Source organism: Nonomuraea sp. NPDC049750 (assembly GCF_040659625.1).
Classification (GTDB): Bacteria; Actinomycetota; Actinomycetes; order Streptosporangiales; family Streptosporangiaceae; genus Nonomuraea.
This window is the reverse complement of the sequence record NZ_JBFANB010000055.1, coordinates 1-56,838: the sequence shown is the minus strand read 5'-3', so window position 1 is coordinate 56,838 and position 56,838 is coordinate 1. Positions and strand designations below refer to the sequence as shown.

Here is a 56,838-nt window from a genome sequence, read left to right as displayed (position 1 = left end):
AACGCTCGACTGGGACACCCCAGCCGAGCGCTTGCGTGATCTACTGACCACCTAAAACACCAGCGGTGTTGCAACGACCCCTTGAAACCGCCCTGCGCGTGGCGCGCGTGGGGCCCTTTTCCGCGTGTGGGGCTCTTCTCTGCGTTGTGGGGCCTTCCGCGTTGCGCGCGTGGGCCCTTCTTTTGCGTTTCGGGTCGTTTCGGGTCGTTTCGGGGGGTCGGGCGTGCGGAAGGGCAGGATGATGTCCCGCGGAGCGGTGGAGTTTCTCACCTGCTCAGCCCTGTTCGCCCACGTTGGAGACACACAACGAGATCGTTGATCCACCACGGGATGGGACGCCACCGAGGGCAGTGGCGCGCTGGGCCCGTTAAGGCCTTACGGGCGGGCAGCACGCCAAGGCTCGTTCACGGCGATGGGCTTCACGTCTTGGACGCGTGGCCCCCTTTTCTGCGTTAGGGGTCAGACGCTGTTCCCGGGCATTGCTGTTCCCGGGCCTCGCGCCGTTCTCGGGGGCCTGGAGGGCTCGGCGCGCACGAGGCGCGGCCTGGAGGCGGCCTACTGGAGAGACCGCGGCGGCCCGCATGAGGCGGCCTACTGGAGGGACGGCGGAGGCAGGTGGGGGATGGCTTGGGGTAGGGGCTCATCTTTGCGTTATGAGGTCAGGCGCCGTTTCCGGGCCTCGCGCTGTTCTCGGGCCTGGAGAGTTCGTCCCGCACGAGGCGGCCTGGAGGCGGCCTGCCGGAGGGACGGCGACGGAGGGACGGCGACGGCGGGAGGGGACGGCGGGAGGGGACGGCGGGAGGGGACGGCGGGAGGGGACGGGACAGTTTGGCGCGGGGCTGCTTTTGCGTTCCCGGGTCTTGCGGAGGCGCTTGTCGGGGGCGAGAGGTGCTTGCCGGCAACGGGGCAGCCCTCGGATGAGCTCCCACACCTCAGGCGAGTTCGGCGAGACCTCAAGCGGCTTGGACCGAGGATGGCGCGAGCCGGAGCCGCGCGGTGTGGTTAATGGACGACCGCCTTCCCCGTGTCGGTTCGGCATGGCGAACCTCAGGTGGGCCGCCAGGATTTGCGGCTGACGTCTGAGACCGGTAATCCACGGTCTCGTCATCGTGGTTTCCCTTGTCCTCTGCAATCTTTTCGAGCGTGTGGAGGGATGTTGTGGAGGAAATGCCCGCGACCCTGCCCTCCGGTTCGCGGCACACAGATTCAGATCGACGGGCAATTGAGGAAGGTAATGATGGAGTACCACGCGGGGCGAGCATCCGACAGTCGGCCATGGAGGGTCACGGGGGTGACCGTTCGGCAGTCGGCGGGCACTGACGACACAAGCCGTCGGCCGTGCGGGTCGCGTACCGCGAGCTGCCAGCCCATTGTCGGCAAAGCCACGCACCGAAACCGCTGATCATCGGGCGGTGGCGTGGGAGAGCGCTCCGTATGGTCAGTAGGGTTGAGGGGTGGACTTTCGTGCGGTTGAACGCGCGATCATGGAGCGAGGCGTCGAGTGGGACTTCGAGCCGACGCTGGACCGGATCGCGGCTCTCATGGACCTGCTCGGCTCGCCGCAGCAGGCGTACCCTGTCGTACATATAGCGGGCACGAACGGTAAGACGAGCACGGCACGCTTGACCGAGGCGCTGCTCAAGGAGCGCAATCTGCGCGTGGGCCGGTTCACGAGCCCGCATCTCGTCTCGGTGCGCGAGCGCATCACCGTTGACGGCGAGTCGCTGAGCGAGGAGCGGTTCTCCCAGGTATATGAGGAGATCGCCCCTTACGTTGAGCTCGCCGACACGCAGGGGCGGCGGATCCAGTTCTTCGAGTTGCTCACGGCCATGGCCTTCGCCGCGTTCGCCGACACTCCGGTGGACGTGGCGGTCGTCGAGGCCGGCATGGGCGGCTCCTGGGACGCGACGAACGTCGCGGACGGCACCGTCGCCGTCGTCACCCCGATCTCGCTCGACCATACCGACCGGCTCGGGCCCGACATTCCGAGCATCGCAGGGGAGAAGGCGGGCATCATCAAGCCCGGTGCCACGGCCATACTCGCCCAGCAGCCGCTCGAGGCCGCCGAGGTGCTGATGCGCCGGGCCGTCGACGTCGGCGCGGTGGTCGCTCGCGAAGGGCTCGAGTTCGGTGTGCTCGCCCGCGAGGTGGCGATGGGCGGACAGCTGCTCACCCTGCGGGGCCTCAAGGGCGTCTACGAGGAGGTCTACCTGCCTCTCTATGGCGAGCACCAGGCGAGCAACGCCGCCTGCGCACTGGCCGCTGTGGAGGCTCTGACGGGGGGTGACGATCCGCTCGACGTGGAGCTCGTACGCCAGGCGTTCGCGGGGGCGTCCTCACCGGGCCGGCTGGAGATCCTGCGCCGCAATCCCACGGTCGTCGTCGACGCGGCCCACAACCCCGGCGGCATGCAGGCGTCTCTTGAGGGCATGCAGGAGGCGTTCGACTTCGCCAAGGTCGTGGGCGTCGTCGCGGTGATGCGCGACAAGGATGTGGCTACCCTGCTCGACCTGCTGGAGCCGATTCTCGACGAGATCGTGGTCACGCGTAACTCCTCGCCTCGGTCGATGTCGCCCGCCGAGCTGGCTGAGGTGGCCATACCGCTGTTCGGAGAGGACAGGGTGCGGGTCGTCGAACGCCTCGACGAGGCCATCGACATGGGCATCGGCATCGCCGACGCCCAGGGTGAGTTCAGCGGCACGGGTGTGCTCATCACCGGCTCGGTCGTGACGGCCGGAGACGCGCGTCACCTGCTCAAGGCGGGGAGTGTGTGATGAACTTCCAGGTCACCCCGGGCATGCGCCGGCTCGGCGCCAGCGTCCTCGGCATGGAGGCCATCGTCGCCGCGCTGATTACGCCGGTGGCGATCAACAGCGGCGTTCAGACGGCGGTGGCGGTCACTGTCGGTATCGGGCTGGCGGTGCTGTGCGTGATCGTCGCCGGGCTGCTCAAGCGGCCCTTCGCGTACGTCGCAGGCACTATCCTGCAGGTCCTGGCCATAGGCACGGGGTTCCTCGTGCCGACGATGTTCTTCCTAGGGGTGATCTTCGCGGCGCTATGGATTACCGCGATATTCGTCGCTCGCCGTGTCGAGGGCGTGACTTCCCGCTAAAGTCGGCGAACATGGCCGTCCCCCCGATCCAGCGGTCCCCGAACGCACACAGCGCGGGACCCACCGCACGCGTCAGGTTCCCATGGTTGCTCGACTCGGTGCTCGGGCTGCTCATCATCGTCGCGTTGCCACTGGCGATGCTCGCGATCCCCAACACCGTGTCCGTGGTCTCGGGTCTGCTGCCCGAGGGCTTCGACAAGCTCGCGCTGATGCGCGCGCACGGGCTGGCGCTCCCGGCGATGATCCTCACGGTGCCGCTCGCCGCGGTGGCGCTGCGCCACGTCAAGGTCCCCCACATGCTGCTTGGCGGGCTCACGGTGCTCGCGCTGGCCGACGTCGCGGGCGGGTTCGCGGGCTCGACGTTCCTGGTGGCGACGCTGCGCGTGCTGCACGGGATCGGCGCGGGCCTGCTCATCCCGGCCACGCTGGTCGCGGCCTGGGAGCGTTCCATGGCATTGCGGGCGATCTGGACCGGCATGCTCGCGTTCAGCCTGCTCGCCGCCCAGGCGCTCGCCTTGTGGCCGCTCGACCGGGTGAGCGACTGGAAGATCACGCTCCAGCCGTACCCGCTGCTGACGGGCATCGCGCTCGCGCTGGCAGCGGTCTACTTCGTCGTCTGGCTGCTGCAGGGCCAGCCGTCGATGCCCTCGCCACGGGCCGCCGAACGCAGCCGCTTGCTGCTCGCGAGCGTCCCCGCGGTGGGCATCTCGGTGGTGGCCATCAGCACCGCGAGTGAGGAGTGGGGGCCCGGCCTGGTCATCCTGCTGGCCGTGCTGGCGGTCGTCGCGCTGCTCGTGATGGCCTCCTTCGGCAGCCGTGAGGGCCGCACACTGGCATACGTCATGGTCGCGGTCGGCATCGTGCTGCTCCCGAGCCTGGCCCAGATCACCTACGTGGAGATGCGTGGCCTCGGCGGTCCGGGCATGACCGGGCTGTGGATCCCGTTCGTGGTGGCGGGTGTGCTGGGGCTGGCCTCCGCCATCGCGGTGCGGATGTTCGCCGGCGCGCGGTGGCTCGCGCCGATGGGGCTGCTGGCGATGGTGGTCGGTCTGTGCTCGGTGCGCGTCCTGGTGCCGGCCGCCGATGGGCTCGTGTTGGTGATCCCGTTCACTCTGCTGGCGGCGGGCGCGGCGGTGGCGCTCACGTCCGCGCTCAGTCAGTCGGGCATCGGGGCGGCGCTGTTCGGCCTGGCGCTCTGTTTTCCCGGCGTGCTGGCCGGCTACCTGCTGGCTACCGGGGTGCAGTTGTCGATGCTGCGCGGGGTCACGGTGGCGCAGCAGCTGGTGGACCGGTTCGTGGGCACGTTGCATCTGTGGTCGCTGATCGGCGGGTTCCTGGTGGTGGCGGTCATCGTCCTGGCGGAGCTGCTCTCGCGGCGCGCGGCTCCGGCCGATGAAGCAGATGAGGCAGATGAGGCAGATGAAGCGGCCGAGCCGACAGGCGGTGATTCGGCGCCTTCGCCCTCTTCGGTGTCTTCGCCGGATGCAGACGGTCATTCGGCCTCTTCGGCCTCTTCGGGGGCTTCCACGGGTGCGGACGTGGTCGCGGAGGTGGCGGGGGAAGGCTCAGCCGCTGAGGCGGCGGTCCCTACGGTGCGGAGCCGCCGGTCTGAGCGCCGCGGGTCGCCCATGGCGGTGGACGCTGTGGAGGTGCCTGCCCAGCCGGCAGCCGGGGCAGAGGATCGGCCTGCCGGGGCGATACCACGCCTCCCCGTGTCGCCCGACTCCTCCGGCACGGCTGACCGAAATGTCGCGAGCGTGGAGGGGGTGGGTGAGGCGACTGGTCCTGTCCCACCTGTCCCGCCTCAGGCTCAATCGCCCGAGGACACCGCTCCATAGCACCGACCCATCCGTAGCACTGACCCATTAGGACCACTGCGTAGGGCTGGCCCGGCGGACCGGCCCCGAGGCATCGGCCCATGAGGACCCCGCATAGGCACCTGCCCGTAGGGCCTCGCGTAGGGCCGGTCCGCAGCACCGGTTCGTAAGGGCCTCGCGTGGAGCTGGTCTGTAGGACTGGTCCGTGGCAGCGGCCCATAGGACCACCGCCCGAGGCTGGCCCGCCGGACCCGGTCCGTTGGGCCCGCGTAGGGCTAGCCTGTATGACCACCCTGTGGGACCGGCCGTAGGAGTGGTTCCGTGGAGGGCCACCTCCCAGGCCGTTGGTCGATGGTGTGTCGCCGAGCGAGTCGTGTACAGGTGTGGCTGGCGCGAGCCGTGCCGGTGTGTGCGGCGTTGATGGGCTCGGACGCGGGGAAACGGGAGCCGTCGTGGGCGGTAAGCTGAGCCGCAGCCACCTCGACGCGAGGGCCTGCGCCCCCGGGCCGATCCCCCGTGGAGCCAAGCCGGTGCATGTGGCCGCAGCCCCGAACCACACCCTGTTCGAAGGAGAACCTCAAGTGTCCGAGCGCACTCTTGTCCTGATCAAGCCCGACGGGGTGAAGCGTGGCCTCATCGGTGACGTGATCGCCCGCGTGGAGCGCAAGGGCCTGAAGGTCGCTGCGATGGACCTGCGCACTCTCGACGTCGACACCGCCAAGGCCCACTACGCCGAGCACTCCGAGCGCCCGTTCTTCGGCGAGCTCGTCGAGTTCATCACCTCGGGGCCGCTGGTCGCGCTGGTGCTGGAGGGGCCGCGCGCCGTCGAGGCGTTCCGCGCGCTGGCGGGGCTCACGGACCCGGTCAAGTCGGCGCCCGGCACGATCCGCGGCGACCACGCGCTGGAGATCGGCGAGAACATCGTCCACGGCTCCGACTCGCCCGAGTCGGCCGCGCGGGAGATCAAGATCTTCTTCCCGGACCGGTTCTAGTCTTTCCCGCTTCTCCTGCTCTCTCTGACGTCTCCGCTTTCTCTGACGTCTTTGAGGTGCCGAGCGCCCGCCATGATGGCGGGCGCTTTTTTTGCGCAATTTTTGCCGGTCCACCAGGCCGTGCGTGCCAGCGTGCGGCGGGGATATGACGGGCTTTTTGCGATCTTGTACGGCAAGCCCGGTGCACCCCACCCGCCGCACGGGGCCGGCGCCCGTCCAGGGGCACGCTCCTCCGGTGGAGGTGGCCGGGCACCGTGACGTGCGCGCTGTGGGCCGTCTTCCGTGGATTGGGCCGGCCACGGTACAGAGGAGTTAGATCCCCAGGCGTCCGATGATCGGCCGCCGACGGCGGGTGGGTCAAAACGGTGCAAGACGGAGGCCCAATGTTGTCCTTCGCCTGCGGCGACATCGGGGCTTCCGGATGGGCTGAAGAATTTGTGGGGCACAGGGGGCTCATTGCGCGCCCTGGTGGGTAACGTCACGTTACGATTCGAATTCGATCCGTAGTCATTCGCGAACGACGTTACGGAAGGCTCCGTTCCCCATGGGCAGCAAGCTCGCGTTTCTCGGCCGTGATATGGCGGTCGACCTCGGCACCGCCAACACGCTGGTCTACGTGCGCGGCCGGGGCATCGTGCTCAATGAGCCGTCGGTCGTCGCGATCAACACTGCCACCGGGAAGATCGTCGCGGTCGGCATCGAGGCCAAACGCATGATCGGCCGGACGCCGGGCAACATCGTCGCCGTCCGGCCGCTCAAAGACGGTGTGATCGCTGATTTCGATGTCACCGAGCGGATGCTGCGCTATTTCATCCAGCGGGTGCACAAGAGGCGGCACTTCGCCAAGCCGCGCATCATCATCGCCGTGCCCAGCGGCATCACCGGGGTGGAGCAGCGGGCGGTGAAGGAGGCCGGATACCAGGCCGGGGCCCGCAAGGTCTACATCGTCGAAGAGCCGATGGCCGCGGCGATCGGCGCGGGGCTGCCGGTGCACGAGCCGACGGGCAACATGGTCGTCGACATCGGCGGCGGCACCACCGAGGTGGCCATCATCTCCATGGGCGGTGTGGTGACCAGCCAGTCCATCAGGGTCGGCGGTGACGAGCTCGACCAAGCGGTGATCACCTTCGCGAAGAAGGAGTTCTCGATCATGCTCGGCGAGCGCACCGCGGAGGAGATCAAGATGGCCATCGGTTCGGCGTGTCCCATTGGTGAGGACCTGCACGCCGAGATCCGCGGCCGTGACCTGGTCAGCGGCCTGCCGAAGACGGTCGTGGTGTCCGGCGATGAGATCCGCAGGGCGACGGAGGAATCGGTCAACACCATCGTCGACGCCGTCAAGGTCACGCTCGACAAGTGCCCGCCCGAGCTGTCCGGCGACCTGATGGACCGCGGCATCGCGCTCACCGGAGGGGGCGCGCTGCTCAAGGGCATGGACGAACGCATCAAGACCGAGACCGGCATGCCCGTCCACCTCGTCGAGAACCCTCTCGACTCGGTGGCGCTCGGCTCGGGCAAGTGCGTCGAGGAGTTCGAGGCACTGCACCAGGTGCTCGTACCGGAGTCACGTCGCTGATGAGAGACTCCCGCCACGCCCGGCTGATCCTCGGAACGCTGCTCACGGTGGCGCTGGTCATCCTGACCGTCGACCACCGCGCCGGCGCGGCCTCGCCGCTGTGGCCGCTGCGCACAGCCGGTTCGTGGTTCTTCGGCACGGTCGAGCAGGTCGGCGGCTCCGTGGTCCGCCCGGTCGGCGGCTTCTTCCACGCCATCGTCAACGCCCCCACCGCCCAGGCCGAGCTCGACCGGGTCAAGGCGGAGAACGTCAGGCTGCGGGCCGGTCTGGCCGCGGGCCGGCTCGACGCCGCGCGCGCCGCCGAACTGAAGCGGTTGCTCGGTGTGGCGGGGCTCGGCGGCTACAAGATCGTGACGGCGAACGTGGTCGCCAGGCGCGGCCAGCCCGGCTTCGAGGACGCCATCGAGATCGACGTCGGCACCGCCGACGGCGTACGCCCCGAGATGACCGTGCTCAATGGTGAAGGGCTGGTCGGCCGGGTCATCCAGGCGTCCACCGACAGCTCGACCGTGGTACTGATCAGCGACCCGGGCTCGGCCGCCGGCGCCCGGCTCGAAGGCGGTCAGGAGATCGGCGTCGTGCACGGGGTGGGGGAGAACGGGCGGCTTGTGCGGTTCCGGCTGCTGGACTCGACGGCGGCGATCACTCGTGGGAGTCGCATCGTCAGCTTCGGCTCCCAGCGCGGCGCGCCGTACGTCGCCGGGGTGCCGATCGGGGTGATCGAGCGGGTGGAGGCGACGCCGGGCGAGCTGACCCGCATCGCCTACGCCAGGCCGTACGCGGATCTGACCGCGCTCGACGTGGTCGGCGTGGTGGTGGGGGCGCCGGCGAAGGATCCGAGAGACGCCGTGCTACCACCCAAGGAGGAGCCGCGATGATCGTTGGGCTGTGCGTGCTGGCGGCGGTGTTGTTGCAGGTCATGCTCATCAACCGGCTGCCGCTGCCGGCCGGGGGAGCGCCCGACGTGGTGCTGCTCGTCGTGGTGGCGATGGCGCTGCTGCGCGGGCCGGCGGCGGGGGCGATCATCGGGTTCTGCGCGGGGCTACTGGTCGACATCGTGCCGCCCACGGCGCATCTGGTGGGCCAGTACGCGTTCGTGTTCGCGCTGGTCGGCTATGTGGCCGGGCGGGGCGTCGGCGGTCCGGCCACCACCGTCGTCCTGTGTGTGCTGATGGCGCCGCTGGTGTCGGCGGCGCTCGGCGGGCTGATCGCCGATCCGCGGGTGACGCTCTCGACGCTGACCGAGCAGGTGCCGGTGACCGTCGTCTACACGTTGATCCTCTCGCCGCTGGCGATCTGGCTGGTCACCCGGGAAAGGCCGCACCCGAGGTTCCCGCAATGATCAGGATGCGGACCCGGCTGGTCGTGCTGCAGGTGATCGTGATGGGTGTGCTGGCGGTGCTCAGCCTGCGGCTCTGGCAGGTGCAGGTGGTGCGGGGGCAGGAGCTGGTCACCAGGGCCACGGAGACCAGGACGCGGTCGGTGATCGTGCCGGCCGTGCGCGGGCAGATACTCGACTCCTCCGGGCGGCCGCTGGTGCGCAACCAGACCTCGCTGGTCGTCTCGGTCGACCGGACCGGGCTGATCAGGATGCCCGAGCAGGGGGTTCCGGTGCTGCGCAAGCTCAGCGAGGTGCTGGGCCAGCCGGTCAAGCAGTTGCAGAAGCGCATCACGCCGTGCGGGCCCGGGGTGACCAAGCCCTGCTGGACCGGCTCGCCGTACCAGCCGATTCCGGTGGAGGAGCGGGCCGACACCCGCCAGGCGCTGCAGATCCTGGAGCGGCAGGAGGAGTTTCCCGGCGTCTCCGCCGAGATCCAGTCCGTCAGGCAGTACCCCGGAGGCAAGGCCGGCGCGCAGATGCTCGGCTACCTGCAGCCGGTCACCGAGGCCGAGTTGGCCAAGCGCGAAGGGCTGAAGGCCGCCTTCTCCGGCGTCGACCTGGTCGGGCGCGACGGCCTGGAGTACATCTACGACGATGAGCTGCGCGGCAAGGCCGGGCTGCGGCGGGTGCAGGTCGACCGGATGGGCAAGGCCATCGGGGTGGAGGAGCAGGTGGCGCCCGTCAGCGGCGACAACCTGGTCACCAGCATCGACGCCCGCGTGCAGGACCTGGCCGAGCAGGCGTTGCAGCACGCGATGAAGAACGCCCCCAAGGCGGACGGCGCCGCGGCGGTCGTGCTCGAACCGGACACCGGCCGGGTGATCGCGCTGGCCAGCATGCCCGGCTACGACCCGGCCGTCTGGGCGGGCGGGATCTCTGACCGCGGCTACCAGCGGCTGCTGTCGGACGCCACAGGCAAGCCGCTGGTGTCGCGGGCGCTGAACGGGATGTTCGCGCCCGGTTCGACGTTCAAGGTGTCGTCGGTGACGTCGATGCTGCGGGCGGGCTATCCGCTGAACGGCACGTACGACTGCCCGGGAGCGGTCATGGTCGGCGACCGCGCCTTCCACAACTTCCACGGCATCGGCCTCGGCTCCATGAACCTGCACACCGCCCTGGTCAAGTCATGCGACACGATCTTCTACCGGGCGGGCTACGACCAGTGGCTGAAGGACGGCGGGCTCAATCCGAAGAAGGCGCCGAAGGAGGTGTTCGCCAACACCGCCAAGGCGTTCGGGTTCGGCAAGCCGACGGGGATCGACCTGCCGGGCGAGTCGGCCGGGCGCATCCCGGATCGCACCTGGAAGAAGAACATGTGGGCCCAGACGAGTGGCACCAGTTGCCGGCGCGCCAAGAGCGGCTACCCGGAGGTGGCCGACAAGTCGCGGGCGGAGTTCCTCAAGCGGCTGGCCAACGAGAACTGCCTCGAAGGCTTCCTGTTGCGGGCGGGTGACTCGGCCAACTTCTCGATCGGCCAGGGCGACGTGCTGGTGACGCCGCTCCAGCTGGCCAGGGCGTACGCGGCGCTGGTGAGCGACGGGAAGCTGCGCAGCCCGCGCATCGGCTGGGCCACGGTACGGCCCGACGGCGCGCTGGTCAGGCGGGTCGACGTACCGGTGGTCGGCAAGCTGCCGCTGTCGAAGAAGGAGCGCCTCTACATCAAGGACGCGCTCAGCGACGTGCCCTCCGACGGCACCGCGGCGGGGGCGTTCGCCGGGTTCCCAATGGACAAGGTGCGGATCGGCGGAAAGACCGGCACCGCGGAGGTGTGGGGCAAGGAGGACACCTCCTGGTTCGCCTCTTTCGCACCGGCGAATGACCCGCACTTCGTCGTGGTCGTCATGGTCTCGCAGGGCGGGATGGGCGCCTCCACCGCCGCGCCCGCCGCACGCGAGATCTACGAGGGCATCTTCGGCTTCGCGAAGAACAAGCCCGCGCTGCCCGCCGGCCGGCCGGTGTCCAAGCTGCCGAAGATCTCGGCCGACGGCACGGTGGCCGATGGTAAGACGACCGACGACGCGGTGGCGGGCGGCGCGGGCACGAGCGGCCCCGCGACAGACGAGGCGGGGGCAGACGGGGCGGGGAAGAGCGGCGCGGACAAACGCGGCGCGGGTACGGGCGGCGCGGGGAAACGCGGCGCGGAGACAGGTGACGCGGGGACGGGTGGCACCGTGGCGGGCAGCACAGGGGAGGACGGTCCACGGGCGGACGGTCCACGGGAGGACGGCAAGGGCAAGGGCGCCAAGAAGGAGGGCAGCACGGAGGCGGGAGGATGATGGACCGCACGCTGATGGGCGGGCGGCGCTCGTTCGCCCGGCGGGCGGTGGGCGCGCAGTCGGCCATGTGGCGGCTCGACGGGGTGATGCTGGTCGCGGTGGCCGCGCTCTGCGTGATCGGCACGCTGCTGGTCTGGTCGTCGACCCGCACGTGGGCGCCCGGCTCCACGGGGCTGGTCAAGAAGCACATGCTCAACCTCGCCATCGGGACGCTGCTCTGCGCGGCCGTGACCGTCATCGACCATCGGGCGATGCGGGCGTACGCGCCCCTGGCGTTCCTGCTCTCGCTGGTCGGCCTGGGACTGGTGATCACACCGCTGGGCGCGACGATCAACGGCTCGCACTCGTGGATCCTGCTGGGCGGCGGCTTCGCCGTGCAGCCGTCGGAGTTCGCCAAGCTCGGCCTGCTGCTCATCATCGCGATGCTGCTGGCCCAGCCCGGCGAGGGCAGTGATCGGCCGCGCGGGCTCGACGTCTGGCTGGCGCTGTTCGCCGCGCTGCTGACGATGGGGCTGGTGATGTTGCAGCCCGACCTCGGCACCACGCTCGTGCTGGCCGTGATCACGGCCGCCGGGCTGGTGATCGCGGGAGTGCGCAAGAGGTGGATCATCCTGCTGTCGCTGATCGCCGGGGTCGGGGTGTTCTGCGTGTTCGCGTTCGGGATGCTGGAGCCGTACCAGGTCGCGCGGTTCACCGCCTTTCTCGATCCGCGCGTCGACCCGCGCGGTGTCGGCTACAACAGCACGCAGTCGCTGATCGCCATCGGCTCGGGGCAGTTGTTCGGCAAGGGGCTCTTCGACGGCGGTCAGACGACCGGCCGGTTCGTGCCCGAGCAGCACACCGACTTCATCTTCACGGTCGCGGGGGAGGAGTTCGGGTTCCTCGGCTCGCTCACCGTGGTGCTGCTGCTCGGCGTGGTGCTGGTGCGCGGGCTGAGGATCGCCCGGCTGTGCGAGGACAGGTTCGGCACGCTCGTGGCCGGGACGATCGTGTGCTGGCTGGCGTTCCAGACGTTCGTCAACATCGGCATGACCATCGGCATCATGCCGATCACCGGGCTGCCGCTGCCGTTCGTCTCGTACGGCGGCACGGCCACGTTCGCCAATCTCATCTCGATTGGGCTTCTACAGTCGATCCGGATCCGCGAACAGTCGTTTAATTGACAGTATGTTCTTGGCCTACTGCGACGAGTGCGAGGAGCGCTTCCTCCTGCCCGCCAGCCACATCACCGCCGTGCACAACCTCGCCAGCGGGGTCATCGCCATCGAGCTGACCTGCTATGAGGGACACAAGCTGATCGTCCTCAGCGGCAACGACATCGACATCCCGGGACCTGCCACGGTCTGAGCGCCGCTAGTCTTGGTGCCATGACTGTCGAGTCGATTTTTCCCCGCCTGGAAGCGCTGCTGCCCAAGGTGCAGAAGCCCATCCAGTATGTCGGGGGTGAGCTCAACTCGACCGTGAAGGACTGGGACTCCACCGACGTGCGGTGGGCGCTGATGTATCCGGACGCCTATGAGGTCGGGCTGCCCAACCAGGGCGTCGCGATCCTCTACGAGATCCTCAACGAGCTGCCCGCCACGCTGGCCGAGCGGACCTACGCCGTCTGGCCCGACCTTGAGGCGCTCATGCGCGCGGAGGGCATCCCGCAGTTCACCGTGGACGCCCATCGGCCGGTGCGCGCCTTCGACGTGCTGGGCCTGTCGTTCTCCACGGAGCTCGGCTACACCAACATGCTGACCGCGCTCGACCTGGCCGGCATTCCGCTGCTGGCCGTCGAGCGTGGCGACGACGACCCGATCGTGCTGGCGGGCGGTCACGCGGCCTTCAACCCGGAGCCGATCGCCGACTTCCTCGACGCCGCCGTGCTCGGCGACGGCGAGCAGATCGCGATCGCCATCTCCGAGGTCATCCGCGAGTGGAAGGGCGAGGGCAGCCCCGGCGGGCGCGACGAGCTGCTCATGCGGCTGGCCGAGTCCGGCGGCGTCTACGTGCCGAAGTTCTACGACGTCGACTACCACCCCGACGGCCGCATCACGCGGGTCGCGCCCAACAGGCCCGACGTGCCCTGGCGGGTGCACAAGCACACGGTCATGGACCTCGACGAGTGGCCTTATCCGAAGAAGCCGCTGGTCCCGCTCGCCGAGACCGTGCACGAGCGGTTCAGCGTGGAGATCTTCCGCGGCTGCACGCGTGGTTGCCGCTTCTGCCAGGCGGGGATGATCACCCGGCCGGTCCGCGAGCGGTCGCTCACGACGATCGGCGCCATGGTCGAGAACGGCATCAAGGAGTCCGGCTTCAACGAGGTCGGTCTGCTGTCGCTGTCGTCCGCAGACCATTCCGAGATCGGCGAGGTGGCCAAGGGCCTGGCCGACCGCTACGAGGGCACCAACACCTCGCTGTCGCTGCCCTCGACCCGCGTCGACGCGTTCAACATCGACCTGGCCAACGAGTTCTCCCGCAACGGCCGGCGCTCCGGCCTGACCTTCGCCCCGGAGGGCGGGTCCGAGCGCATGCGCAGGGTGATCAACAAGATGGTCACCGAGGAAGACCTGATCCGCACCGTCACCACCGCCTACTCCCAGGGCTGGCGGCAGGTGAAGCTCTACTTCATGTGCGGGCTGCCCACCGAGACCGACGAGGACGTGCTCGGCATCGCCGACCTGGCCAAGAAGGTCATCAAGGCGGGCCGCGAGATCACCGGCTCGCGCGACATCCGCTGTACGGTCTCCATCGGCGGATTCGTACCCAAGCCGCACACGCCGTTCCAGTGGGCGAGCCAGGCCGACCACGAGACCGTCGACCGGCGGCTCAAGGCGCTGCGTGACTCGCTGCGTGGCGACAAGAACTACGGCCGGGCCATCGGCTTCCGCTACCACGACGGCAAGCCGTCGATCGTGGAGGGCCTGCTGTCGCGCGGTGACCGCCGGGTCGGCGCGGTGATCCGGGCCGTCTGGGAGGACGGCGGGCGCTTCGACGGGTGGAGCGAGCACTTCTCCTACGAGCGCTGGATGGCCGCGGCCGAGAAGGCCGGCGTCGACGTCGACTGGTATACCGTGCGCGAGCGCGAGGAGAACGAGGTTCTGCCCTGGGACCACCTCGACGCCGGGCTCGACCGCGAATGGCTCTGGCAGGACTGGCAGGAGGCCGTGTCCGGGACCGAGGTCGAGGACTGCCGCTGGACTCCGTGCTACGACTGCGGCGTCTGCCCGACCATGGGGACGGAGATCCAGATCGGCCCGACGGGTAAGAAACTTCTTCCTCTCACGGTGGTCTAGCCGCGCTGAGTGCGCGGCCCGTACCTCGCCGTACATGATCTGGGACGTTGAGTCTCCGGAGCGGCATATCCTGAGACGAAGGAAACACTTACACGGGAAGGACGACCAGCTCTGAAACCTGTTCCCGATGGGCCTCCGCCCGCGCCTACGGTGCAGCGCCTGCGTGTGCGCTACGCCAAGCGCGGACGTCTGCGCTTCACCAGCCACCGCGACATTTCGCGGGCCGTCGAGAGAGCGGTCCGCCGTGCCGGCATTCCGGTGGCCTTCAGTGCGGGCTTCTCACCCCATCCGAAGATCTCCTATGCGGGCGCGGCGCCGACCGGCGTCGCCAGCGAGGCCGAATACCTCGAGATCGGCGTCACGAAACCGTGCGAACCCGGACGGATCCGTGCCGACCTGGACGGCTCTCTGCCGCCCGGTCTCGACGTGCTCGACGTCGTGGAGGCCACCGTTGGTGGGCTGGCCGACCGCTTGGAGGCATCTGAGTGGGATGTGCGGTTGCCCGGCGCCGACTGGGAGCTCGCGGAGACGGCGGTGGCGAAATTCCTCGCCGCCGAGACCGTGGAGGTCGAACGCCTCACCAAGAAGGGGCCCCGACGCTTCGACGCCCGGGAGGCGGTGTTGAGGCTCGAGGTGCCCGAGGGAGCAGACAGAACCGCAGCTCAGGTGCCAGGACAGTCGTGTGTCATACTGCGCATGGTTGTTCGGCACGTGATTCCTGCCGTACGACCCGACGATGTGCTCACAGGGCTGCGCCTTGTGGCCGACTTCGCGCCGCCGGTTCCCCCCGAGGTGACCAGGCTGGCGCAGGGGCCGCTCGACGCCAGCACCGGTGCGCTTGCCGATCCGCTCGGCCTGGACCGCGACACTACGCGCGGCGGCGAGGCGGTTTCGGCGGGTGAGCAGGTCGACGGTTAAGGACGTGCCTTGCGTGAGCGGGGTACGACCGCTGACAGGACTTGGCGCCCGCGCCCCCTTTTGGGGGTGCGGGCGGACAACGAGACACGAGAGCTCCTGCGCGGCGCGGCGACGCGCCCGGGAGCTGACGGGAGAGCGCCCGCATGCTCGAGAACGAGCCCAACGGCGGGGCCAACGGCCCCGGCGGGGAGACAACTGAACAGTCCAAGGTGACAAAGCGTCGCCGTGCCGCGAGCCGGCCGGCGGGACCGCCGCCCGAGCTGCCAGAGGAGCCGGCGCCCACGACCACGGTCGCGGCCGCTACGGCCGAGCCCGCGAGCCCGGTCGAGTCGGCGAGCCCGGTCGAGGCCGCTGTGGCGCAGGCCATGGATGACGCTGTGGCGCAGGCCGCCGACACCGTCACTGAGGAGAAGCCCAAGAGGGCGGCGAGGACGCGGTCGACGGCCACGACGACGCGCCGCCGTACCAGCAAGAAGGCCGCGGACGAGGCGACGGAGAGCGCGCAGGACACCAGCGGTGGGGTCCCCGAGAGCGTGACCGGCACCGGCGGTGAGGCCGTGAGCACCCTGGAAGCGGCTGAGGGGGGCGAGCAGGCGGTCGAGGCCGCTCCGGCCAAGCGTCGCCGCACCCGCAAGAAGACAGAGCCTGAGGCGGCCGCTGAGAGCGTCGAGACGGCTCCGGGACGCTCCGCCGAGGTCGCGGCGGGCGTCGGTGAGGTGGCCGCCGAGCGGCTCGGCAGCGCCGACGCCGAAGAGGACGTCACCGAGCTCCTGCCCGAGGACGAGCCGCTGGACGACGAGCCCGCCGGGGAGGACCTCGACGAGGTCGACCGGCCGAGCCTGCTCGCCGACCCGTTCGGCCTGTCCGCGCGGGCGCAGAGCCAGCAGGGGACCGCGTTCCAGCGCCCCGCCGCCATCTTCGCGCCGCTGTTCCAGGCCCCGGACCCGACCCAGGCCAAGCCCGCCGCGACCCGGCGCCCCGAGCCGCAGCCGCAACCGCAGCCCGAACAGGCGGCCCCGGAGCCCGAGGAGGCCGCGGAGACGGTCACCGACGAGGAGGCCGACACCGTCGACGAGACGGAGGAAGAGGGCGGCAGCCGCCGTCGCCGCCGCCGTCGTGGCGGCAGGGGCCGTGGCAAGGCGCGCGAGCGTGACGACGCCGACGACGAGTCCGACGAGTCCGACGACGAACAGGGCGAGGAGCCTCAGGAAGAAGAGGCGTCCAGTTCCCGCCGTCGTCGCCGCCGCAGGCGCCGTGGTGCCGATGACGGCGCCGAGCCGGCCGGGGACGACCCGCCCAACACCGTCGTACGCATCCGCGCGCCCCGCACGGGCCGCGCCGCCGGGCATGACATCTCCGCCGACGGCGTCACGAGCGTGCGCGGCTCCACCAGGCTCGAGGCCAAGAAGCAGCGCCGTCGGGAGGGCCGTGAGCTGGGCCGCCGGCGTCCGCCGATCATCACCGAGTCGGAGTTCCTGGCTCGGCGCGAGTCGGTCGACCGGATGATGGTGGTGCGCCGCCAGGGCGACCGCACCCAGATCGCGGTGCTGGAGGACGGCGTGCTCGTCGAGCACTACGTCAACCGCGAGGCCAGCCAGTCCTACGTCGGCAACGTCTACCTCGGCAAGGTCCAGAACGTACTTCCGTCGATGGAGGCGGCCTTCGTCGACATCGGCAAGGGCCGCAACGCCGTCCTGTACGCCGGTGAGGTCAACTTCGACACCGCGGGCCTGGAAGGTCAGCCCAAGCGCATCGAGGCGGCGCTGAAGTCCGGCCAGTCGGTGCTGGTGCAGGTCACCAAGGACCCGATCGGCCACAAGGGCGCCCGCCTGACCTCACAGATCAGCCTGCCGGGCCGCTACCTCGTGTACGTGCCCGACGGCTCGATGACCGGCATCAGCCGCAAGCTGCCCGACAAGGAGCGCACGCGGCTCAAGAGCATCCTGAAGAAGGTCATGCCCGAGAACGCCGGCGTGATCGTGCGCACGGCCGCGGAGGGCGCTTCCGAGGACGAGCTGGCCCGCGACGTGGCCCGCCTGTCGGCGCAGTGGGAGAACATCCAGAAGAAGGCCAAGTCGGCCAGCCCGCCCGAGCTGCTCTCGGCCGAGCCGGACCTGACCGTCCGCGTGGTCCGCGACGTCTTCAACGAGGACTTCACCTCGCTGGTCGTGCAGGGCGAGGAGGCGTGGGAGACGGTCGAGGAATACGTCAAGTATGTCGCGCCGCACCTCGGCGAGCGCCTGTCCAAGTGGGACACCGAGCAGGGCGACGTGTTCGAGTCCTACCGGATCGACGAGCAGCTCGGCAAGGCGATGGAGCGGAAGGTCTGGCTGCCCAGCGGCGGCTCGCTGGTGATCGACCGTACCGAGGCGATGAGCGTCGTCGACGTCAACACCGGCAAGTTCACCGGGCAGGGCGGCAACCTCGAAGAGACCGTCACCCGCAACAACCTGGAGGCGGCCGAGGAGATCGTCCGCCAGCTCAGGCTCCGCGACATCGGCGGCATCATCGTGATCGACTTCATCGACATGGTGCTGGAGTCCAACCGCGACCTGGTGCTGCGGCGGCTGCTCGAATGCCTGGCGCGCGACAGGACCAAGCACCAGGTGGCTGAGGTCACCTCGCTGGGTCTGGTCCAGATGACGCGTAAGCGGGTCGGTCAGGGCCTCCTGGAGGCCTTCTCCACGCCGTGTGACTGCTGCAACGGGCGTGGTCTGATCGTCTCCACCGAGCCGGTCGAGTCCAAGCCGGAGCCACGCGGCACTCAGGGCAAGATGGCCATCGAGAAGGCGGTCTCGGACAAGGTGTCCGCGGCCAAGGACTCCGGTAGCCGTGATACCGTGACCGATGCGCTTGAAGACGTCCCGGCTGAGGACGACCAGGCGGGCCAGACTTCCGGCAGAGGGCGGCGACGCTCTCGCCGAGCCAAGTCAGCCGAGTAGCCAGGCGCTCCCGCAAGGGAGCGCTCCTCGGCGGACTGCCCCGACGATCCGTCCGGTTCGACCAGGGCACCGTTAATCCGGTACTCTTGAGAATCGGTGCGTCCAGCGGCGCGCCCTGTTCGCGCGCCTACTCGGTTCGTCGGTTCCAGACAGCACCGAATGCCGGGCGCAGCATTCAGAAGTCAGTAGAAGGGTTCCGCGGTGTACGCGATCGTTCGTTGCGGCGGCAGGCAGCAGAAGGTCTCCGTCGGTGACGTCCTCGAGGTGGACAAGGTCGCCGGCGAGGTCGGCACTTCGGTTTCGCTGCCGACGGTCCTCGTCGTCAACGACGGCGATGTGACCACGGAGGCGGGCAAGTTCCTGGTGAGCGCCGAGATCCTCGGTGAGACCAAGGGGCCGAAGATCCGCATCCTGAAGTACAAGAACAAGACCGGTTACAAGAAGCGCCAGGGTCACCGTCAGCGGTACACCCAGGTGAAGATCACCGGTATCGACCAGGCCTGATCGGGGAGTTAGAGAGATGGCACACAAGAAGGGCGCGTCGTCCACCCGGAACGGCCGTGACTCCAACGCCCAGCGCCTGGGCGTCAAGCGCTTCGGCGGCCAGCTGGTCAACGCGGGCGAGATCATCGTCCGGCAGCGTGGCACCCACTTCCACCCCGGCGACAACGTCGGCCGCGGCGGCGACGACACGCTGTTCGCGCTGGCCGCCGGCCACGTGCAGTTCGGTCTCAAGCGCGGTCGCCGCGCGGTGAGCATCGTTCCGGTGGCGGAGTAGATTCTCAGAGTTTCCTGCTCAGGGGCGGATCGGGTTCTCGATCCGTCCCTGAGTGCGTTTTTCACGACTTTTTGGTGTACGGCTCAGCGCGGTGGGCCCCACCCGCCGTGCGGGGCCGGGGCCCGTCCAAGGGCACGCTCCTCCGGTGGACGTGGTCGCGCGCCGTGACGTGCGCATTCTTGGCCCCGGTCCATGGACTGGGTTATGTGACGGGCCTTGATCGGCCTAGGAGGAGGGGCCGGGATGGCTGACTTTGTGGACCAAGTGGTGCTGCACCTCAAGGCGGGTGACGGCGGCAACGGCTGCGCGTCCGTGCACCGGGAGAAGTTCAAGCCGCTCGGCGGGCCCGACGGCGGCAACGGCGGGCGCGGCGGCGCGGTGATCCTTGAGGTGAGCCCCAACACCGCCACACTGCTCGAATACCACCACCGGCCGCATCGCAAGGCCGACAACGGCAAGCAGGGCCAGGGGTCCAACCGCGACGGGGCCAATGGCGGGGACGTCATCCTTCCGGTGCCCAACGGGACGGTCGTCAAGAACGCCGCCACCGGTGAGGTGCTCATCGACCTGGTGGGCGTCGGCACCCGCTACGTGATCGCCGAAGGCGGTTTCGGCGGGCTCGGCAACGCGGCGCTGGCCAGCACCAAGCGCAAGGCGCCCGGGTTCGCGCTGCTCGGGGAGCCGGGGGACGCGCTCGACGTCATGCTGGAGCTCAAGAGCGTCGCCGACGTGGCGCTCGTCGGCTTCCCCAGCGCCGGGAAGTCGTCGCTGATCGCGGCCCTGTCCGCGGCCCGGCCGAAGATCGCCGACTACCCGTTCACCACCCTGATCCCCAACCTGGGCGTGGTGACCGCGGGCGAGACCATCTTCACCGTCGCCGACGTGCCGGGGCTGATCCCCGGGGCGTCGCAGGGCAAGGGGCTCGGGCACGAGTTCCTGCGCCACGTCGAGCGGTGCGACATGCTCATCCACGTCATCGACTGCGCCACCATGGAGCCGGGACGCGACCCGATCAGCGACTACGAGGTGATCGAGGCCGAGCTCGAGGCCTACGGCAAGCTCGAGGATCGGCCCCGCATGGTCGTGCTGAACAAGGCCGACGTGCCGGACGCCCGTGAGCTGGCCGATCTGGTCAAGGGCGAGTTCGAGGAGCGCGGGCTGCGGGTCTTCACCATCTCGGCCGCCACCCATGACGGGCTGCGGGAGCTGACGTTCGCGATGGGCGAATGGGTGGCCGCGGCCAGGGCCGCCAAGCCCGTCGAGGAGCCCACGCGGCTGGTGCTCAGGCCCAAGCAACTCGGCGAGGCCGGGTTCAGCGTCCGCCGGGTCAACGACAACCTCTTCCAGGTCACCGGCGAGAAGCCGGAGCGCTGGATCAGGCAGACCGACTTCAGCAACGACGAGGCCGTCGGTTACCTGGCCGACCGGCTGGAGCGGCTCGGCATCGAGGATCAGCTGGTCAAGGCCGGTGCCACCGCGGGTGCGGAGGTCGTCATCGGGCCGATGGAGGGTGGCTACGTCTTCGACTGGCAGCCCACGCTCAATGCCGAGTCCGTACGACAGGGGCCGCGCGGCACCGACAACCGGTTCTAGCGGCGCTCGACCCCCGGCTTCGCTCCTGGGCGGCCCCCGGCTTTCGGTCCTAGGTCGCCCCGGCCCGCCCTCTGGCTTCCCGTCCCCGGTGGCCTGACCCCGGCGGCATCCCGACTCTCGGCCGGTTGCCGACGGCGGGAGCATCGGCCGGGGAGGTCGGGTCGCCGCTCTCCGATAGGCTTCGAACGTGCGGGAACAGGTCAGCCGGGAACAGATCAGCCGGAAACAGATCAGCTCAGCGTCGAAGGTCGTCGTCAAGGTCGGCTCTTCGTCGCTCACCACCCCCCAAGGCATGATCGACGTCGACCGGGTCGATGCCCTGGTCGATGTGCTTGCCGCCCGCCGCCGCGCCGGGACCCAGCTGGTCCTGGTCTCCTCGGGAGCGATCGCGGCGGGCCTGGGCCCGCTGGGGCTGACCGTGCGCCCCCGCGACCTCGCCACCCAGCAGGCCGCCGCCTCCGTCGGCCAGGGCGTGCTCGTCGCCCGCTACACCTCCTCTTTCGCCCGCTACGGCCTGCGCGTCGGGCAGGTGCTGCTGACGGCCGACGACATGATGCGCCGCGCCCACCACGCCAACGCCCAGCGCACTCTCAACCGGCTGCTGGAGCTCGGCATCGTGCCGATCGTCAACGAGAACGACACCGTCGCCACCGACGAGATCCGCTTCGGCGACAACGACCGGCTGGCGGCTCTGGTCGCCCATCTCATCCACAGCGACGCGCTGGTCCTGCTCTCCGACGTCGACGCCCTCTACGACGGGCCGCCGAGCCGCAGCGGGTCCCGGCGGCTGGCCGAGATCCGCGGCCCCGAGGACCTGGTCGGCGTCGAGCTCGGCAAGAACGGCGCGGCGGTCGGCACCGGCGGCATGGTCACCAAGGTGCAGGCCGCCAGGATCGCCACCGGCGCCGGGGTGCCGGTCGTGCTGACCGCGGCCGCGCACGCCGCCCAGGCGCTGGCCGGGGCCGATGTCGGGACCTATTTCCACCCGGGCGGCCGTCACCCCGGCACCCGGTTGCTCTGGCTCGCCCACGCGACCACTGGACGCGGGCGGCTGCTGCTCGACGACGGCGCGGTCGAGGCCATCGTGGCCAGGCGCAAGTCGCTGCTGCCCGCCGGGGTCACCTCGGTGGAGGGCGACTTCGCGGCCGGCGACCCGGTGGACCTGTGCGGGCCGCGCGGCGGGGTGGTGGCGCGGGGGCTGGTCAACTTCGACGCGGGGGAGATCCCCGGACTGCTCGGCCGCTCGACGCGAGACCTGGGCAACGAGCTCGGTCCCGAATACGAGCGCGAGCTGATCCACCGCGACGACATCGTCATACTGGAAGCCCACAACTAGACAACCGGAAACCGGCAGCCCACAACCAGGCCACCGGTCACCGAAAGTAACCAGACGACCGGTCTCCGGAAGCAACCAGGCCACCGGTCACCGAAGCAACCAGGCCACCGGTCACCGAAAGCCCGCAACGAGGCGGCCGGAGACCGGAAGCCACAACTAGGCAGGCAGCCGGTTCGCCGGCCGTCGGCAGAGGAGCGTGTGATGTCCGAGGAGTTCCTGAAGGTCGCCCGCGCGGCGCGAGAGGCCGCCGCCGAGCTGGCCCCGCTGCCGCGGGCGCCCAAGGACCGGGCGTTGCGCGCGGTCGCCGACGCCCTCGTCGCCCACACCGCCGAGATCGTCGAGGCCAACGCCAAGGACGTCGCGCAGGCGCGGGAGCAGGGCACGCCGGAGGCCATGATCGACCGGCTGCGCCTCGACGGGCCCAGGATCGAGGCCATCGCCGAGGCCGTACGCCAGGTGGCCGACCTGCCCGACCCCGTCGGCGAGGTGATCCGGGGCAGCACGCTGCCCAACGGCCTGGAGCTGCGCCAGCTCAGGGTGCCGCTGGGTGTGATCGGCATCATCTATGAGGGCCGCCCCAACGTCACCGTCGACGCCGCCGCGCTCTGCCTCAAGAGCGGCAACGCGGCCCTGCTCAGGGGCTCCTCCAGCGCCTATGCCTCCAACACCGTGCTGGTGCGGGTGATGCAGGACGCGCTGGAGAGCACCGAGGTGCCTTCTGGGGCGGTACAGCTGGTGCCGGGCCTGACGCGCGACTCCGTCAAGGAGCTGATGCGGGCCCGCGGCCTGGTCGACGTGCTGATCCCGCGCGGCGGCGCGTCGCTGATCAACTCGGTGGTCGAGGAGTCGACGGTCCCGGTGATCGAGACCGGCGTGGGCAACTGCCACGTCTACATCGACGCCGACGCCGATCTGGACCTGGCCGTCGACATCCTGGTCAACGCCAAGGCGCAGCGGCCGTCGGTGTGCAACGCGGCCGAGACGTTCCTGGTCCACGCCGGGGTGGCCGACGCGTTCGTGCCCCGGGCGCTCCAGGCGCTCAAGGACGCGGGCGTGACCGTGCACGGCGACGACCGGATCGCCGCCTACGGCGAGGTGGAGGCGGCCACCGAGGACGACTTCCTCGCCGAATACCTCTCGCTCGACATCGCCGCCGCCGTCGTCGGCTCGCTGGAGGAGGCCGTCGCCCACATCAGGCGCTACGGCTCGGGCCACACCGACGCCATCGTCACCCGGTCGCAGCAGGCGGCGCGCAGGTTCGTCTCGCTGGTCGACTCGGCGGCCGTCGCGGTCAACGCCTCCACCCGGTTCACCGACGGCGGTGAGTTCGGCTTCGGCGCGGAGATCGGCATCTCCACCCAGAAGCTGCACGCACGCGGGCCGATGGGCCTGCCCGAGCTGACGTCCACCAAATGGGTCTATACCGGCGAAGGGCATCTGCGTACATCAGCAGGCACGGTCATCCCAAGGTCAGGCGCCTGACGGGGTTGGGCAGCGGTGGCGTGTCGGCGTGACCGGTCAGCGGAGGAGCTCGGTTGACTGGTCCACATGGAGATCGTCCTGTCGGCGGGGCCCACGACGGAGCTCGACAGTATGTTGTCCGAGCAATCCCGCCGATAAAGCTTCGGCGCGCCGCACGCGCTATCAGGCGTCCCAGCGCTAGGGTGTTGTCCCTTATGGGCGCGCCGGGCGGGGAGGGACGGTGACCAAGCTCGGCAAGGTCGGGCCGTACACCCTGCTTGAGAGGCTTGGTCGGGGCGGCATGGGCGAGGTCTATCTCGCCAGCTCCCGCCGGGGCGAGCGGGTCGCCCTCAAGGTCCTGCACGACCTGGCGGAAGACAGCTCCATGCGGGTCAGGCTCGAACGCGAGGTCCGGGCGCTGCGCCGGGTCGAGAGCCCGTACGTGGCCAAGGTGGTGGACGCCGATCTCTCGTGCGAACGGCCGTACCTCGTCATGGAGAACATCGAGGGCGCCACGCTGCTCGACATGGTGCGCCACAGCGGCCCGCTCAACATGGCGCAGCTGGTGGAGCTGGCGCAGGGCATCGCCACCGCGCTCGCGATCATCCACGCGGCCGGCGTGGTGCACCGCGACCTCAAGCCCGCGAACATCATCATGGGCGCCGAGGGCCCGGTCCTCATCGACTTCGGCATCGCGCAGGTGGTGGACGCCACCCGCCTCACCCTGACCGGCACCTTCCTCGGCACACCCGGCTACACCGCGCCCGAGATCTTCGCCGACGAGCACGTCGACTCGCCCGCCGACATTCACGCGTGGGCGGCGACGGTGGCGTTCGCGGCGACCGGGCGGCCGACTTTCGGGCGAGGGACGGCCGAGGCGCAGATGTACGCGGTGCTCAACGGGCAGGCCGACCTCAAGGGCGTGCCGGTGGCGCTGCTGTCGCTGGTGCGGGCCGCGCTGAACCGGGAGCCGGGCAAGCGCCCGACGGCCGCGCTGCTCGCCGACCGCCTGTCACGGCTGGCCAAGGCGACCAGCCCCGCCGAGCCCGATGCCGCCCGCGTCGTGCCCGCGGCCGAGGAGGGCGTCGCGGTGCGTGGCCGGGCCGGTGAGGAGGCCAAGCCGCGCAGCCGCACGGCGGAGGAGGCCAAGCCGCGTGGCCGGACCGGTGAGGAGGCCAAGCCACCGCGCGGCCGGACGGTGGACGACGGGAAGGTGCCCGCGCCGCGGACACGGACGAACCCGGACGGGAAGGTCCCGGTGCCGCGCGGTCGTACAGGTGCGGACGGGAAGGTGCCCGCACCCCGGGGCCGCACGAGTACGGATGGAAAGGGCACGGGGCCACGGCTCCGCACAGGCGAGGGCGTCAAGGCCACACCCGTACGGAGCCGCACGAAGGCCGTGACCGGGAAACCCCGGACGCCGGGCACGCGCAACACCGGACTCAGGTCGGAGTCGGGCTCCACCACGCTGCCCGCGGGCAACGCCGCGCTGTTGCTGCTCGCGGTGCTGGCCGTGCCCTGTGTGGTGGCGTCGGTGATCTGGCCGATCGCGACGATCGGGATCACGGCCGCGTTCGTACTGCTGACCAGGACGCTCTGGATGAGCCACTGGATGGTCAGGAAGCGGGTCTCGCGCCGGGTCAGGGTGACCCTGCGCGTGGTGCTCTTCCCGTTCGCGTTCACCGGTGCGACCGCGACCGCCGTGGTGTGGCCGGGCGTGCCCGTCGCGGTGGCGGCGGGTGGCGCGCTCTGGCTGATCGGCGGCGGCCAGATCGATGCCGACTGGTGGCAGCAGCCCGCGCCGGTCACCGCCGCGGGTGTCGTGTTCGGGATGCTGTGTGGCGGCATCACCGGACGCGAGATCGAGCGGGTCGGCGCTCATCTGCCGGATCTGCGCAGGGAAGGGCTGCGCGCACTGGCCGTGCTGGGCGGGTTCGTCGCCCTGTGCGCGGCGGCGGTGCGCGCTATCGCGCTGCTTCTGTGACCGGCTGTGGGTTAGCCCTGGCCGCCGTCGCGCCGGGAGAAGCGGTTGAAGATGCGCTCGCCCGCGTTGACCGCGCCCTCTGCCACGTCGCGCAGTACGCCGATGAACGGATCCTGCGACTGGGACCACGACGCGCGGTAGGACTCGGCCGCGGCCTTGATCTCGTCGGTGACCCGGGCGCTGGCGTCGTCTTCCCTGCGCGGGTAGTCGCCGCCGAGGATGCGCTCGTACTCGCCGCCGCGGTGCCACTTGTCGAGCTCGGCCACGCGCACCACGGCGAACGGGTGGGTGGTGCCGAGCAGGTTGAGCACCTTGAGGAAGCCGTCGCGCAGGTCGCCCGCGGTGTCGTATTCCTGGTACTGCTCCAGGAACGCCTCGATGTTCATCTCGTGGGTGTAGGCGCCGCCGGCCAGCTTCATCAGCGCGCGCTTGGCCGCGTCCGGGTCCTGGCCGGTGAGCAGGCCGCCGCGGTCGGAGGAGAGCTCCGACTTGCGGTACCACTCCTCCAGGCCCGCGACGATCGCGCGCAGGCCGATGTAGCCGAGCGGGATCCAGGCCACGCGGGTGGCCAGGCGGGTGAGGATGTCGAGCATCGTCCGGTAGACGGCGTGGCCCGACAGGATGTGCGAGGTCTCGTGACCGATGACGAAGCGCTGCTCCTCCTCGTTCATGAGGTTGAGCAGGCCGGTGGTCACCACGATGAACGGGTCGTCGAAACCGATGGCCTTGGCCTGGACCTGCGGGTCCTGCTGGACGTAGATCTCGGGGATCCGGTGCAGGTCGAGGACGTAGGCGGCGTCGCGGCCCATGTCGTAGAGGGAGCGGAACTGGGTCTCGCTCACACGCACGGCCGACGCGAGGTACATCAGGCGCAGGCGGCGCTCGCTGATGAGGCCGGACATCTGCTTGAGAACCGTGTCGAACCCACTCAACTTACGCAGAGCGACCAGCGCGGACCGGTCTGCGGGGTGTTCGTAGGCACGAGACGAGATGCCGGGCAATTGGACGCGGTTGCGGTCCGGGGTGGTCGTCATGCCCGGCATGCTACGTCGGCAGCCGGGACGGCGCGCGTTCATCACCTGGGTTCGTGACGGGGTTGGTGACCGCTTTGGTCAGCGGGGGGTGCCATGTGGGTGTCGGATTGCCGACGCGTAGGGTCCTTTCATGATGAACGCGCCGAGTGTCCAGGGAAAGCGACGCGTGGGAGTGATGGGTGGGACGTTCGACCCGATTCACCACGGTCACCTGGTCGCTGCCAGCGAAGTGGCTCACCACTTCAATCTCGACGAGGTCGTCTTCGTGCCTACGGGCCGGCCGTACCAGAAGTCGGAGCGCGAGGTGTCCGCGCCCGAGGACCGCTATCTGATGACCGTGATCGCGACCGCGTCGAACCCCCGCTTCTCGGTGAGCCGGGTGGACGTCGACCGGCCCGGGCCCACCTTCACCATCGACACGCTGCGTGAGATCTCCGCGATCTACGGACCTGAGGCACAGCTCTACTTCATCACCGGAGCCGACGCCCTCGGCGCGATTCTCAGCTGGCAGGACGCCGAGGAGCTGTTCGAACTCGCCCATTTCGTGGGGTGTACGCGGCCCGGCCACACGCTGCACGATCCGGGCCTGCCCCCGGGGAAGGTGACCTTGCTGGAGATCCCCGCCCTGGCCATCTCCTCGTCGGAGTGCAGGCAGCGGGTGGAGAAGGGTGAGCCGATCTGGTACCTGGTGCCGGATGGAATCGTGCAGTACATCAACAAACGCGGCCTTTACCACGCAGAGGGGTGAAGGTGCTCGTGCCATACGTGGGGCTGTGGAGCCGTAACGGGTACCCTCAACATAGGGGCATGTTGCCGACACAGGAGGACCGACCCGCATCGTGACCGCATCCGAAAGAGCCGTCCAGCTCGTCCAGATCGCCGCCGAGGCCGCGGCCGACAAGCTGGCCGATGACATTCTCGCCTACGACGTGAGCGAGCAACTCGTCATCACCGACGCGTTCCTGCTCTGCTCCGCCACGAACGACCGCCAGGTCCGCGCCATCGTCGACGAGATCGAAGACAGGCTGCGCATCGAGGCTGACGCCAAGCCGGTACGCCGCGAGGGTGAGCGCGAGGGCCGTTGGGTGCTCCTCGACTACCTCGACATCGTCGTACACGTGCAGCACGAGGAGGACCGCACCTTCTACGCGCTGGAGCGCCTCTGGAAGGACTGCCCGGCCATCCCGCTCCCGGAGAGCGTGGCGCAGGCCAACATCCAGCGGGCTCGCACTTGAGCAAGAGGATCGTCTGCCTCAGGCATGGCCAGACGCTGTGGAACGTCGAGCGTCGCTTCCAAGGCCACTCCGACATCCCGCTCGACGAGACCGGTGTCGCCCAGGCGGCCAGGGCCGCGTCTCTGCTGGCCTCGCTGCGGCCCACCGTCATCGTCTCCTCCGACCTTCAGCGGGCCAACGACACCGCGCTGGCCCTTGGCCGGATCGTCGGTCTCGAGGTCTCCGTCGACAAGGACCTCCGCGAACGCGGCGGAGGTCAGTGGGAGGGCCTGACCCGCGACGAGATCGCCGCCCGCTGGCCGGAGGAGTACGTGGCCTGGGAGGCCCCCGACGGCGAGCCGGTCGCCGACGTGGCCGGCCGGGTGGCGGCCGCCATGCGCCGCTGGGCCGACCGGCTCGACGACGACGGCCTGCTGGTCGTGGCCTCGCACGGCGCGGCGCTGCGGTTGGGCATCTGCGAGCTGCTGGGGCTTCCTGAGGAGCTCTGGCCGGCGCTGGGCGGGCTCGGAAACTGCTCCTGGTCGGTGTTGCAGGAGGGGCGTAAGGGGTGGCGGTTGCTCGAACACAACGCGGGCACGCTGCCTGAGCCGGTCAACAGCGACGACCGTCCGGACGCCTAGCCCCCCTGGCCCTCGGTCTGCTGCGTCGAGCCCGGGTCGGGTCGCGTCGTGCCCGGGTCCTGCTGCGTGGGCGAATTCTTCCGGCGATAGCGGATTTGTAGCTCTAGTGCGGGTGGCGGAGGTGATGTGGTGTTATTTCGTCTTAGTGCGCTAGGGCGATGAGGAGACTTCGCGGTGGACCGAGGTGAGGTGCCTTACCTCCGGATCGTCGGCGAACTGCGGCGGCGGATCGCCGCAGGGGAGCTGGCGGTGGGGGACAGGATCCCGTCCACCCGGCAGATCATGCGTGACTGGGGAGTGGCGATGGCCACGGCCAGCAAGGTGATCGGCACGCTTCGGGACGAAGGGCTGGTACGCCCGGTGCCCGGGATCGGCACCGTGGTGGTCTACCGGGTCGACGCTCCGCCCGAGGCGGCTGACGGCGGTGGGGGGCTGGAGTCCGCCCCCGCGGACCTGACTGGGCAGCGCGTCCTCGGCGTGGCCATCAAGATCGCTGACGGTGAAGGGCTCGCCGCCGTCTCCATGGACCGGCTCGCCACCGAGCTCGGTGCTCCGGTTTTGTGGCTACTTATGTACGTACGGAGCAAGGACGAGCTTCTACACCTGATGGCGGACGCCGCCTACGGCGAGATTCCGCTGCCTGCACAGCCGCCGCCCGGTTGGCGCGCCCAGCTGGAGGTGTCGCTGCGGCTTCAATGGCGCCTCCACCGCCGCCATCCCTGGCTCTCTCAGGCCATCCCGCTCACCAGGCCAGAGCTCGTCCGCAACGCGATGGCGCACACCGAATGGATCCTGCGCGCCCTCGACGGCCTCGGCCTCACCCCCAACGCCATGCTGCACGCCAGCGTGTCGCTGGCCGGGTTCGTACGAGGGGTCGCGGCGGCCCCGGAGGCCGACGATGAAGCGGCGGTCAGGGAGGGGCAGCTGGCCGAGGCGCTCTCCTCCGGCGGCTTCCCGACCATGGCCAGGGTGATCGTGCAGCCCGGACTCGACCTCGACCTGGACTCGCTCTTCGAGTTCGGGCTGCGGCGCCAGCTGGACGGGCTGGCCGTACTGGTGGCCGGTGCGGCGCACGGACGGCGCGATTAGGCGAATCCCCCCGATGGCTATATGCTCTCGGAGCGCCGTAACGAGCCAGCTCGTCACGGTGACCAGGGGCTATAGCGCAGCTGGTAGCGCACCTCCATGGCATGGAGGGGGTCTGGGGTTCGAATCCCCATAGCTCCACGTTCGTCGGCGGGGTTGGTTTGGTCGCTCGCCCCCTACGGGGGCTTCGCTCCCTCCGGCCTCCTCATTGTTTACCCCGGGGGATAACCCCCGGACCCCCAGCGTCGGGCCAATCGGCCTTCGCTTCGCTCCGGGCTGTTTTTCTTTTTGCCTAATCGGCTTCGCCTCTTTTGGCGCTTCGCGCTTGGGGCTTCAGGCGTTTTCTTCCAGTCGGGCCTGGTCCCGACCCCTGTAGGGCCTTCGCTTCGCTCGGGCGGTCTTATTTAGGCGCTTCGCCTGCTTGGGGCCATTTGGGTCCTCGGTTGGGAGCATGTGGCGGAGTGCGCTCGTCGTCGGGTAGGGCGCATGAGGACTGCTCGTGGCCACCGGTGTAGGCATGTTGGCCGCAGTTACCGTCCGGTGTTGTTGTCGCCTGTGGGCTCTGCATCTGGATGAGCGGCGCGTGGGCGAGTGCTTCGGTGCCGACCGGATGTGCCGAGGACCCCGGATGTGACGGGGGAACTCGGATTTACCGGGGGAAGTCGCCTCCGCGGGGAAGCATCACGTCTGCGCCCAGAGTGCGTGCTAGCGCTTCGTCCTTCGGTTTGGTGTCGGCGATCACGCGCGCGTCATTTCGCTTGCTGGAGAGGCGAAGAGGCGCCTGGTGATGGCCGCGGTCGCGATGAGCGACCAGGTGAGAGATCCGCCGGTGCCGCCGGTGTTGTTGGCTGCGGTCGCGACATTGCTGAGAGGGTTGATCTCGACGAAGGCTTGGAGCCGGCTCGCCCGTCACGCCCCAAGTTGCGCCGGATGCCCGCTTCCTGATTCTTCGCCGTGGTCAATGATGGCCTGCTTAGTTTTGACGATGTTTCCGTCGTCGCAGTACGGACCGGGCGCCATGGTGCTATCGGCTCTTTTGTATCGGACACGCAAGTATTGGCCGAGTTTCTTGCGCGTATGCGATCAGGGTTTCCATAGAGATGGAGGTTGGGGTCGCTGGCTAGCGAAACATAGGGCAGTTGAATCCCGCCGGGTCGGCCTTCGCTGGAGCCGAAGATGACACCTAAGATCAGCTCATGCTTGACACCGTGGTTCCTCTGGGCTTCTTAGGGCTCTTTGCCTGCTTCCTTGTCTTCTGGGGCGTGATGGTCGTTCGGACTCTTCGGCAGCGCCGTGTCCTCAAGTACACGGACGCCGTCAGAGCTACCGAACTCACCGGTCGTGTGCGCCAGCTCAAGGTTCGCGGATACGAAGAGCAGGCGGTCCGGCTCGTACAGGAGGAATTGGCGATGCCTCCCAAGGTGGCCCGTTCCTGGGTGAAGTCCATATAGGAAACAGCGACAGGCTGAGTATTGTGTCCTTCGTGGGCCACCCGCTCGCTCTTGTCAGATGACAGACGAGGGCTTGGGAGGCCACGCGACATCGTCGATCGCGAGAAACGGCGAGATCGCGACCGCCGTCGGCGTCATCCCGGCGAAGGCCATGACATCTCTGTGAAGGTGGGACTGGTCGGCGTAACCGCTCTCCGCCGCTACCAATGCGGCGCTATGGCCGGTGGCCAGGCGGTGGGCCGCGTGGTCGAAGCGGATGAGCTGGGCGACGCGCTTGGCGGTGAGGCCGACCTGGGCGCGGAACCGGGACCAAAGGCGCTTGCGGCTCCAGCCGATCTCGGTGACCAGGCGTTCGACGCGTACCCGCCCTCGGCTGGCCACCATCTGCCGCCAGGAGAAGGTGACTTCCGGATCGACGGCTCGGCCTGCGTCGGCCTGCCGGGCCAGCGCGGCCTCCGGCGAATCGCTCCTCCCACGATCTGGCGGCATGCAACGCTCGTGGGTTCGTACGGCGTCTTGTCCCCACAGGTCGTCGAGGGTGACCAGCGTCCCGCCCAGTTCCGCGGAGGCGCCCAAGACCGCGTATGCGACCATCCGCGAGAGCCGCGGCTGGAGGCCTTCGGAGCTGCTGGCGAACCCGCCCTCGAGCCCTGTGGGGGGCGAGTCCGGCGGCGACGCGTTCTCGCTGCTGCGAACCACGGCCGTCTTCGATGACGAATGGTTGGCCGCCGAGGTCGAAGATCACCATGACCGTGGGGTGCGGGACCAGCGCGAGGCCTGGCTGGACTTCTCGTCGAGGAGGTCGAACACGTACGGGAGCTCCACCGCGTGAGCGGCGCCGAGGCGACCGGCGAAGCTCGGCGACTCGTGGTCGAAGCGGGTACATCCAGGTGTCGGCCTCGCCGGCCTCAAGGCGGGCCTCGGCGACCCGGATCACCGGAACCCGAATGAAGCGGTCGGTGGTCACGGCGGCGAGCAGGTCCCCGTCGTTCGCGCCCGGCCGGGCCGCCCGGTAAGAGCTCGATCGTCCCGTCGGGGCCGCCGTAGGCGCCCACGACCGCGGAGAGGATGCGCTCGTCGGCGAGGTCGATCATGCCGGTGGGGACGAGGCCGATCCGGGTGTCGTCGCGGTTCCACCTGGCCAGGAGGCGTACGCCGCCGGCGGCACCGCCGAGCCGGTAGTTGATCGTGACGCACACGACCCCGTCGCGGGCGAAGGAGGTGCCGCGGTAGCCGGCGATGGATCCGGACCCCTTCGTGAACATGCCGCCGTGAATCCAGACCAGTACCGGTAAGCCGGATGCCCCGGGATCGGGGGTCCACACGTTGAGGTTGAGGCAGTCCTCGCACGGGCGGCTCGGGAGGCCCGCTTGGGATAGCCGTTCCGGACACGAGATCGAGCAGCACAAGCTCCGAGCCTGGGTGTCTGGGACGAATGTTTCGTTCTGTGGTCAGCGCTAGGCCCTTGCACGTCGTTATCCGCCTGTGTAAATTTATACGCATGGATAAGAAACCGTGGAATCTGGTCCGGACGCTCTTCGTCGCCGTGCTCGTCATCTCGATCGCGACGCTCGGCGTGGCCGCCGTCATCGGTGGCAACTGGGTCGTGTGGCTGCGCGGCGCCGCCGTGGCCGCCGCCTCCGTCTGGCTCGTGGCTCTGGCCGGGCAGGCCGCACGAGGCAAGCGATCGGCCTACCTGCGCATTCGCTTCATCACCTTCGCCGCGCCCATCGGGATCGTGCTCATCCTCCTCGCGCCGGACAGCGGCTATCCCGGCTGGATGAAGGCGGAGCAGGCAGTGGTCGGCGTCCTGGTCGCCGCCGTCGCGGTCATCGTCAACCGTCGTGCCGTACGTGAGGCGTACCCGAAGCGTGGCAAGCTGGGGTGATATGCAGACCTCCGGAACTCGCCGCGAAGCCACCGAGGCCCGCAGAGCCCAGATCGCCTCCGCCACCATCGCCGTGCTCGCCGAGCGCGGCTATGCGGAGACCACATTCGAGGCCATCTGCGAGCACGCCGGGCTCAGCAGCAAGAGGCTGATCTCCTATCACTTCTCCAACAAGGAGCAGCTTTTCGAGGCCGTTGTGCGTCAGGTCATCACCGACGCTGCCGCCTTCATGCGTCCGAGGCTGGACGCCGCCTCCGGAGCCAATGCGCAACTGGAGGCGTTCATCCGGGCCAACATCGCCTTCATCGCCGCCCATCCTGGACACGTGCGCGCGGTGCAGCAGATCGCGCACAACCAGGCGTTCGCGGGTGACCACGAGCGGGACGCCGCGATCGCCAGGCTGGTGGCGCTGTTCACGGACGGGCAGCGTACGGGGGCTTTCCGGGCGTTCGACAGTGTGCTGATGAGTACGGCCCTGCGTGCGTCGATCGACGCGATGGCCGAGCGCATCGTCGACGGCCTCGACCCCGACCACTGCGCGAACGAACTCGTCGAGATCTTCGGCCGGGCGACCGGAGCTGGATTTTAAATTCTTTTCTCCTCGTCCCATCGCTCGCGACAGTTCTGCGACAGCGCGGCGAAAGGGCGTGGCGGTGGGCCGAATGCAATTCCGGGCACTGGCCCTGCGCGACCATCATTTGGGGGCCATGGATATACCGGCACAGTGGGCCGGACAGGTTCGTGTCTGAAGTCTCCGGCGACCCGTACGGCTGCAACGTCACCAGGACGTGGTACGAGGCCTGATTCGACCGAGCTCAGCCCTGGTCGTGTTCCTGTGCGGGGGCGGGTTGCTGGGATTTTCCTCGTTATAAGCGGCGACACGCCCATTTCATAAGAGCTGCTGTCGTATCACCGTCTGCTCCAGGAGCAACCAGTCCGGCCCATAGCATTCCTCACTGAGTCGATGATCTTGACGGCCTGCGCAGCCGTCTTCTGTCCGGCTCTTTCGCGTGGGGTACTGCGACCGGGGGTGGCACATGTCGGAGCGTGAGAAGAAAGCCGTGGGGAGGCGTCGACTGCCCTGGGTTGGGCTGGTCGTCGCCATGGTGGCGGGCCTGGTGTGCGGGCCTGGGGGAGGATCCGGTGCGGAGGCGCGCATAGCCCGTACGGGCGCTGCCCCTGCGGGCGCGGCCTCTGCGGGAACGGACCGTGCGGAACCGGCGCGGAGCGCGTCGGACTTCGCGGCCCGTGTCGCGGAAGGCACCCGCCGGCAGGAGTGGGAAACCCGCTCGGGCGTGCCGGTCGGCGCTCGGAGACCCGCTGTCTGCCCGCCGACCTCCGTCATCTGCATAGAGAACAACAAGCCCGGCAACCCCGCCAGCGAATGGGACATCTCGGGAGCGGGCAGCAGCACCATCCAGGGCTATGCGACGCAGATGAGCGTCAATCACGGGGAGACCGTGCTGTTCAAGGTCGACACCGTGGCGACCGATTACCGCCTCGACATCTACCGCATCGGCTATTACGGCGGAATGGGAGCGCGAAAGATAACGACGGTCCAGCCGTCCGCCCCCCTGCCCCAGTCGCAGCCCCTATGCGCGGAGGACACGTCGACCGGGCTCATCGACTGTGGCAACTGGGCGGTGTCGGCCTCCTGGGCGGTGCCCAGCGACGCCGTCTCGGGGGTCTATATCGCGAAGCTGGTCCGGGAGGACGGAACGACCGGTGCCAGCCACATCATTTTCGTGGTCCGGGACGACACCAGGGGCTCGGACATTCTCGTGCAGACCTCCGACACGACCTGGCAGGCGTACAACCGGTACGGCGGGAACAGCCTCTACTTCGGCAATCCTGTCGGCCGCGCCTACAAGGTGAGTTACAACCGCCCGTTCAAGACGCGCGACCCTTTCTCCATGGACGCTCCGGAGAGCTTCTTCTTCAACGCCGAATACCCCATGGTCCGATGGCTTGAGGCCAACGGATATGACGTGAGCTATTTCAGCGGCGTGGACAGCGCCACCCGCGGTCAGGAATTGCTGGAGCACAAGGCGTTCCTCTCCGTCGGGCATGACGAGTACTGGTCGAACCAGATGCGCAACACCGTGGAGACCGCCCGCGACAGCGGCGTGAACGTGGCCTTCTTCTCCGGCAACGAGATCTTCTGGAAGACCAGATGGGAACCGAGCATCACCGGTGCGCTGACGCCCTTCCGGACGATCGTCTGCTACAAGGAGACGCACGCCAACGCCAAGATCGACCCCAGTCCGGAATGGACCGGGACGTGGCGCGACCCGCGTTTCTCGCCGCCGTCGGACGGAGGCAGGCCGGAGAACCGCGTGAGCGGAACCTTCTTCAGGATCAACGGTACGGTCAACGACGCGATGACCGTTCCGGCGGAGTACGGGCCGCTGCGGTTCTGGCGCAACACGTCCGTGGCAAGCCTGCAACCAGGGCAGACCGCGACGTTCCCGGCGGGAACGCTCGGGTTCGAATGGGATGAGGCCCCGGACAACGACTTCGAGCCGCCGGGGACGGTGCGGCTCGCCCAGACGACGCTGTTCTCGTCCACCAAATACCTGCTCGACTTCGGTAGCACCTACGGTGCCGGGACCGCGACGCACGATCTGACGTTCTCCAAGGCGCCGAGTGGCGCGCTGGTCTTCGGCGCCGGCACGGTCCAGTGGTCGTGGGGCCTGGACAGCGTCCATGACCGGGCGGGCACCCCCACAGATGTCCGGATGAAACAGGCGACGGTCAACCTCCTGGCCGACATGAAAGCCCAGCCGGCCAGCCTCCAACCGGGGCTGGTGCCGGCGACGGCGTCGACCGACACCACCCCTCCGACCTCGGCGATCACGGCTCCGGCCGCCGGCGAGAACGTAAGTCCTGGAACCATCCAGGTCCTGGGAACGGCGGCCGACACCGGCGGAGGCGTGGTGGGCGCCGTGGAGGTGTCGGTCGACGGCGGCGCCACCTGGCGCCAGGCGACTGGCCGAACCACCTGGCAGTACGCATGGACGATCCAAGGCACCGGTGCCAAGACGGTCATGGTGAGGGCGGTCGACGACAGCGGCAACATCCAGTCGCCCGTCACCACGAGGACGGTCAACTCGACCACGGACTGCCCCTGCAGCCTCTGGACGTCTTCCACGGTGCCCTCCGTGCCCGCCGCCGATGACCCGAGCCCGGTCGAAGTCGGGGTGAAGTTCCAGACCTCGACGGCGGGCACCGTCTCGGCGGTCAGGTTCTACAAGGGCTCGGGCAACACCGGCACCCACGTCGGGAGCCTGTGGACCAGCGGCGGCCAGTTGCTGGGGAGGGCGACGTTCACCGGTGAGACGGCGACCGGCTGGCAGCAGGTGAACTTCTCGACCCCGGTCCCGGTGAGCGCCAACACCACCTATGTGGCCTCGTACTTCGCGCCCAACGGCGGATACGCCAGGGACGTCTCGTACTTCTCGAACGCGGTCGTGCGGGGTCCTCTCACCGCCCCGGCCAGCGCGAGCAGCGGCGGCAACGGCGTGTACACCTACTCGGGGAGCAGCATCTTTCCCAACAAAACGTACATGGCGACCAACTACTGGGTGGACGTCGTCCTCAACACTTCCGGCCCTACGCCGACGCCGACGCCGACGCCCACTCCGACACCCACTCCGACTCCGACGCCGACGAACAGCCTGTGGCCTGACACGTCGGTTCCGGCGACGCCGTCGGCGGACGATCCGACGGCCGTCGCGCTGGGCGTGAAGTTCAGGGCGACGACGAGCGGCAGGATCCTGGGGGTCCGGTTCTACAAGGGAGCGCAGAACACCGGGACCCATACCGGGTACTTGTGGACCAGCGCCGGGGCGCTGCTGGCGTCCGGGACGTTCACCAATGAGACGGCGAGCGGCTGGCAGCGGATGAACTTCGCCACGCCTGTCACGATCTCCGCCAACACCACCTACGTGGTCTCGTACTTCACGACCTCCGGGAACTACGCGGTGGACCGGCAGTATTTCGCCACCCAGTACAACAACGATCCGCTCCTCGCGCTGGCGAGCGGCGCGTCAGGAGGTAACGGCGTGTATCGGTACGGCGCGACGAACGGCTTCCCGACGAAGAGCTACCAGGCCAGCAACTACTGGGTGGACGTGCTGTTCACCGCCGGCACGGGGTAGTCGGCGGGGTAAAGCGCAGGCGGACGCGGGCCGGTGGAACGAGCCGGATGCCGTGGTGGTGGCCAGGGGGCGATCGAATTGGCGCTCCTGGCCACCGCGCCTTCGCGATCTCCGTGCTCGGATCGAGGTCGGGCGCATCGCGGAGATGACCGCCTTCCACGATCCCGGCCTGTTCGCGGCTTTCGGGCTCTCGCCGACGCACCGATGAGTTCTCGGCCCAACCTCAGTCTCATCAAGGGTCAACCGCTTTGATGGAGGTACGTCGTGAGCAAGCTGCTGTATTCGTGCACCATGTCGCTGGACGGGTTCATCGCGGGGGCAGGCGGTGACATGTCCTGGCTGACCGAGCACATCGGCCCCAATCCGCTGGTGGACGACGTCATCGGCAAGATCGGTGCCCTGCTCGTCGGCAACCGTACCTTCCGCGGCGACGATCCGCACAGGGGCACCGACAAGGAGGGCAAGCCGTTCGGCGGCGGATGGACCGGACCGCAGTTCGTGCTCACCCACCACACGCCGGACACGCCGGTGCCGGGTGTCACCTTCGTCGGGGACCTGGACGGCGCCGTCGTCGCCGCCAAGGCCGCCGCGGGCGACAAGTACGTCAACGTCCTCGGCGCCGACACCGCCCGGCAGTGCCTCGAGGCCGGTGTGCTCGACGAGATCCTCGTGTTCATCGCGCCCGTCCTGCTCGGCGACGGGGTCCGGCTGTTCGACCGGCCGGGCGGGGCCGACGTCAAGCTCGAACGCCTGAGCCTGACCAGCGCGCCGCAGGCGACGAACCTCTGGTTCCGCGTCCTCTGACAGGTCGGGTCAAGGTCAACGTTCCATACTTACCGGAGGCGAAAGAAAGTTTCTAGGTCTACGTCATCGGGGAAAATTTTTTCCTGATCCCTCTTGACCTGGCTCTTAATCACTGGGGAGGGTGGGAAGGCAGAGCCCAGGGTGAAAGGACCCCCATGGTCACTGTCCGCGCGTTCGCCTCGGGGGACGAGGTCTCCCTCATAGACGCCTGGAATCAGAGCATGCCAGGCGACCCCACGACCTCCGGCTGGTTCCGTGACTGCGTGCTGCTCGACCCCAACTTCGACCCCGAAGGACTGCGGGTCGCCGTGATCGACGGGCGGGTGGCCGGCTGCGCGTACGCCGTGCGCCGGCTGATCCCGCTGGCCCCGGGCACCGACCTGGAGCCGGAGACGGGCTGGATCCCGTTCTTCTTCGTGGCGCCCGAGCATCGGGGGACCGGGCTCGGCCGGCGGTTGCTCGGCGAGGCGGTCGCCTTCCTCGAAGCCCAGGGCAGGACCAGGATCGACTTCTCCTCCTACACGCCCAACTACGTGCTGCCGGGCGCCGACGCCGCGCTCTACCCCGACGGGTACCGGCTGCTGGAGGGGTTGGGGTTCGAGACGCTCTACTCGCCGGTCGCGATGGACCGCACACTGGTCGGCTACGTGACGCCCGACGAGGTGCACGCGCTGCGGGCCAAGCGGGAGGGCGAGGGGTATGAGTTCCGCAGCCCGCGTGAAGGGGAGTTACCGGAGCTCATCCGGTTCGCGGCCGACGTCTTCAACCCGGACTGGGGCGAGGCGATCAGGCAGCACCGCGACACCAAACGCATGATCATCGCGAAAAAGGCGGAAATAGTCGGGTTCGCGTTATACGGGGCTTATCGGGGACTCCCTGAGAGGTTCGGGCCGTTCGGGGTCGATCCGGGCGAGCGGGGCACCGGGCTCGGCAAGATCCTCCTCCACCTGACCATGACCATGATGCGGGCCGAAGCCCTGCACTCCTCGTGGTTCCTGTGGACGGGCGAGGCCAGCCCGGCCGGTCACCTCTACAGCAGAGCAGGCTACGAGGTGACCAGGCGCTTCCACGTGATGAGGCGGTCGGCGTGACCCATGTGCTCGCCATCGGGGCCCACGCGGGCGACCTGGATCTGACCGCGGGCGCCGTGCTCGCCCAGCACGTCCTGCGCGGCGACCGCGCGACGCTGTTGCACCTCACGCTCGGGGAGCGCGGCCACCCGCGCCTGTCCATCCCCGCGTACGCCGAGCAGAAGCGCGCCGAGGCGGAGGCGTTCGCCGCGGCGATCGGCGCGGGCGTGCGCTTCCTCGACTACGAGGACGGCCTGCTGCCCGAGGACGAGGACGTCAAGATGCGGGTCGGCGACCTGATCAGGGAGCTCCGGCCGGACGTCATCCTCACCCACTGGGCCGAGTCCATCCACAAGGACCACGCCCGCACTCACCGGATCGTCCAGGACGCCCGCTTCTACGGCGGCCTGAAGACGCTCGAGCGCGACCTGCCCGCGTACTGGGCGAGCGAGCTCTACTACGCCGACAACTGGGAGGACGCCGACGGCTACACGCCCGACGTGTTCGTCGACCTGTCCGACGAGGCCTACGAGGTCTGGTCGGCGGCGATCACGGGTTACGCGTACGCCCGAGGCGAGACGTATGGCTTCCCGTACGTGGACTACTACCGCGCGCTGACGATCGTGCGCGGCGCACCAGCCGGATTCCGCCGGGCCCAGGCGTTCGCCGCGCCGAAGGGGGCCCGCGATCTCCGGGCGCGTTATCTCGGAAAGGCGGCACCTCAATGAAACGAAGCCTGGTGGTCACCGCGGCGCTGGCCGTCGCGGTGGCGGGCTGTTCGAGCAGCGGCTCCACGAGCAAGAACACCGCCGGTTCGCCGCCATTAGTCATTCACGCGGTGGACGCGGGCACCTTCCAGGAGGACTTCAACCCGTACCACCTGGAGAACGTGAACTTCGGCACGTCCGGGATGATCTACGAGACGCTGGAGTTCTTCAACAAGCTCAAGCCCGGCGAGGTCACCCCCTGGCTGGCTCTTGAGCACGCGTGGTCCGACGACGGCAAGACGATCACCTTCACCCTGCGTCAGGGGGTGAAGTGGACCGACGGGCAGCCGTTCACCGCCGACGACGTGGCCTTCTCCTTCGATCTGCTCAGTAAGAACGCCCAGCTCAACAGGAGCGCGCTGGAGATCGCGGGCACCAAGGTCCTCGCGCCGGACAAGGTGGAGCTCACCTTCAAGTCCACCTCGTACGCCAAGCTCTACAACATCGCCGGAAACACCCCCATCGTGCCCAAGCACCTCTGGGAGAAGCAGCAGGATCCGGTCACCTTCACCAACCCCAAGCCGGTGGGGACCGGGCCGTACAAGCTGTCGAAGTTCAGCTCGCAGCTCTACGAGATGGAGAAGAACCCGGGCTACTGGCAGCCGGGCAAGCCGGAGGTGCCGACGCTGAAGTTCCCCGCCTACACCGCCAACGCGGTGCAGACGGCGCTTCAGCAGGGGGAGCTCGACTGGGCGGGCGCGTTCGTGCCCGACATCGACAAGATCTACGTCCAGGGCAAGCCGGAGATCAACAAGTTCTTCTTCCCGCCCGAGGGCGTGGTGAACCTGCTGCCCAACCAGGCCAACCCGATCCTGGCCAAGCCCGAGGTCCGGCAGGCCATCAGCCTGGCCGTCGACCGGGACAAGATCGTCCGGGTGGCCGAGCGCGGCTACACCAAGCCGGCGCACCCGACCAGCGTGCCGATGCCGGGCGGCGAGGCCTACCTGCCCGCGGAGTACAAGGACGCGGCCTTCAAGGTGGACGTGGAGAAGGCCAAGGAGCTGCTCAAGGGCGTCGACCCGGCCAAGCTGAGCTTCACCCTGCTGGTGCCCTCGCCGTTCACCGACTGGGTGAACGCCGCCCAGCTCATCAGGGAGGACCTGGCCAAGGTCGGCATCAAGGTGAACACGCGGGGTGTGGCGTTCGCGGACTGGGTGTCCAAGGTCGGCAAGGGTGACTACGACCTGTCGATCCGGGCCACGCCCTCCGGACCCACACCGTACTTCCAGATGCGTTCGATGCTCTACGGCGACCTGGCGCAGCCGGTCGGCAAGCCGGGGACCGGCAACTACGAGCGGTGGAAGGACGCCGAGACCGACAAGCTGATCGACGAGTACGCGGCCACCGAGGACGAGGCCGCGCAGCAGAAGGCCGTCCAAGGGCTGGGCAAGATCATGGTGGAGAAGCTGCCGACGGTGCCGCTGTTCTACAGCCCGGCCTGGTCGCAGTACCGGACGAACAAGTATGTCGGCTGGCCCTCCGAGCAGGATCCGTACGCGATGCCCTCGCCGTACACCTCGCCTGACGCCGCCGTGGTCCTGCTGCACCTGAAGCCGGCGGCCAAGTGAGGTTTCTGGCCAGGCGGCTCGGGTTCTACCTGCTCACGGCCTGGGCCGCCGTCACGCTCAACTTCCTCATCCCCCGGCTCATGCCGGGGGACCCGGTCGAGCTGCTGGTCGCCCGGATGAGGGACAACGTGGACCCCGCCGCCATCGACGCGATGCGGCGGGCCTTCGGGATCAGCGACGCCAGCCTGTGGCAGCAGTATCTGGATTATCTGGGCAATCTCGCTCATGGGGAACTCGGCCGCTCGATCACCTTCTTTCCCACCGAAGTGTCCACCGTCATCGCCGACAGCCTGCCGTGGACGGTCGGGCTGGTCGGCGTGGCCACGCTGATCAGCTACTTCGTCGGCACCTCGCTGGGCGTGCTGATGGCGTGGAAGCGCGGCACCTGGCTCGACGGGGTGCTGCCCGCCGCCACGTTCATGCACGCGGTGCCGTACTTCTGGGTGGCGCTGGCGTTGGTGTTCGTCTTCGGGGTGACGCTCCAGTGGTTTCCGGTCTCCCGGGCGTACGGGCTGGAGGTCGCGCCCGGCTTCACCGGGGAGTTCGCCGCGAGCGTGCTCTACCACGCGACGCTGCCGGCCGTCACGATCGTGGTCGCCTCGATGGCCGACCGGATCCTCGGCATGCGCAACGTCATGGTGACCACCCTCGGCGAGGACTACGTGGTGATGGCCGAGGCCAAGGGGCTGACCAGCCGCCGGGTCATGTGGGCCTACGCGGCCCGCAACGCGATCCTGCCGAACATCACCAGCTTCGCCCTGTCGCTCGGCTTCGTGGTGGGCGGCTCGGTGCTGACCGAGATCGTCTTCTCCTATCCGGGAATCGGGTCGATGCTCCTCAAAGGCGTGGAGAACGAGGACTTTCCGCTCATGCAGGGCATCTTCCTCGTCATCTCGCTGGCCGTGCTCGTCGCCAACTTCCTGGCCGACCTCGCGTACGTGGTCCTCGATCCCCGCACCCGGCAGGAGGCCCAGTGAAGATCAAGATCGGCGTGGGCATCCTCGTCTTCTTCGCGCTGATGGCGCTCGTCGGGCCGCTGCTCATCGGCGCCGACCCGGCCGCCACCAGCGACGACGGCCTGCAGGGCCCCTCGGCCGCGCACTGGCTCGGCACCACACAGACCGGGCAGGACATCCTCACCCAGATCGTGTACGGCGCCCGGATCTCGATGGGCGTCGGCCTGCTGTCGGCGGTGATCGCCACCGTGCTGGCCGTGGCGGTGGGCCTGGTCGGCGGCTACTTCGGCGGCGCGATCGACGAGACGTTCTCGGTGCTGACCAACATCTTCCTGGTGCTGCCCTCGCTGCCGCTGATCATCGTGCTGGCGGGCTACCTGCCGCAGCGCGGCGTCGCCTCGGTCGCCGTGGTGATCGCCGTCACGGGCTGGGCCTGGGGTGCCCGCGTGCTGCGCGCCCAGACCCTGTCGGTACGGCGGCGCGACTTCGTGGCGGCGGCCCGGGCCAGTGGCGAAGGGCCCTTGCGGATCATCTTCTTCGAGATCCTGCCCGTGCTGCTGCCCGTCATCGCCACCAGCTTCCTGGCCACGGTCGTCGGCGCGATCCTGGCCGAGGCCGGGCTGTCCTTCCTCGGCCTGGCCGACCTGTCGACCGTGAGCTGGGGGAGCATGCTGTATTTCGCACAGAACGGGCAGGCGCTGCTCATCGGGGCCTGGTGGTGGTTCATCCCGCCGGGGCTGTGCATCGCGCTGATCGGCACCGGGCTGGCGCTGGTCAACTTCGGCATCGACGAGATCGCCAACCCCCGTCTACGGACGATCAAGGTCCGGAAGGCCCGCGCATGAACGTCCTGGAGATCCGCGACCTCAGCGTGGACTACCAGTCGGGCAGCGGCGCCGTGCACGCCGTCTCCGACGTCTCGCTCGACCTGCGCCGGGGCGAGATCCTCGGCCTGGCGGGCGAGAGCGGCAGCGGCAAGTCGACGCTGGCCAACGCCGTCGCCCGGCTGCTGCGCCCACCGGCGGCGATCACCTCCGGCTCCGTCGTCTACCACCGCAGGGACGACGAGCCGGTCGACGTGCTCGGACTCGGTCGTGGCGAGCTGCGCGCCTTCCGCTGGAAGGAGCTGGCGGTCGTCTTCCAAAGCGCCATGAACGCGCTCAACCCGGTCAGCACGATCGGCGACCAGATCGACGACGTACTCCGCGTCCACGCCCCGCGCATGTCACGCAAGGAGCGCGTCGAGCGGACGGTCGAGCTGCTGCAACGCGTCGGCATCAGCGCCGACCGGCGGCGCGGCTACCCGCACGAGCTGTCGGGCGGCATGCGCCAGCGGGCCGCGATCGCCATCGCGCTGGCGCTCAACCCCGAGATCATCATCATGGACGAGCCGACCACCGCGCTCGACGTGGTCGTCCAGCGGGAGATCCTCCACGAGATCAGGACGCTGCGGGAGGAGTACGGCTTCGCGGTCGTGTTCATCACGCACGATCTGTCCCTGCTCATGGAGATCTCCGACCGGATCGCCATCATGTACGCGGGCCGGGTGGTGGAGACGGGCTCGGCCAAGGCGCTGCACAAGTCGCCCAGCCATCCCTACACGCTGGGCCTGCTGCGCTCGTTCCCCCGGCTGCACGGGCCGCGCGAGGAACTGCTCGGCATCCCGGGCACCCCGCCGGACCTGCGCTCACTGCCACCTGGCTGCGCCTTCCATCCGCGCTGCCGGTTCGCCATGGACACGTGCTCGGTGCGGCGGCCCGAGCTGGTCCCGGGCACGGAAGGGCAGGTCGCGTGCCTGCTGAACGACGACAAGGGGGTGCGCCAGTGAGCGGCGAGATCGTCCTGGAGGGCCGGAACCTCACCAAGCACTTCACCGCGGCCCGCGGCCCGCGGGGCCGGTTCGGGAAGCGGCCCCCGGTGCGCGCGGTCGAGGATGTCTCCCTGGCGCTGCGCGCCGGAACGGTCACCGCGCTGGTCGGCGAGAGCGGCTGCGGCAAGAGCACGGTGGCCCGGCTGCTCGCCCAGGTGTACCCGGCGACCTCGGGTGAGGTGCTGTTGCGCGGCGAGCGGGTGAAGGCGCATCGCGGGGCGGCGTTCCGCGACTACCGGCGGCAGGTGCAGCTGATCTTCCAGGACCCGTTCGCGTCGCTGAACCCGTTCCACCGGGTCCGCTACCACTTGGCGCGGCCGCTGCGCATTCACGGACATGTCCGCTCGGCGGCGCGCGAACAGGAGCAGGTCGCCGAGCTGCTCGAACGCGTCAGCCTCACACCGGTCGATCAGTTCATGGACAAGCTGCCGCACGAGCTGTCGGGCGGGCAGCGGCAGCGGGTGGCGATCGCCCGCGCGCTGGCCGTGCGGCCCATCGCGCTCATCGCCGACGAGCCGGTGTCGATGCTCGACGTGTCGATCCGGCTCGGCGTGCTGCGGCTGCTGGAGAAACTGGCCGACGAGAGCGGGCTGGCGCTCCTGTACATCACGCACGACATCGCCAGCGCGCGTTACTTCGCCGAGGACATCACGGTGATGTACGCCGGGCGGCTCATCGAGAGCGGTGACGGTGAGACGCTCACCCAGTCGCCCGCCCATCCCTACACGAACCTGCTGCTGGAGTCGGCGCCCGACCCCGACCGGGTGACGGCACCGGAGGCGACGCGCCACGGCGAGCCACCCAGCCTGATCGAGCCGCCGAGCGGATGCCGCTTCCATCCGCGCTGCCCGGTGGCGCTGCCGGTCTGCTCGGAGCGGGTGCCCGGCCGTACCGAGGTGGGCGAGGGGCACTGGACGCACTGCTGGCAGGCCGAGGAGACAGCGCTCACGCGGTGAGCTCACGCGGGTCGGCTCACCCGTTGTAGCGGCGGGTCAGTTCCTCGGCCGTGGTGGCGACGCGGTCGCGGAGCTCGGCGGGAGCGAGGACCTCGACGTCCGTGCCGAGCCGCAGGAACTCACCCGCCGCGTGCTCGATCGACTCGATCGGGACCGTCACCTGGGTCCAGCCCTCGCCGTCCGGCGGCTGCGCGCTCTCCTTCGCCGCCGCCGCCACACCGGGTGTCATGAGGTTGGCCAGCAGCCGCATCCCCTGCGGCGACAGCCGGATCACCGCCTCGCCCCACCGCAGCCGGGCCTCGAACTCGGCCAGGTACGCCTGCCAGTAGGCGGTCAGGTCGAAGTCGTCGGGCCGGGTGAAGCGCTCGGGCAGCGCGTGCAGGCCGAGGATCTGTGACACCCGGTAGGTACGCACCTGCTCACCGGCCCGCGCCACTAGATACCAGCGTCCGGCCTTGACCACCAGCCCGTACGGCTCCAGCCGCCGCTCGACCTCCTGCGGCGCCTTCCAGCGGCGGTATCTGACCTCCAGGACGCGCTCGTTCCACACGGCGTCGGCCACGGCCGGCAGGTGCGCCGCCGGCTGCGCGTCGCGGTACCAGGTCGGGGCGTCCAGGTGGAAGCGCTCCTGGATCCGCCCGGCCCGGTCGCGCAGCTCGACGGGCAGCGCGGCCATCAGCTTGAGCTGCGCGGCCGTCACCACGGCGGCCAATCCCAGCTCGGCCGCGGGACCCGGCAGCCCGGCGAGGAACAACGACTCCGCCTCGTCCGTGGTCAGCCCGGTGAGCCGGGTGCGATAGCCGTCGAGGAGCTGGTAGCCGCCTTTCGGCCCGGCGTCGCCGTACAGCGGGATGCCCGCGGTGTGCAGCGACTCGACGTCGCGGTAGATCGTCCGTACGGAGACCTCGAGCCGCTCGGCCAGCTCTTGAGCCGTCATGCGGCCGCGCGTCTGCAGCAGCAGGAGGAGGGAGACCAGCCGGGAGGCGCGCATTCACTGACACTACCTGTCAGTGACCCTGCTCTACGTTCGTCCGCATGAACGACTTCGACTTCTTCGCCGGCTCCTGGAATGTCACCCACCGCAGGCTCGTCAAGCCCCTGACGGGCAGTGACGAGTGGGACGAGTTCCCCGGCACCAGTGTGGCCAGTCGCCACTTCGACGGCGCGGCGAGCTTCGACGAGATCAAGTGCCCGGCCAGGGGCTTCACCGGGCTGACCATCCGGATCTTCAACCCCGCGACGGAGCAGTGGTCCATCTATTGGGCGAGTACCTCAAGGGGCACGCTCGACCCGACGCCCATGGTCGGCGCCTTCGACGGTGACCGGGGCGAGTTCTACGGCGAGGAACAGCACGACGGCGCGCCGGTGCGCTGCCGGTTCATCTGGACCGTGCGCGGCCCGGACTCCTGCCGGTGGGAGCAGGCATTCTCGGCGGATGGCGGGCAGACCTGGGAGACCAACTGGACCATGGACTTCACGCGGGTGTGACGCTGTCGAGCACCCCGTCGAGGGCCCGGCGGGCGGCGTCGCCGTCGGGCACCGTGCTGCCGTATACGTAGGAGAGGCCGCCATCGGCGGTGTGCACCGCCACGATGCGGACATAAGCCGGATCCTTGGTAGCGCTCTTGAACACCACCCGGAACGACGCCGTGGCCGCCGGCTGGCCGCCGACCTCCAGCGCCCGGGTGCGCAGACCGTCCCGGCTGCCCAGGTCGGGCAGGAACCGCCGGGCCGTGTCCAGCGCCACGGCGTCGGCCCTGGCCTGCAACTGCTCGGACGTGGCGGCGCCGCCGATGCCGCCCTGCTGCTGCGGGAAGGCGACCACGACCGCGCCGCCCGCGGCGATGCCCGAGGTGTAGGACGGCCGGTCGGCCTTCGTCCAGCCCTCCGGGATGAGGTAGGACACCTGGGCCTTGGTGTCGGTGACCCGCGCGGGGCCTGATTTGACGGACGATTGCGAGCCCGGTTTGACGGGCGGCTCGACGGTGCTCCGGGCCCACAGGAGGGCGACCACGGCGACGGCGACCACCAGGACCGCGATCCCGCCGACCAGAATCACCCACCACCAGCCCGACTTCGGTGGCTTGGCCTCGTATTGGGGGACGTCGGGGAGCATGTCGGGGGTGTAGGGCAGGCGCTGCGTGTAAGGCGTCAGGCTGGGTTCCTGGCGGGGTGGCTCAGGTTGCGGCCAGCGGTGCCTGATGGTCCGGTTGGGGTCGGGGCCGGGCTGATCCGGCTGCTCTGGAGTCATGATCCCCTCGGACGCGGCGCAGAGAGCTTTTATCCAGACATTGTCACATTCCTTGGCGATCGGGCGGCTGGTTAGCCTTGCGGGTTCTGCCAGCCGGGCCGCTCGGGGTCCTGCCAGCCCGGCTGCGGGGCCGAGGGCGGCTGCGGCGGGGACTGCGGCTGCCACTCGGGCGGCGCCTGGGACTGGCGCTGCCACTCGGGCTGCTGGGGCTGGGGTTGCTGGGGCTGCGGCCAGCCGTGCGGCTGCTGGGGTTGCGGCCAGCCCGGCGTCTGCTGCGGCTGGGCCGGGGTGCGGCGGGCGGCCACGGCCCAGATCAGCAAGCCCACGCCGACTGCGGTGATGAGCGTGGCGATCGTCTCTATCGCGACCATCACCATGTTGTAGGAGTTGATGCCGACCGCGCGGATCAGGCTCGCCGCCGAGGCGACGCGCACGATGCTGAAGAGCTCGCCGAACAGGAGCACGAGACAGCCGAACATCCCCAAGGTGGCCGCCCGGCCGCGCTCCGCCTTCGCCTTGGCCGTCAGCACGACACCCACGATCAGCAGGCTGATCATCAGCAGCCTGAGGATGTAGTAGAGCAGATTGGCAAATGACATATGTCCCCGTCTTTCGGCTCCGGTACGCACGCATTTCACACGATCTGTGTCGAGACGCGACCTTACGGGGATTGACGCGCGCTTTCCACCGCCCGGGTGATCGAACGGAGATCCAGATCGCCCTGATAGCGGACGCCGTTCAGGAACAGCGTGGGCGTCCCGCGGACGCCGCTCGCGCGGCCCGACTCCTCGTCCCGGTCGACCCGCGCGGCCTGCGCGGGCACGTCGGGCCACGGCTCGACGTCCAGTTCGGCGGCGTAGCGGGCCAGGTCGGTGTCGGTCAGGAAGCGCTGGTTGTCGAAGAGGGTGTCGTGCATCTCCCAGAACCGGCCCTCCATCGCCGCGGCCTCGGCGACCACCGCGGCGGGAAAGGCCCGAGGATGTATGGTGCGCAGCGGGAAGTGCCTGAACACCAGGCGCACGTCGGCGGACTTCCGCAGCAACTCGCTCAGGACCGGATGGAGAGCTCCGCAGTAGGGGCACTCGAAGTCGCCGTACTCCACGATCGTCACCCGTGCGTCCGCAGGCCCCCGTACGTGGTCGTCGGGTCCCACGGGCTCGGTCAGCAGCACGGGGAGCTCCTCCTCCGGCTCGGCGTCGGGAGGCGCGCACACCCCGCCCCGGTCCCAGGCGATCCGGAAGATCGCCCCGCCCATCAGCGCCGCCAGCAGCGACCCGGCCAGGATGCCGATCTTCGCCTGGCTCTGCACCGCCGGGTCGTCGAAGGCCAGGTCCACGATGAACAGCGCCACCGTGAACCCGATGCCGGACACCGCCGCGCCACCCAGCAACTGCCCCCAGACCAGGTTGCCGGGCAGGATCCCCCAGCCGGACTTCAGCGGCAGCCAGGTGCCCAGCGAGATGCCGACGAACTTCCCCAGCAGCAGCCCGGCCGCCACCCCGATCGTGATGGGCGAGGTCAAGGCCGTGCGCAGCGTCTCGGCGTCGAGCCGGACACCCGCGTTGGCCAGCGCGAAGATCGGCACGATCACATAGCTGCTCCAGGGGTGCAGCAGGAGTTGCAGCCGCTCGTTGACGGACACGGCCCGCCGCAGCGTGCGCGCCGCCACCCTGGCCGCCTCGGGGCTCGGGTCGCTGGTGAACTCGTGTACGGCCTCGTCGGCGCGGAGCAACTTGCGGTCGCTGGGCGCGTACACGAACACCAGGATGCCCAGCGCGATGCCGATCAGCGTCGGATGCACGCCGCTCTCCAGCGTGGCCACCCACAGGGCGAACCCGAGCACGATGTACGCGGGCGCCCGCCAGATCCTCAGCCACCGCAGCGTCATGATCGCCGCCAGCAGCGCCGCCGCGACCACCAGGGCGATGACGTCCAGGCTCTCGGTGTAGAAGAGCGCGATGATGATGATCGCCAGCACGTCGTCGACGATCGCCAGCGTCAGCAGGAACACCCGCAACGGCTCCGGGCACCGCGCACCCACGATGGCGAGCATGCCGAGCACGAACGCGGTGTCGGTGGCGATCGGCACTCCCCATCCACCGGCCGCGGGCCCACCCGCGTTCAGCGCCAGATAGACACCGGCGGGCACCATCATCCCGCCCAGTGCCGCGAGCGCCGGCACCGCGATCAGCCGCCGATCCCGCAACTGGCCGAGCCGCGCCTCGTAGGAGATCTCCAGGCCGATGACGAAGAAGAAGATGGTCATGAGGCCGTCGTTGACCCAGTGGCGCAGGTCGAGCTCGAACGTGGCGCTGCCGAACGACAGGCCCATGTTGGTGTGCCAGAAGGATTCGTACGTGCCGCCCCAGGGGGAGTTGGCCCACAGCAGGGCAAGCAGGGTGGCCGCCAGCAGCACGCTGGTGCTGCCGGTCTCGGTCTTGAAGAACGCCCGCAACATGTCAGACCCCCGGCGTCCGATGATAGGCGGCGCGCGGGGTGAGACCGAAGATGGGCGGCGACGTTCGCCTCGCATCGGCCGCCCCACCGCGCTTCAGGGGTGGAGCGGCTGGTCGGAGCACTTCCGGGGTGGTGAGGGGGCTGCTCGGGACAGGAGCTGCGCCGCTACCGGATGCTCACGAGTTCGGGGTGGGCGTGGGGGTCGGGGTCGGGGTGGGGGTCGGGGTCTCGGAGATTGTCGGGGTCGGGTCGATGGTCGGAGTATCTGTGGGGGTCTCGGGTGGGGTCACGGTTTCGGTGGGCGTGGGGCAGGCGGTCGGGGTCCGCCAGGTCGGCGGGTTCATCCACGGCTGCTTCGACTGCCACCAGCCGTGGCCGCGCCAGAAGTTCTTGGTGGGCCTGGACAGGTCGAAGACGTAAGCGGCTGTCGCCGTCGCCGTCGTTGTTGGTGCGGTCGTCTCGGTGGGCGCCAATGTCGCCGTGACCGTGGGCGTCACGGTCGGCGTCTCGGCGGGCGTTTCGGTGGGCGTTTGGGCCGGTGTCTCTGTTGGGGTCTCGGTCGGTGTTTCGGTCGGTGTCTCTGTGGGCGTCTCGGTGGGCGTCTCTGTGGGTGGCGTTGTGCCCGTGTCGTCATTTGCGGTGGCGGTCACCGATACCCAGTCGCCCTCCTTGACCTTGCTGGTCCCACGGCGTCCCGCGATCGTGCGGGTGGACTCGCTGATCGCGTACACCTTCTCGAAGCCGTCCTGGCTCTTCACGGTGATGGAGTCCTCGGCGACAGCGGTCGCCTGCCCGGTCTGGGCGAGCAGCGTGACGACGCCGCAACCGTCCTTGGACGCCACAGCGAACTCGCCGTGCATCGCGCCGACGAAGCCCCAAGGGCTGATGGGCGGCAACTCGGTCGCGGTTGGGGTTTCGGTGGGGGTCTCGGTCGGTGTCTCGCTGATGGTCGGCGTGGGGGTCGGCGTCTCCGTCGGCGTTCCCGACGCCGCGGCGGCCACTCCGATCCCGCTCGTCGCCACCATGGCGATGGTCGCGGCAACGATCAACGGCCGTGGGACGCGCCTGCGCGGCTCGTCCGGTCCGATCGACTGGTCCTCGTTTGGGTGGTCAGAACGCGTTGGCGTCACTATGTCCTCCAGCTGAGTTGCTCCGATTCAATCCCGGCGGGTCTAAAACGGGAGTAAGCCGGACGACAGCCACATGTGCCCCGCAGTGCACGGCCGACACCCTTCAGCCTTCCGAACAGCAATGAGCCCAGGCCCCGCGCGGCCCGGGCTCATTGGGTCATTCGACTACCGGGTGATCTTGACGTCGTCCACGCCCGCCTCGACCAGGCTGGCCCCTGACGCGTCGGCGGCCTCGATCACGATGCGGACGCTCTGCCCGGCGAAGGCGGAGACGTCGGCGGTGGCCGTACTCCAGGCCGCGTCGCGGTTGCTCGCGGCCCCCAGTTGCTGGAACACCGTGCTGGAAGTGTTTCCCACCACCCTGACGCGGAAGAAGTCGGCGCTGGAGGCGTTGCTGCCGTGCGCGAGATACCACGACAGCGACAGCCGGAGCGTCCCGCCGGTCGGCAGCGTGATCGCCGGCGACTGGATCGAGGTGGTGCCGCCGTCCAGATCGTTCTCGCCCGCACTGGCCCCGGCCAGTCTGCCGGTTACCAGGTCGTTCGTGCCGCTCACCGTGGTGCCGAGCTGCTTGGTGCCGCTGGAGGTCGTCGCCTCCGGGTCGCCGCGCTCCCACTGGCCGGTGGTCGCGGTGTCGGTGCCGCCGGCGTTGGTGACCCAGCCGTTGGCGGTCTCGAAGGTGTCCGACCAGACGGTCACGGGCGGTGTCGCGGTGGCGATCGTCCAGACGGAGTAGGCGATGGCGTCGGCGTTGCGGTCGAGAGCGGTGTCGTTGATGTTGGCGGTCGTGTCGCAGGAGCGGTGGTAGCAGGCGTCGAACGCCTGGCCCGCCGTACCGCCCCACAGCTGCGCCTGCGCGCTCGACTTGATCCCCTCAGCGCCGGTGAACGTGCCGCCCGCCGCGATGCCGACGGCGATGAACGGGCCGTAGTCGGAGCGGCCGTCGAAGTCGGTGCCGCGGGTCGGGACACCGATGGAGGAGAAGTACGCCGCCAGGGTCTGTTCCAGCTGCGCCGATCCGGCCGGGCCAGGACCGGAGCCGGTGCCGTCGGAGTTGTCGCCGTCATAGAGGAAGTAGCCGGGGTTGGGGGAGCCGACCATGTCGAAGTTCAGGTACGCCTTGATCTTGGTACGTTCGGCGGCCGGCAGGTTGTTCACGTAGAACTGCGAGCCGCGCAGCCCCAGCTCCTCGGCGCCCCACCAGGCGAAACGCAGGTGCTTCGTGGGCTGCAGCGCCTGGCGCGAGACCTCCAGCGCGACCTCCAGGATCGACGCCGAGCCCGAGCCGTTGTCGTTGATGCCGGGTCCGGCGGTGACGCTGTCGAGGTGGGAGCCGATCATGAGGATGTCGTTGGGGTCGCCGCCCGGCCAGTCGGCGATCACGTTGTAGCCGGTGGCGCCGTTGTAGGTGAACGACTGCAGCGTCATGGTGTATCCGGCGGCGTCGAGCTGGCCCTTCACATAGTTGGCTGAGGCCAGGTAGCCGGGCCGGCCGTGCGCGCGGGTGCCGCCGTTGTTGTTGGCGATCGTCTGTAGCTGCGCCAGGTGGGCCTTGACGTTGGTGAGGGAGATGTTCGGCGGTGCCGCCGCGACGGCTGCCTGGGTGGGCGCGCTGAGCGCCAGGGGTAAGGCCAGCGCGAGAGCACCTAATGCTGCGAGGAGCTTCATCGGGGTCCTCCGTGGGGGGTGGACAGAGGTCAGGTTGCTAGATCCCGTTCTGGGATGTTCGGCAGGCGCGGACAGCCCCGTAAACAGCCGCGCTGCCTGAACGTAACTAGCGGACTTGATCCTGAGAAGACCCATTTGTCACAGAAGTTCACATGGGGATGGCCAGGGGGCGAGCCTCAGGCCCGTACGGAAACGACCGTGCGGGCCTGGCCGCCGTTCCGGCAGTAGACGATCACCGGGTACCTGCCCGCTTGGGCGGCCCTGAACGACGGCGTCCAGGCGGCGGTCGACGCCGGAGCGAACGCCTGGCGCGGGCTGAAGGCGCCGGAGGCCACGCCGCGTACCTTGGACCCGCCGCACACCGCCGTGACCGTCACCTGCCCGCCCACCCGGACCGAGGCGGGGCTGACCCCGGCTCCCGTGTTGATCGCCGACAGGGCGATGCCGCCGGGCTGCTGCGCCGGCGGAGCGCTGGTCGGCTGCGTGGTGGGCTTGCTGGTCGGGGCAGCGGTGGGGGCGGTGGTCGGCGCGGTGGTCGGGGTGGTCGTGCCGCCGCCGAAGGTCACGTCCGAGCAGGAGTAGAACGCCTCCGGGCTGTCGCTGCGCTGCCAGATGGAGTAGATCAGGTGGCGGCCCTGCTTGGCGGGCAGCTTGCCCTGAAGGTTGTAGGCGCCGTCCGTCAGCGCGGGATCCCGCTGGGTGAGGAACGGCTTCGACTCCAGGTCCGACCACTTGAGCGGCTTCGACGGGTCATAGCCGTCCTTGGTGACATACAGCTCGAAGGAGCCCTTGTGCGGAGCGGTCGACCGGTAGCGGAAGGTGAACGCGGCGCCGCTCGACATGCTGGTGGCGGGCCAGTCGGCGCGTGCCTGGTCGAAGCCGCGGTACTTGTCGCGGCCCGCGCTGCACAGCTTGCCGTCCGGGATGAGCTCGCGGTGCCTGCCCGCGGCGTTCGCCAGGTTGACCTCGTTCCAGTCGTAGAGCGGCTGGGTGCCGCCGAGTTCCACGGCCTTCTTGCAGGCGGCGGACTTGGGGCTCTCCGGGTTCTCGTTGTAGCAGACCAGGGTCCGGCTGGGCGGGTTGTTCATGGTGCCGTGGGCGTCGGCGACACCGGTCAGGACGAGCAGTGTGGCGGCGGTCAGGGTGGCGGCGGCGAGCGCCTTGCGCTTGATCTGCATGTAGATCACGTTGAAGCATGAAAAGGGGCGAAAAATGCTCTTTAAACCGCTCTTAAGGTTGACTTAGGTGCCTTTTCAGTGCGGCGGATCCAGACCTGGACCTGCGCGCCGCCCAGCGACGAGCGGTCCAGCCGGAGTGACCCGCCGGACGACTCCGCCAGGCGGCGGGCGATGTCCAGGCCGAGCCCGGTCGAGCCGGCGCCGCTGGTGCCCCGCTCCAGCGCCGCCTCCGGGTCCGCGATGCCGGGACCGGCGTCGGAGATCAGGATGCCGACCGTGTCCTTGCCCTCGTGCAAGGACACGCTGAACGCGGTGCCCTCGGCCGTGTGCCGGAACACGTTGCCCAGCAGCGCGTCGACCGCCGCCGTCAGCTCGGTCGCGGGCACCGGCACGCGTACCGGCAGCGTCGCGCCCATGAGCTGCCACGGCCGCTGCTGGTCCTCCGCCAGCGCCGACCAGAACGTCAGCCGGTCGCGCAGCACCTCCGCCGCGTCGCAGACCCGGTCGGCGCGTGACGGCCGCCTGGCCGCGGAGATGATCGTGTCCACCTCGCCCTCCAGCCGGGCCAGCGCCTGCCTGCTCGGCTCGGCCTGCGTGCCGAGCTGGTCGAGGCTGAGCCGGAGCGCGGTGAGCGGCGTACGCAGGCGGTGTGACAGGTCGGCGGCCAGTTCGCGTTCGGCGGCGAGCAGGTGGGTGACCCGGTTGGCCATCGCGTTGAACGCCGTGGCCGCCGCGACCAGCTCCGGCGGCCCCTCCGGATAGATGCGCTCGCTCAGGTCGCCCGCGCCCAGCGCGGTGGCCGCCGAACCGAGCCGGCGGGCCGAGCGGACCACGCGCGCGCCCAGCCGGTCGCCGACGAGCACCGAGCCGAGCACGAGCACCACGGCCACACCGGTCAGCACCGCCCACGATGTGCCGACTCCCCGGTTCAGGTCATCGGCGGGCACGAAGACCTCGATCACCGCGCCCCGGTCACCGTCCAGCGCGACCGGCCGGAGCAGCACCTGGCCAGTCGGCAGCTCGACGGTGTCGGCCCTGGTCTGCGCCGCCGCCCGCGCCACGTCGGCGGCCGGGGCGCGGGAGGAGCCCGTGGTCGGGCCGCCGTTGACGTGGATGGCCAGCAGGCCGCGCCGGCCCGCCTCGGTACGCGCCATCGCGTGGGCGAGGTCGTCTGTCTTGGTGGTCAGGGCCAGCACCGGGACCAGCGCCGACGCCTGGCGTTCGGCGCCGGAGACCGCCCGGCTCTGCGCCGTCTCCTTGACGATCAGGGCGAGTGGCACCAGGAAGGCCAGCGCCACCATCGAGGTGACGGCGACCATCAGCACGGCCAGCGCGCGTCTCATCGGGGCGCGGACAGCATGAAGCCGACACCCCGGACGGTATGCAGGTAGCGGGGGTTCGAGGCGCTTTCACCGAGCTTGCGGCGTAACCAGGACAGGTGCACGTCGATGGTCTGGTCGTCCCCGTACGCCTGGTGCCAGACCTCGGTCAGCAACTCCTTGCGGGTGACGACCCGGTCGGCCCGCGTGGCGAGGTAGGCGAGCAGGTCGAACTCGCGCCTGGTCAGCGTGAGCGGCCCAGCGTCCAGCGCGGCCGTTCGCCGGTTGACGTCGACCACCAGCCCGCCGACGCGCAGCACCTGTGGCGGCGGCGCGGACCTGGCCCGGCGCAGTACGGCGTCCAGCCGGGCACCCAGATGGTCACCCGAGAACGGCTTGACCAGGTAGTCGTCGGCTCCCGCTTCCAGCAGCCTGACGATCTCGGCCTCGTCGTCGCGGGCCGTGGCCACGATGACCGGTACGTCGGAGATGCCGCGCACCATCTTCAGCGCCTCCGAGCCGTCGAGGTCGGGCAGGCCGAGGTCGAGGATGACGGCGTCCGGCGGGCTCTGCGAGATCTCCCGGAGCGCGTCCAGGGCGCAGCCCGCGCTGCGCACCGCGTGCTGCCGGCCGGCCAGCTCGCGGATGATCGCCGATCGGACGAATTCATCGTCTTCGACTACAAGAACCGTCGCCATGCGCACCAACCGTCCATAATTCGTCCCATGCGTCGAGCCCTTGGATACATCGTGGTCTGGTGTGGAGCCACCGTGATCGCGGTCTCAGTGTCGTGGTTCGGCGTGCGCGGTGTCTTGCGTACCGAGTTCGTGGACGATGTCCAGGTTGAGCCGTTCCTGGCGCAGGCGGTCGCGGACGGCGACCGTACGCCCAGCCAGGCGCCCGCTCCCGCCAAGACGCCCACTCCCACCAGGACGCCCACTCCGACGAAGGCGGCCGCTCCCACGAAGACGGCCGCTCCCACGAAGACGGCCACTCCCATGAAGGCGGCCACCCCCACGAAGGCGCCCACCCCTACCAGGACGGCGGCTTCCACCAAACCGGCGGTGCGGAAGACGCAGGCGACCGCACCCACCAGCAGCCCGAAAGACCTGCGGGTGGTGTCGGTGAAGGGCGGCGAGGTGGCGTTCACGCTGGGCCCCGACGGCTGCCGCCTGGTGTCGGCCACTCCCAGGAGCGGCTACTCCACCAAGGTCGCCAGGAACACCGGCTGGATCAGGGTGGACCTGGTCAAGGGCGAGCACGGCTCGGGGGTGTGGTGCATCAGCGGCGAGCAGCGCACCGACACCTGGGAGTACTGATGCGCTCACGTACTACGGACGGAGTAGCCGAGCCATAGCCGTACAGCCGATTCCCAGCGCCGCCCAAGGTGCGAACGTGACGGCATGGACGCACTGCGGAAAGCGCTGGGAGCCCTCTCGGCGGCCTACGCGCTGATCTTCTTCTGCGCGGCGCTGCTGCACACCGGGCTCCCGCTCGGCCCGCTGCGCGAGCCGGTGATCGTGCCGGCGACGATCGTGGAGACGCTCTGCGGCCTGGCCATGCTCGTCGGCGCCCGCGGTGCGCTGAGCCGCCGGCCGTGGGCGTGGGACGGTTTGTTCCACACCCACGCGGGCGCGCTGGCCGGGGTGCTGATGGGGATACTCGCGATGGCGTTCGGCGCGGGCGAGACGACCACGCTGAACACCTGGTATCACCGCGTGATGGCGACCCTGCTGATCGCGGGCCTGGCCGGCGCCGGTTACCGGGTTCGTCGGTAGTGCTCCGGGCTTCAGACCGGGGGTGAAGCCGACTAGCCCGCGTAGCGGGGAGAGAACAGCCGGTTCGCCGCCGGGTGGGCCGGTGTCCCTTCGGTTCAGATTGGTCGGTTCTGCTGCTCGATGTACTGGTGCACGGTCGACAAGGGTG

The 56,838-nt window shown here is 69.4% G+C and carries 50 protein-coding genes and 1 tRNA gene; 39 read left to right on the top strand and 12 right to left on the bottom strand.

The annotated features are described in order from the left end of the window. The first annotated feature begins 1,484 nt into the window (after nt 1-1,484). The 19 genes from AB0J16_RS57705 (at nt 1,485) to AB0J16_RS57615 (ending at nt 25,444) form a co-directional block, all read left to right on the top strand. On the top strand, nt 1,485-2,774 hold the full coding sequence (locus AB0J16_RS57705; RefSeq protein WP_358557345.1) for a folylpolyglutamate synthase/dihydrofolate synthase family protein: 1,290 nt from the start codon (nt 1,485-1,487) through the stop codon (nt 2,772-2,774). Beyond that, nucleotides 2,774-3,112 carry a DUF4233 domain-containing protein gene (locus tag AB0J16_RS57700; protein ID WP_357648052.1) on the top strand — a complete coding sequence of 113 codons (339 nt, stop codon included), beginning with the start codon at nt 2,774-2,776 and terminating at the stop codon, nt 3,110-3,112. Before AB0J16_RS57705 ends, AB0J16_RS57700 begins: the two co-directional genes overlap by 1 nt. A gap of 11 nt (nt 3,113-3,123) precedes the next feature. Then, nucleotides 3,124-4,950, top strand: a complete 1,827-nt coding sequence (locus tag AB0J16_RS57695) for a hypothetical protein (protein WP_358557342.1) — start codon at nt 3,124-3,126, stop codon at nt 4,948-4,950. Between the two features lie 560 nt (nt 4,951-5,510). Continuing rightward, nucleotides 5,511-5,921, top strand: coding sequence for a nucleoside-diphosphate kinase (gene ndk / locus AB0J16_RS57690; RefSeq protein ID WP_214642928.1), 411 nt, complete (start codon nt 5,511-5,513; stop codon nt 5,919-5,921). 544 nt (nt 5,922-6,465) lie between these two features. Beyond that, a complete protein-coding gene (locus tag AB0J16_RS57685) occupies nt 6,466-7,497 on the top strand; it encodes a rod shape-determining protein (RefSeq protein WP_357939777.1) in 1,032 nt (343 codons plus the stop codon). Beyond that, nucleotides 7,497-8,375, top strand: a complete 879-nt coding sequence (gene mreC / locus AB0J16_RS57680) for a rod shape-determining protein MreC (RefSeq protein ID WP_358557339.1) — start codon at nt 7,497-7,499, stop codon at nt 8,373-8,375. Before AB0J16_RS57685 ends, mreC begins: the two co-directional genes overlap by 1 nt. Next, nucleotides 8,372-8,839: a rod shape-determining protein MreD gene (gene mreD, locus AB0J16_RS57675; RefSeq protein ID WP_357939781.1), complete on the top strand. Its 468-nt coding sequence runs from the start codon at nt 8,372-8,374 to the stop codon at nt 8,837-8,839. Before mreC ends, mreD begins: the two co-directional genes overlap by 4 nt. Next, nucleotides 8,836-11,154, top strand: a complete 2,319-nt coding sequence (gene mrdA, locus AB0J16_RS57670) for a penicillin-binding protein 2 (protein WP_358557336.1) — start codon at nt 8,836-8,838, stop codon at nt 11,152-11,154. Before mreD ends, mrdA begins: the two co-directional genes overlap by 4 nt. Continuing rightward, nucleotides 11,151-12,317, top strand: a complete 1,167-nt coding sequence (gene rodA, locus AB0J16_RS57665; protein ID WP_358557333.1) for a rod shape-determining protein RodA — start codon at nt 11,151-11,153, stop codon at nt 12,315-12,317. The genes mrdA and rodA overlap by 4 nt, the downstream gene beginning before the upstream one ends. A gap of 4 nt (nt 12,318-12,321) precedes the next feature. Continuing rightward, on the top strand, nt 12,322-12,501 hold the full coding sequence (locus AB0J16_RS57660) for a hypothetical protein (protein WP_357648066.1): 180 nt from the start codon (nt 12,322-12,324) through the stop codon (nt 12,499-12,501). Between the two features lie 20 nt (nt 12,502-12,521). Beyond that, on the top strand, nt 12,522-14,432 hold the full coding sequence (locus tag AB0J16_RS57655) for a TIGR03960 family B12-binding radical SAM protein (protein ID WP_358557330.1): 1,911 nt from the start codon (nt 12,522-12,524) through the stop codon (nt 14,430-14,432). A 165-nt stretch (nt 14,433-14,597) separates the two neighbouring features. Beyond that, nucleotides 14,598-15,350, top strand: coding sequence for a TIGR03936 family radical SAM-associated protein (locus AB0J16_RS57650; RefSeq protein ID WP_358557328.1), 753 nt, complete (start codon nt 14,598-14,600; stop codon nt 15,348-15,350). Nucleotides 15,351-15,493: 143 nt separating this feature from the next. Further along, nucleotides 15,494-18,292: an Rne/Rng family ribonuclease gene (locus AB0J16_RS57645; protein ID WP_358557326.1), complete on the top strand. Its 2,799-nt coding sequence runs from the start codon at nt 15,494-15,496 to the stop codon at nt 18,290-18,292. A 201-nt stretch (nt 18,293-18,493) separates the two neighbouring features. After that, nucleotides 18,494-18,796, top strand: coding sequence for a 50S ribosomal protein L21 (rplU, locus tag AB0J16_RS57640; RefSeq protein WP_357939795.1), 303 nt, complete (start codon nt 18,494-18,496; stop codon nt 18,794-18,796). A 16-nt stretch (nt 18,797-18,812) separates the two neighbouring features. Continuing rightward, on the top strand, nt 18,813-19,070 hold the full coding sequence (gene rpmA, locus AB0J16_RS57635) for a 50S ribosomal protein L27 (protein WP_090773491.1): 258 nt from the start codon (nt 18,813-18,815) through the stop codon (nt 19,068-19,070). Nucleotides 19,071-19,313: 243 nt separating this feature from the next. Then, nucleotides 19,314-20,663: a GTPase ObgE gene (obgE, locus tag AB0J16_RS57630; protein WP_358557324.1), complete on the top strand. Its 1,350-nt coding sequence runs from the start codon at nt 19,314-19,316 to the stop codon at nt 20,661-20,663. A gap of 187 nt (nt 20,664-20,850) precedes the next feature. Continuing rightward, on the top strand, nt 20,851-21,999 hold the full coding sequence (gene proB / locus AB0J16_RS57625; RefSeq protein ID WP_358557321.1) for a glutamate 5-kinase: 1,149 nt from the start codon (nt 20,851-20,853) through the stop codon (nt 21,997-21,999). A 201-nt stretch (nt 22,000-22,200) separates the two neighbouring features. Further along, nucleotides 22,201-23,481 (top strand): glutamate-5-semialdehyde dehydrogenase, encoded by a 1,281-nt coding sequence (locus AB0J16_RS57620; protein WP_358557319.1) that lies wholly within the window; start codon nt 22,201-22,203, stop codon nt 23,479-23,481. Between the two features lie 220 nt (nt 23,482-23,701). Then, nucleotides 23,702-25,444, top strand: coding sequence for a protein kinase (locus AB0J16_RS57615; protein WP_358557318.1), 1,743 nt, complete (start codon nt 23,702-23,704; stop codon nt 25,442-25,444). 11 nt (nt 25,445-25,455) lie between these two features. Here the strand turns inward: AB0J16_RS57615 and AB0J16_RS57610 are convergent, their stop codons facing one another. After that, nucleotides 25,456-26,487 carry a M48 family metallopeptidase gene (locus tag AB0J16_RS57610; RefSeq protein ID WP_225302586.1) on the bottom strand — a complete coding sequence of 344 codons (1,032 nt, stop codon included), beginning with the start codon at nt 26,485-26,487 and terminating at the stop codon, nt 25,456-25,458. A gap of 121 nt (nt 26,488-26,608) precedes the next feature. Here AB0J16_RS57610 and nadD point away from each other — a divergent pair, with 121 nt between their 5' ends. The 6 genes from nadD to AB0J16_RS57580 all read left to right on the top strand — a co-directional run bounded on the left by nadD (nt 26,609) and on the right by AB0J16_RS57580 (nt 30,870). After that, on the top strand, nt 26,609-27,226 hold the full coding sequence (gene nadD, locus AB0J16_RS57605; protein ID WP_357648087.1) for a nicotinate-nucleotide adenylyltransferase: 618 nt from the start codon (nt 26,609-26,611) through the stop codon (nt 27,224-27,226). A 91-nt stretch (nt 27,227-27,317) separates the two neighbouring features. Beyond that, the gene (rsfS, locus tag AB0J16_RS57600) at nt 27,318-27,713 is read left to right on the top strand and encodes a ribosome silencing factor (protein WP_357648089.1); all 396 of its coding nucleotides are present in this window, start codon (nt 27,318-27,320) and stop codon (nt 27,711-27,713) included. Then, the gene (locus AB0J16_RS57595; protein WP_357939809.1) at nt 27,710-28,333 is read left to right on the top strand and encodes a histidine phosphatase family protein; all 624 of its coding nucleotides are present in this window, start codon (nt 27,710-27,712) and stop codon (nt 28,331-28,333) included. Before rsfS ends, AB0J16_RS57595 begins: the two co-directional genes overlap by 4 nt. A 174-nt stretch (nt 28,334-28,507) precedes the next feature. Beyond that, complete coding sequence (locus tag AB0J16_RS57590) at nt 28,508-29,422, top strand: TetR/AcrR family transcriptional regulator C-terminal domain-containing protein (protein ID WP_358557315.1); 915 nt, start codon at nt 28,508-28,510, stop codon at nt 29,420-29,422. Nucleotides 29,423-29,487: 65 nt separating this feature from the next. Beyond that, nucleotides 29,488-29,560: transfer RNA gene (locus AB0J16_RS57585), tRNA-Ala, on the top strand. Nucleotides 29,561-30,615: 1,055 nt separating this feature from the next. Continuing rightward, on the top strand, nt 30,616-30,870 hold the full coding sequence (locus AB0J16_RS57580; protein ID WP_358557312.1) for a hypothetical protein: 255 nt from the start codon (nt 30,616-30,618) through the stop codon (nt 30,868-30,870). 54 nt (nt 30,871-30,924) lie between these two features. On the opposite strand, the gene AB0J16_RS57575 is transcribed toward AB0J16_RS57580, so the two are convergent. Next, nucleotides 30,925-31,464, bottom strand: a complete 540-nt coding sequence (locus AB0J16_RS57575; protein ID WP_358557310.1) for a helix-turn-helix domain-containing protein — start codon at nt 31,462-31,464, stop codon at nt 30,925-30,927. A 314-nt stretch (nt 31,465-31,778) separates the two neighbouring features. Continuing rightward, nucleotides 31,779-32,279: a carboxylesterase family protein gene (locus AB0J16_RS57570; protein ID WP_358557307.1), complete on the bottom strand. Its 501-nt coding sequence runs from the start codon at nt 32,277-32,279 to the stop codon at nt 31,779-31,781. A 92-nt stretch (nt 32,280-32,371) separates the two neighbouring features. Here AB0J16_RS57570 and AB0J16_RS57565 point away from each other — a divergent pair, with 92 nt between their 5' ends. The 11 genes from AB0J16_RS57565 (at nt 32,372) to AB0J16_RS57515 (ending at nt 44,909) form a co-directional block, all read left to right on the top strand. After that, nucleotides 32,372-32,758 carry a hypothetical protein gene (locus AB0J16_RS57565; RefSeq protein WP_358557304.1) on the top strand — a complete coding sequence of 129 codons (387 nt, stop codon included), beginning with the start codon at nt 32,372-32,374 and terminating at the stop codon, nt 32,756-32,758. 1 nt (nt 32,759) lies between these two features. Then, a complete protein-coding gene (locus AB0J16_RS57560) occupies nt 32,760-33,347 on the top strand; it encodes a TetR/AcrR family transcriptional regulator (protein WP_358557301.1) in 588 nt (195 codons plus the stop codon). Nucleotides 33,348-33,819: 472 nt separating this feature from the next. Beyond that, nucleotides 33,820-36,918: a DUF4082 domain-containing protein gene (locus AB0J16_RS57555; RefSeq protein ID WP_358557298.1), complete on the top strand. Its 3,099-nt coding sequence runs from the start codon at nt 33,820-33,822 to the stop codon at nt 36,916-36,918. A gap of 264 nt (nt 36,919-37,182) precedes the next feature. Beyond that, nucleotides 37,183-37,722, top strand: a complete 540-nt coding sequence (locus AB0J16_RS57550; protein ID WP_358557295.1) for a dihydrofolate reductase family protein — start codon at nt 37,183-37,185, stop codon at nt 37,720-37,722. Between the two features lie 155 nt (nt 37,723-37,877). After that, the gene (locus AB0J16_RS57545; protein WP_358557293.1) at nt 37,878-38,813 is read left to right on the top strand and encodes a GNAT family N-acetyltransferase; all 936 of its coding nucleotides are present in this window, start codon (nt 37,878-37,880) and stop codon (nt 38,811-38,813) included. Further along, nucleotides 38,810-39,520: a PIG-L deacetylase family protein gene (locus AB0J16_RS57540; protein WP_358557290.1), complete on the top strand. Its 711-nt coding sequence runs from the start codon at nt 38,810-38,812 to the stop codon at nt 39,518-39,520. Before AB0J16_RS57545 ends, AB0J16_RS57540 begins: the two co-directional genes overlap by 4 nt. Continuing rightward, the gene (locus AB0J16_RS57535) at nt 39,517-41,127 is read left to right on the top strand and encodes an ABC transporter substrate-binding protein (protein WP_358557287.1); all 1,611 of its coding nucleotides are present in this window, start codon (nt 39,517-39,519) and stop codon (nt 41,125-41,127) included. The genes AB0J16_RS57540 and AB0J16_RS57535 overlap by 4 nt, the downstream gene beginning before the upstream one ends. Then, nucleotides 41,124-42,104, top strand: coding sequence for an ABC transporter permease (locus AB0J16_RS57530; protein WP_358557284.1), 981 nt, complete (start codon nt 41,124-41,126; stop codon nt 42,102-42,104). Before AB0J16_RS57535 ends, AB0J16_RS57530 begins: the two co-directional genes overlap by 4 nt. Further along, complete coding sequence (locus tag AB0J16_RS57525) at nt 42,101-42,928, top strand: ABC transporter permease (RefSeq protein WP_358557282.1); 828 nt, start codon at nt 42,101-42,103, stop codon at nt 42,926-42,928. The genes AB0J16_RS57530 and AB0J16_RS57525 overlap by 4 nt, the downstream gene beginning before the upstream one ends. Continuing rightward, nucleotides 42,925-43,911, top strand: a complete 987-nt coding sequence (locus tag AB0J16_RS57520) for an ABC transporter ATP-binding protein (protein WP_358557279.1) — start codon at nt 42,925-42,927, stop codon at nt 43,909-43,911. The genes AB0J16_RS57525 and AB0J16_RS57520 overlap by 4 nt, the downstream gene beginning before the upstream one ends. Next, nucleotides 43,908-44,909: an ABC transporter ATP-binding protein gene (locus tag AB0J16_RS57515; RefSeq protein WP_358557277.1), complete on the top strand. Its 1,002-nt coding sequence runs from the start codon at nt 43,908-43,910 to the stop codon at nt 44,907-44,909. The genes AB0J16_RS57520 and AB0J16_RS57515 overlap by 4 nt, the downstream gene beginning before the upstream one ends. Nucleotides 44,910-44,925: 16 nt before the next feature. On the opposite strand, the gene AB0J16_RS57510 is transcribed toward AB0J16_RS57515, so the two are convergent. Then, nucleotides 44,926-45,900 carry a YafY family protein gene (locus AB0J16_RS57510; RefSeq protein ID WP_358557274.1) on the bottom strand — a complete coding sequence of 325 codons (975 nt, stop codon included), beginning with the start codon at nt 45,898-45,900 and terminating at the stop codon, nt 44,926-44,928. A gap of 44 nt (nt 45,901-45,944) precedes the next feature. Between AB0J16_RS57510 and AB0J16_RS57505 the strand changes: the two genes are divergently transcribed. Beyond that, nucleotides 45,945-46,397, top strand: a complete 453-nt coding sequence (locus tag AB0J16_RS57505) for a hypothetical protein (protein ID WP_358557272.1) — start codon at nt 45,945-45,947, stop codon at nt 46,395-46,397. Here AB0J16_RS57505 and AB0J16_RS57500 read toward each other — a convergent pair. The 8 genes from AB0J16_RS57500 to AB0J16_RS57465 form a co-directional block, all read right to left on the bottom strand. After that, nucleotides 46,384-47,160: a hypothetical protein gene (locus AB0J16_RS57500; protein ID WP_358557269.1), complete on the bottom strand. Its 777-nt coding sequence runs from the start codon at nt 47,158-47,160 to the stop codon at nt 46,384-46,386. The two genes, AB0J16_RS57505 and AB0J16_RS57500, sit on opposite strands and share 14 nt — an antisense overlap. Nucleotides 47,161-47,231: 71 nt before the next feature. Next, nucleotides 47,232-47,759: a hypothetical protein gene (locus AB0J16_RS57495; RefSeq protein ID WP_358557266.1), complete on the bottom strand. Its 528-nt coding sequence runs from the start codon at nt 47,757-47,759 to the stop codon at nt 47,232-47,234. Nucleotides 47,760-47,821: 62 nt separating this feature from the next. Further along, nucleotides 47,822-49,618 (bottom strand): Na+/H+ antiporter NhaA, encoded by a 1,797-nt coding sequence (gene nhaA / locus AB0J16_RS57490; protein WP_358557263.1) that lies wholly within the window; start codon nt 49,616-49,618, stop codon nt 47,822-47,824. A 175-nt stretch (nt 49,619-49,793) separates the two neighbouring features. Then, nucleotides 49,794-50,642 (bottom strand): hypothetical protein, encoded by an 849-nt coding sequence (locus AB0J16_RS57485; RefSeq protein ID WP_358557260.1) that lies wholly within the window; start codon nt 50,640-50,642, stop codon nt 49,794-49,796. A gap of 270 nt (nt 50,643-50,912) precedes the next feature. Beyond that, entirely contained in the window at nt 50,913-52,415 is a 1,503-nt protein-coding gene (locus tag AB0J16_RS57480) for a M28 family peptidase (protein ID WP_358557257.1), read from the bottom strand. A gap of 176 nt (nt 52,416-52,591) precedes the next feature. After that, entirely contained in the window at nt 52,592-53,593 is a 1,002-nt protein-coding gene (locus AB0J16_RS57475; RefSeq protein ID WP_358557254.1) for a lytic polysaccharide monooxygenase, read from the bottom strand. A 41-nt stretch (nt 53,594-53,634) separates the two neighbouring features. Further along, nucleotides 53,635-54,936, bottom strand: coding sequence for a HAMP domain-containing sensor histidine kinase (locus AB0J16_RS57470; protein ID WP_358557251.1), 1,302 nt, complete (start codon nt 54,934-54,936; stop codon nt 53,635-53,637). Beyond that, the gene (locus tag AB0J16_RS57465) at nt 54,933-55,610 is read right to left on the bottom strand and encodes a response regulator transcription factor (RefSeq protein WP_358557248.1); all 678 of its coding nucleotides are present in this window, start codon (nt 55,608-55,610) and stop codon (nt 54,933-54,935) included. The genes AB0J16_RS57470 and AB0J16_RS57465 overlap by 4 nt, the downstream gene beginning before the upstream one ends. A gap of 27 nt (nt 55,611-55,637) precedes the next feature. On the opposite strand from AB0J16_RS57465, the gene AB0J16_RS57460 reads away from it, so the two are divergent. Both AB0J16_RS57460 and AB0J16_RS57455 read left to right on the top strand, forming a co-directional pair. After that, nucleotides 55,638-56,231 carry a hypothetical protein gene (locus AB0J16_RS57460; protein ID WP_358557245.1) on the top strand — a complete coding sequence of 198 codons (594 nt, stop codon included), beginning with the start codon at nt 55,638-55,640 and terminating at the stop codon, nt 56,229-56,231. Between the two features lie 84 nt (nt 56,232-56,315). Beyond that, nucleotides 56,316-56,690: a hypothetical protein gene (locus tag AB0J16_RS57455; RefSeq protein WP_358557242.1), complete on the top strand. Its 375-nt coding sequence runs from the start codon at nt 56,316-56,318 to the stop codon at nt 56,688-56,690. Nucleotides 56,691-56,838: the final 148 nt, after the last annotated feature.

Coding starts and splice junctions, on each gene's coding strand:
- AB0J16_RS57705 (WP_358557345.1), top strand. CDS start 1,485: ATGGAGCGAGGCGTCGAGTGGGACTTCGAGCCGACGCTGGACCGGATC.
- AB0J16_RS57700 (WP_357648052.1), top strand. CDS start 2,774: ATGAACTTCCAGGTCACCCCGGGCATGCGCCGGCTCGGCGCCAGCGTC.
- AB0J16_RS57695 (WP_358557342.1), top strand. CDS start 3,124: ATGGCCGTCCCCCCGATCCAGCGGTCCCCGAACGCACACAGCGCGGGA.
- AB0J16_RS57685 (WP_357939777.1), top strand. CDS start 6,466: ATGGGCAGCAAGCTCGCGTTTCTCGGCCGTGATATGGCGGTCGACCTC.
- mreC (WP_358557339.1), top strand. CDS start 7,497: ATGAGAGACTCCCGCCACGCCCGGCTGATCCTCGGAACGCTGCTCACG.
- mreD (WP_357939781.1), top strand. CDS start 8,372: ATGATCGTTGGGCTGTGCGTGCTGGCGGCGGTGTTGTTGCAGGTCATG.
- mrdA (WP_358557336.1), top strand. CDS start 8,836: ATGATCAGGATGCGGACCCGGCTGGTCGTGCTGCAGGTGATCGTGATG.
- rodA (WP_358557333.1), top strand. CDS start 11,151: ATGATGGACCGCACGCTGATGGGCGGGCGGCGCTCGTTCGCCCGGCGG.
- AB0J16_RS57660 (WP_357648066.1), top strand. CDS start 12,322: ATGTTCTTGGCCTACTGCGACGAGTGCGAGGAGCGCTTCCTCCTGCCC.
- AB0J16_RS57655 (WP_358557330.1), top strand. CDS start 12,522: ATGACTGTCGAGTCGATTTTTCCCCGCCTGGAAGCGCTGCTGCCCAAG.
- AB0J16_RS57645 (WP_358557326.1), top strand. CDS start 15,494: ATGCTCGAGAACGAGCCCAACGGCGGGGCCAACGGCCCCGGCGGGGAG.
- rpmA (WP_090773491.1), top strand. CDS start 18,813: ATGGCACACAAGAAGGGCGCGTCGTCCACCCGGAACGGCCGTGACTCC.
- obgE (WP_358557324.1), top strand. CDS start 19,314: ATGGCTGACTTTGTGGACCAAGTGGTGCTGCACCTCAAGGCGGGTGAC.
- AB0J16_RS57620 (WP_358557319.1), top strand. CDS start 22,201: ATGTCCGAGGAGTTCCTGAAGGTCGCCCGCGCGGCGCGAGAGGCCGCC.
- AB0J16_RS57610 (WP_225302586.1), bottom strand. CDS start 26,487: ATGCCGGGCATGACGACCACCCCGGACCGCAACCGCGTCCAATTGCCC.
- nadD (WP_357648087.1), top strand. CDS start 26,609: ATGATGAACGCGCCGAGTGTCCAGGGAAAGCGACGCGTGGGAGTGATG.
- AB0J16_RS57580 (WP_358557312.1), top strand. CDS start 30,616: ATGCTTGACACCGTGGTTCCTCTGGGCTTCTTAGGGCTCTTTGCCTGC.
- AB0J16_RS57575 (WP_358557310.1), bottom strand. CDS start 31,464: ATGGTCGCATACGCGGTCTTGGGCGCCTCCGCGGAACTGGGCGGGACG.
- AB0J16_RS57565 (WP_358557304.1), top strand. CDS start 32,372: ATGGATAAGAAACCGTGGAATCTGGTCCGGACGCTCTTCGTCGCCGTG.
- AB0J16_RS57560 (WP_358557301.1), top strand. CDS start 32,760: ATGCAGACCTCCGGAACTCGCCGCGAAGCCACCGAGGCCCGCAGAGCC.
- AB0J16_RS57545 (WP_358557293.1), top strand. CDS start 37,878: ATGGTCACTGTCCGCGCGTTCGCCTCGGGGGACGAGGTCTCCCTCATA.
- AB0J16_RS57535 (WP_358557287.1), top strand. CDS start 39,517: ATGAAACGAAGCCTGGTGGTCACCGCGGCGCTGGCCGTCGCGGTGGCG.
- AB0J16_RS57520 (WP_358557279.1), top strand. CDS start 42,925: ATGAACGTCCTGGAGATCCGCGACCTCAGCGTGGACTACCAGTCGGGC.
- AB0J16_RS57510 (WP_358557274.1), bottom strand. CDS start 45,900: ATGCGCGCCTCCCGGCTGGTCTCCCTCCTCCTGCTGCTGCAGACGCGC.
- AB0J16_RS57505 (WP_358557272.1), top strand. CDS start 45,945: ATGAACGACTTCGACTTCTTCGCCGGCTCCTGGAATGTCACCCACCGC.
- AB0J16_RS57500 (WP_358557269.1), bottom strand. CDS start 47,160: ATGACTCCAGAGCAGCCGGATCAGCCCGGCCCCGACCCCAACCGGACC.
- AB0J16_RS57495 (WP_358557266.1), bottom strand. CDS start 47,759: ATGTCATTTGCCAATCTGCTCTACTACATCCTCAGGCTGCTGATGATC.
- nhaA (WP_358557263.1), bottom strand. CDS start 49,618: ATGTTGCGGGCGTTCTTCAAGACCGAGACCGGCAGCACCAGCGTGCTG.
- AB0J16_RS57485 (WP_358557260.1), bottom strand. CDS start 50,642: ATGGTGGCGACGAGCGGGATCGGAGTGGCCGCCGCGGCGTCGGGAACG.
- AB0J16_RS57480 (WP_358557257.1), bottom strand. CDS start 52,415: ATGAAGCTCCTCGCAGCATTAGGTGCTCTCGCGCTGGCCTTACCCCTG.
- AB0J16_RS57475 (WP_358557254.1), bottom strand. CDS start 53,593: ATGCAGATCAAGCGCAAGGCGCTCGCCGCCGCCACCCTGACCGCCGCC.
- AB0J16_RS57470 (WP_358557251.1), bottom strand. CDS start 54,936: ATGAGACGCGCGCTGGCCGTGCTGATGGTCGCCGTCACCTCGATGGTG.
- AB0J16_RS57465 (WP_358557248.1), bottom strand. CDS start 55,610: ATGGCGACGGTTCTTGTAGTCGAAGACGATGAATTCGTCCGATCGGCG.
- AB0J16_RS57460 (WP_358557245.1), top strand. CDS start 55,638: ATGCGTCGAGCCCTTGGATACATCGTGGTCTGGTGTGGAGCCACCGTG.
- AB0J16_RS57455 (WP_358557242.1), top strand. CDS start 56,316: ATGGACGCACTGCGGAAAGCGCTGGGAGCCCTCTCGGCGGCCTACGCG.